Genomic DNA, 55,650 nt, shown 5'->3' with positions numbered 1-55,650 from the left:
AGGTCGGAGCCGGACACTTCGTAACCGAGGTTCAACAACACCTCGGCAATACCGCACATGCCAACGCCGCCGATACCGACGAAATGGATGCGGCGAATACGGCGCATTTCAGGCTGGGGCATGGCGCGCTGATTCTCAACCATGGGCCACCTCCACACAGACATTGACGACGGTGTTGGTTGCATCAGGCTTGGCCAGGCTGCGTGCAGTGCGGGCCATGCTGTTCAATTGTTCGGGTTGCATCAAAACCTCTTTCAGGCGTGCGGCCATCTCGGCGGCGCCAGTTGTCGCTTGCGGCATGACGAAGGCTGCGCCTTCGCGGGCCAGATAGTCGGCGTTACGCGACTGATGGTCATCAATCGCGTGGGGCAGCGGTATCAGCAACGACGGCAGACCGGCGGCGGCCAGTTCGCTGATGGTCAATGCGCCTGCGCGGCAGACCACCAGATCGGCCCAGCTATAGGCTTGGGCCATGTTCTGGATGAACGGCGCAACCTGCGCCTCGACGCCCACGTTGCGATAGCGCTCGGCAGTGACGGCGTCATGATTCTTGCCCGACTGATGAAACACTTCGGGCTGGATGTCCTGAGGCAGTTGCGCCAGCGCGTCGGGCAACAACTTGTTCAGCGGCTCCGCGCCCAGGCTGCCGCCCAGCACCAGCAGACGCGCCTTGCGGCCGGCCAGCGTCTGACGCGGTGTTTCAAGAAACAGCTCGACACGCACCGGGTTGCCGGTGGTGCGGCGCTTGGCCGAGGCGGCAAATGTATTCGGGAACGCCTCGCACACGCGGCTGGCGAACGACGCCAGACTGCGGTTGGCAGTGCCGGCAACGGCATTCTGCTCGTGGATGATCAACGGTACGCCAGCAAGCCTTGCAGCCAGACCGCCGGGGCCGGTGACATAACCACCAAAGCCGACCACGCAGACCGGTTTCACCTGACGCACAACCTTGCGGGCCTGCATCAGGGCCTTGAGCAGCATGAAAGGCGCCTTGAGCAGCGACAAGCGGCCCTTGCCACGTAGACCGGTAACATTGATCAGGTGCAGGGGCAGACCCGCCTGCGGAATCAGCTCGTTTTCAATGCCGCGCGGCGTACCCAGCCAATGGACCTTGTAGCCACGGGCCTGGAATTCGCGAGCGCAGGCCAGTGCCGGGAACACATGCCCGCCGGTCCCGCCAGCCATAATCAGCACATTAGCGTCCATGGGGCGTCTCCTCGGCGAAGTCGCTTTCCTTGAACTCGGCTTCTTCGCTGCCCATGTTGTTGCGCGATTCCCATTCGATGCGCAGCAGCAAGCCAAGGCTTGCGCAGCAGATGACCAGCGAGCTGCCGCCATAACTGAGGAACGGCAGGGTCAGACCCTTGGTTGGCAGCAGGCCGACGTTCACACCGATATTGATCAGAAACTGACCAATCCACAGAAACGAGAGACCGTAGGCCACATAAGCGCCAAAGAACTGCTTGGCGCGCTCGGCCCACATACCGATGTACATGCCGCGAATGGCGACGAACAGAAACAGCGCAACCGTGATCAGCGAGCCGACCACGCCCAGCTCTTCCGCCAGCACGGAGAACACAAAGTCGGTGTGCGCTTCCGGCAGATAGAACTGCTTTTGCACGCTGTTGCCCAGTCCGACGCCGATCCACTCGCCGCGCCCGAAGGCAATCAGCGCCTGGGTCAATTGATAGCCCGAACCGAACTGGTCGGCCCACGGGTCGGTGAAGTTGGTCAGACGCGCCATCCGGTAAGGCTGGGCCTGAACCAGAACGACAACCGAGGCGACCGCCAGCACGACCATCAGCGAGAAACGGAACAGGCCTACGCCACCGAGAAACAACATGGCCGCTGCCGCGCCCATCATCACCACGGTTGCGCCGAAGTCTGGCTCCATGAGCAGCAGACCGGCCATCGGCAACAGCACGATGAACGGCTTGAAGAAGCCCATCCAGCTCTCGCGAACTTCCTGCTGCTGACGAATCAGGTAGCCCGCCAGGAAGATCACCACAAACACTTTGGCGATCTCCGACGGCTGCACGTTGAACGCGCCGAAGCCGATCCAGCGCATCGACCCGTTCACCTCGCGCCCGATCCCCGGCACCAGCACCAGCAGCAACAGGCCGAACGCGCCGAGCAGCATCAGCCAGCCAAGACGCTGCCAGGTGGCGACCGGGATCATCATGGTCACACCGCACGCGCCCAGACCGATCAGCAGATAGACCAGGTGGCGAGTCATCATGTACAGCGTATTGCCCGACTGCACGGCGGCAACTTCCGACGAAGCAGAAGTAATCATGACCAGACCGAGGCCCAGCAGCGCCAGACAACCGACCAGCATCGGGAAGTCGAGGTCGATACCGCGCCCGCTGATCAGTGGCGATGGATAAGGCTTGATCACACCGAAGATCATGACAAGCACTCCACTGCCTGCGCGAACACACGTCCGCGCTCTTCATAATTCTTGAACATGTCCAGACTGGCGCATGCAGGGGAAAGCAACACGGCATCGCCGTGCTGAGCCAGCTCGGCGCTGCGCTCGGCAGCTGCCTGTACCGTGTCGACACGAATCAGCGGCACGGCATCACCCAGCGACTGTGCAATCAGCTCGGCATCGCGACCCAGCAACACCGCAGCGCGGCAGTATTTAGCCACGGGGGCACGCAGGCCGCTGAAGTCGGCACCTTTGCCATCGCCACCGGCGATCAACACCAGCTTGCCGACGATATCCGAGCCCAGGCCTTCGATAGCGGCCAGTGCAGCACCCACGTTGGTGGCCTTGGAATCGTTGTAGTAGTCCACGCCATTGCGCTCGCGCAGCCATTGGCAGCGGTGCTCAAGGCCGGTGAACTCACGCAGGCTGGAAAGCATGGCGTCGAACGGCAGGCCCACGGCATGCCCCAGCGCCAGGGCTGCCAGTGCGTTAGCCTGATTGTGTGCGCCGCGAACTTTCAGCTCGCTCACCGGCATCAGGTTCTCGAACTGGAATGCCAGGAATTTTTCGCCGTTCTCTTCACGCAGACCAAAGCCGTGGAAGTCAGGCTTGTTGAGGCCGAAAGTCCAGCAAGGCAGGCCTTCGCCGATCAACGGACGGGACAGCGCGTCCTGCCGATTGACCACCACTTGCCGCGCGCCACGGAAAATACGGTGCTTGGCGAGGTGATAGGCCGGCAGACCGGAATAACGGTCCATATGGTCTTCGCTGATGTTCAGTACGGTCGCCACTTCGGCATTGAGCTGATCAGTGGTTTCGAGCTGAAAACTGGACAACTCCATCACGTACAACTCGACATCATCGCTGAGCAGGTCCAGCGCCGGGGTGCCCAGATTGCCGCCCACAGCAACACGCTTGCCGGCAGCTGCGGCCATCTCGCCGACCAGCGTGGTCACGGTGCTTTTCGCGTTGGAACCGGTAATCGCAATCACCGGTGCCTTGGCGTAACGGGCAAACAGTTCGATGTCGCCGGACAGCTTGACGCCGCGTGCATGCGCCTGCTGCAAGGCCGGTGTGGCCAGGGCCAGACCAGGGCTGACATAAAGCTCGTCGGCACGGCAGAGGAAGTCCACGTCCAGTTCGCCACACCGCACTTCCACCTGAGGATAGTCACGACGCAAAGTCGCCAGCTCAGGAGGATTTTCCCGCGTGTCGGCCACAGCAAAGGACACGCCCCGGTTCGCCAGGAAGCGAACCAGGGACATGCCACTCTTGCCAAGCCCCACAATAATGCGGAAGCGGTCGGAAACGATCAGGGACACTCGTTCTACCTCAGTTTCAATGTGGCAAGGCCGATGAGCACCAGAATCACGGTGATGATCCAGAAACGGACGATCACGCGTGGCTCGGGCCAGCCTTTGAGTTCAAAGTGGTGGTGAATCGGCGCCATGCGGAATACGCGGCGGCCGGTCAGTTTGAAAGACGCAACCTGAATGACCACTGAAAGGGTTTCCATCACGAACACGCCGCCCATGATGAACAGGACCATTTCCTGACGCACGATCACAGCCATGGTGCCCAGCGCAGCGCCCAGTGCCAGCGCACCGACGTCGCCCATGAACACCTGAGCCGGATAGGTGTTGAACCAGAGAAACCCGAGCCCCGCACCAATCAGTGCACCCGAGAAGACAATCAGCTCACCTGCCCCCGGCACGTAGGGAATCAGCAGGTATTCCGCGAATTTCACGTTACCCGACAGGTAGCAGAAGATGCCCAGCGCACCGCCGACCATCACCGTCGGCATGATCGCCAGCCCGTCCAGGCCGTCAGTCAGGTTGACTGCGTTGCTGGAGCCGACAATCACAAAGTACGTCAGCACGATGAAGCCGATGCCGAGCGGAATGCGCACATCCTTGAGCATCGGCACGATCAATGTGGTTTCGGTCGCCGATGGCGCAGTCGTGTACAGAAAGATTGCCGCGCAAAGGCCGAACACCGACTGCCAGAAATACTTCCAGCGACTCGGCAGACCACGGGAATTCTTTTCAATGACCTTGCGGTAGTCATCAACCCAGCCGATGGCACCGAACAGAAAGGTCACCAGCAACACAACCCAGACGTAACGGTTGCTCAAATCAGCCCAGAGCAAGGTGCTGATACCGATGGACGAGAGGATCAGCGCACCGCCCATGGTCGGCGTACCGGACTTGGACAAGTGCGATTGCGGACCATCGTTACGGACCGACTGGCCGATCTGGCGCATCTGCAGGGTGCGGATCATCCACGGCCCCAGGCACAGCGACAACGTCAGCGCAGTGAGCACGCCAAGGATCCCGCGCAGAGACAGGTACTGAAAGACAGCAAAGCCTTTGTAGAACTGTTGTAAGAACTCGGCCAACAGCAGCAGCATTAATGTTTCTCCAGGCTAGAACCGCACAAGGCAGCCACGACGTTTTCCATCGCAGCGCTACGCGAGCCCTTGATCAGTAAAGTGGTATTGGGGTCTTGCTCGGCGCCCAGCGCCGCAATCAGCTCTGCCTGACTGGCAAAGTGGTAGGCATGTTCACCGAAGGCACTGACGGCGTGTGTCATGAGTGGGCCGACGGCATACAGCGCCGACACCTTGCCAGCGGCATAGGCGCCCACGTCGTGATGCCCCTGCTCGGCCCATTCGCCCAGCTCGCCGATATCGCCCAGCACCAGCACGGTACGGCCGGTAAAACCGGTAAGGATGTCGACGGCAGCGTTGATCGACCCAGGGTTGGCGTTGTAGGTGTCATCGATGACGCGCACACCGTTGCTGGCGATTTGCGCGACAGCGCGACCTTTGACCGGCTGCACGTTGTTCAGGCCGGCAACGATGCCCTCCAGGCTCACGCCCAGTGCGCAGGCGGCAGCGGCAGCGGCCAAGGCGTTGGTCACGTTGTGCGTGCCCAGCAGATTCAGCTGTACCTGCGCGCTGCCGAGCGGGCTGGCCATGGTGAAGCTCGGGCAGCCTCGCGCATCACGGCTCAGCTCGCCGGCATGGAAATCAGCCGCCGCATCAGCCAGCGCGAAGGTCAGAATGTTGCGGGGACCGGCGCGTTTGCGCCAGATCGGGAATGCCTTGTCTTCCAGATTCAACACGGCTGTGCCGCTGGCTTCGACGCCTTCAAGAATCTCGCCCTTGGCCTCGACGATTCGCTCGGGGCCACCAAACTCGCCGACATGGGCGGTTCCGGCATTGGTAATAATGACCACATGCGGCTTGGTCAGACTCACGGTGTAGGCAATCTCGCCGACCCGTGAAGCGCCTAACTCAATGACCGCAGAGGTGTATTCCGGCGCCAGCTCCAGCAGGGTCAGCGGAACGCCCAGTTCGTTATTCAAGTTGCCGCGCGTTGCCAATACAGGGCCGCGCGTGCGCAGGATGCTCGCGAGCATTTCCTTGACAGTGGTTTTGCCGCTGGAGCCGGTGACGGCGGCGACAGGCCTGTCGACAAACCCGTTGCGGTTCATCGCACCCAGTTGCGCGAGCGCCTTGCGAGTATCGAGTACCACCAGCTGTGGCAAGGCAGCGCCCTCCACTTCGTGCTCGACCAGGGCACCGACTGCGCCTTTGGCTGCGACCTGGTCGAGGTACTCATGGCCGTCGAAGCGCGGGCCGGTCAGGGCCACGAACAATTGCCCCGGCGCGATGCCACGGCTGTCGGTGCTCACACCGTCAAAGCTGCAATCGCCGCCGACCAGACGCGCGTCGAGCGGTACGGTCAGTTCGCTGAATGTCATCGGCTTAATCATTCTCAGGCCCCCATGCGGCAAGCGCCGTGGCGGCTTCTTCCAGATCGGAAAACGGCTGACGCTTGCCGTCGATTTCCTGATAGTCCTCGTGGCCTTTGCCCGCCAGCACCACCACGTCATCGACAGTTGCGCTGGCGATCAGCTCGGCAATGGCCTGACCACGACCTTCGATGAAGCGCACTTTGTCGGCCGCTACGAAACCTGGACGAATGTCGTCAAAAATGTTGGTCGGTGCCTCGGAGCGCGGGTTGTCATCAGTAACCCAGACGCCGTCAGCCAGTTGCTCGACCACTTCAGCCATCAACGGGCGTTTGCCGCGATCGCGATCACCGCCGCAACCGAACAGGCACAACAGGCGGCCTTTGGCGTGCGGACGCAGTGCTTCGAGCACTTTTTCCAGAGCGTCCGGGGTGTGCGCGTAATCCACGACCACCAGAGGCTTGTCGGCGCCGCCCAGACGCTGCATGCGGCCGACCGGCCCTTCGAGTTTGGGCAGTACCTTGAGAATTTCGTCCAGCGCGTAGTCCAGCCCCAGCAGTGCGCCGACCGCTGCCAGCACGTTGCTCAGGTTGAAGCGCCCCAGCAGGCTGCTGCGCAGGAAATGCTCGCCCTGAGGCGTGACCAGTGTGGCGCGCACGCCATCGTCATCGAATTTCGCGTCGCGGCAGTACAGGTACGCCGAGCTGTCCAGCTGGCTGTAGGTGATCAACCGCGATTCTTGCTTGAGGCCAGCCAGTTCGCGACCAAAATCGTCATCCAGATTGATCACCCGGCAGTTCAGATTCGGCCACGCGAACAGCTTGGCCTTGGCTGCCGCGTAAGCTTCCATGGTGCCGTGATAATCCAGGTGATCACGAGACAGATTGGTCAGCACTGCCACGTCGAACGCCAGCGCCGTAGCCCTGCCTTGATCCAGACCGTGGGACGATACTTCCATAGCCACGGCGCGCGCGCCCGCCTTTCTCAGGTCGGTCAGCGTTGCCTGAACGGCAATGGGATCAGGAGTGGTATGACGGCCGCTTTGCAGTGCGCCGTAAAAGCCGGTGCCGAGGGTGCCGACGATACCGCAGCGTTGACCCAGCGCGTCGAGCGCCTGAGCAACCAGCTGGGTGACGCTGGTCTTGCCGTTGGTGCCAGTGACACCCACCAGATTCAGGCTGCGGCTCGGGTCGCCGTAGAAGCGACCGGCAACGTCGGACAACTGCGCTGCCAGCCCTTTGACCGGAATCAGCGGCACGTCGGTGATCGGCAGAACCGTTGCACCTTCGACCTCGTAGGCCACCGCTGCTGCGCCGCGCTTGAGTGCGTCGGCGATGTGCGCGCGACCATCGACCTTGATACCCGGCACAGCCAGAAACAGGTCACCTGGACGAACATTGCGGCTGTCGAGTGTCAACTCGCGTATCAAGGGATCGCGGTCGGTATGAGCGAAAATCTTGCTGAGATTAAAGGCCATCAACCACGCCCTCCTTTGGCTGCAGGTGCGACATTGACTTGTTCCGGTGGCGCAAGGTTGTCTGGCGTCACGTTCATCAGACGCAACGTGCCGGACATGACCTTGCTGAACACCGGAGCCGAAACCAGACCGCCGTAGTAACCGCCCTTGCTCGGCTCGTCGATGACCACGACGATGGCGTAACGCGGGTTACTCATGGGGCCGAAACCGGCGAACAGGGAGCGGTAGGAGTTCTCCGCATAACCCTTGGTGCCGATCGACGTCTTACGTGCTGTACCGCTCTTACCGCCGACGTGATAGGACGGCACACGGGCGCGATACACGCCGCGCGGGTCTTCGATCACCTGCTGCAACATACCTTGCAGGGTCTTGGCGGTTTTCTCGGGAATAGCCTGAGTCGACTCGGGCTCTTTGTCTGTTTTCAGAATGGTCAGCGGTACGATCCGGCCATTGTTAGCCAGCGCGCCGTAGGCATGCACCAGTTGCAGGGCCGTTACCGACAGACCGTAGCCATAAGACAGCGTGGCGGTTTCTGCCTTGCGCCATTCGCGGTAGTTAGGCAGGTTGCCGACGCGCTCGCCCGGGAAGCCCAGGCCAGTGTACTGACCGAAGCCGACGCGCTGCATGGCGCGGAAAATAGCTTCGCCGCCTACGTCGAACGCGACTTTACTCATGCCGACGTTACTGGAGTTGATCAGGATGCCGGTCAGGTCGAGCACCGGGCCTTCGGTCTTGGTCACGTCACGAATCGTGTATTTGCCGATCTGCAGGGTGCCCGGATAAACCTCGACCTTGTCGGTCGGTTTCCAACGGCCGCTGTCCAGCGCTGCGGTCATGGAGATCGGCTTCATGGTCGAACCTGGTTCGAACACGTCGATGATCGCCCGGTTGCGCATGGCGGCTGGCACCATGGTGCGGCGGTTGTTCGGGTTGTAAGTCGGCTGGTTGACCATCGCCAGAACCTCGCCGGTCTTGACGTCCATGATCACCATGCTGCCTGCCTTCGCTTCGTTTTCAACGATGGCGTTACGCAGTTCACGGGTGGCCAGGTATTGCAGGCGCAGGTCAATAGACAAAGCCAAGGTCTTTCCGGCCTTGGCATTCTTGGTCACCTGAACGTCCTTGATCAGCCGGCCGCGCCGGTCCTTGATGACCTGCCGCTTGCCGGGCACTCCGGCAAGCCAGTCGTCATACGCCAGCTCGACACCTTCGCGACCGTGGTCATCAAGGTCGGTAAAGCCAACCATGTGCGCGGTCACATCACCTGCCGGGTAGAAACGGCGGAATTCTTCGATGCCATAAACGCCGGGGACTTTCAAATCCAGCGCCGCCTGACCCTGCTCCGGCGTCATGCCGCGAACCAGGTAAATGAACTCCTTGGTGGCCTGCGATTCAAGGCGATCGGTCAGCGCTTTGAGATCCTGACCTGTAGCCGCTGCAAGCATCGGCCACTTGGACTTGTCCTGCTGCATTTCGCGCGGGTTGGCCCACAGCGTGGTAACCGGCGTGCTAACTGCAAGCGGTTCGCCATTACGGTCAGTGATCAGGCCACGGTGAGCCGGAATCGGAATATGCCGAAGGCTGCGCGCGTCACCCTGTTCCTTGAGGAAGGTGTGGTCGATGACCTGCAGGTCGACGATGCGCCAGCAAATGGCAAGCACCAGGGAGACCAGAAGACCCACGACTACGCGAAAACGCCAAGGATACAGTGCGCCCTCAAGCTTCATCATGGCGCCACCATCCGCACTTCAGCAGCGCTCGGGATGCGCATTTTCAGCTGTTCGGTGGCCAGTGTTTCGATGCGGCTGTGGGCCGTCCAGGTGCTTTGCTCAAGAATCAAACGACCCCACTCTGCCTGCGCCTTGTCGCGCACGCTCATCTCCGAGTACAGCGAGTTGAGCAGTTGACGGTTCCAATGAGCACTATAGGAAACGCCAATCGCCGACACGAGGACAGCAATGAACAGCAGCAGCATAATGAAACTGCCGCCGGGCAAAGGCTTCAGGAACAGACGGCTCACCTGAGCTTCTCCGCTACGCGCATGACAGCACTGCGCGAGCGCGGGTTGGCCTTTGTTTCGACATCCGATGCGAATTGAGCTTTGCCGTGGATCTTGATTTTCGGCTCGAACGCCTTGTACTGGATCGGCAGGTTGCGCGGCATGTTGTCGGCCTCGCCTTTGGCGAGCTTGCGCATGAACAGCTTGACGATGCGGTCTTCCAGCGAGTGAAAACTGATGACGACCAGACGGCCACCGACTTCCAGAGACTCCATTGCCGCTTCAAGCCCGGCTTCCAGATCGCCCAGTTCGTTGTTGACATGAATACGCAGGCCTTGAAAGGCACGCGTTGCAGGATTCTTGCCTTTTTCCCAGGCGGGGTTGGCGACCTTGAGGACTTCAGCGAGATCGGCAGTGCGCTCGAAAGGCTGGATTTCACGGCGCTGAACGACGGCATTGGCCATGCGTTTGGCAAAGCGCTCTTCGCCGTATTCCTTGAACACGCGGGCGATTTCTTCGGCGGGCGCGCTGGCAATGAATTCGGCAGCGCTGACGCCGCGGGTCGGGTCCATGCGCATATCCAGAGGGCCGTCATTCATGAAACTGAAACCGCGCTCGGGGTCGTCGAGCTGCGGCGACGACACGCCCAGGTCGAGCAAAATGCCGCTGACCTTGCCCGCAAGGCCAAGCTCCTGAGCTTGCGAGCCCAACTCGGCAAAGCTGCGCTGCACAATGACAAAGCGGCCGTCTTCGGCCGCTAGCGCTTGCCCTGTGGCAATCGCTTGGGGGTCCTTGTCGAAACCCAGCAGCCGACCGTCGGGGCCGAGGTGGTTCAATATGAGACGGCTATGCCCGCCACGTCCGAACGTACCGTCCAGATAGCAGCCATCAGCGCGCACCGCGAGAGCCTCCACGGCTTCTTCGAGCAGCACGGTGATGTGGGTAAAACCGCTATTCATAGTCACAGGATCAGATCACGTAATTCGTCGGGCATCGCGCCAGGTTTTTGAATGGCAGCCAGGTCAGCATCAGCAAGAGCATTCCAGGCGTCCTCGTCCCACAGTTGAAACTTGTTGAGTTGGCCCACCAGCATTACGCGCTTGTCCAGCCTTGCGTATTCGCGCAGGCGTGGCGGCACCAGAAAACGCCCACTGCCGTCCAGTTCCAGATCGACAGCATTACCAATCAACAGCCGTTGCAGACGACGGTTCTCTTCACGGAACGTCGCCAGATCACGAAGTTTTGCTTCTATCAGCTCCCATTCGGACAGCGGATACAGACACAGGCATGGGTCAACAGCATCGATAGTCACGATCATTTGCCCGGCGCTACGCGAATCCAACTCGTCACGGTACCGACTCGGCATAGCGAGACGGCCCTTTGCATCGAGATTGATCGCATTGGCACCACGGAACACAGGCGCATTCTCCGAATATTAGCTTTTTGCGCTGAAAAAACCCACTTCGCGCCACTTTCTGCCACTTACGCACACTATAGGAACGCGCCCACCACACCGTCAAGGCACGGTCTTAAGGAAAACCCTTACATTTCGGAGATTTAGAAGCGGTATCGAGTACAAAAGGATAATTTCAGGAAGGTTCTGACGGATAAATCCCACGCGACTCAAATCGTTGCGATTCAAAGTTAATGTGATTTATGAGGTTTAAGATTTTTTTGGTATTACGAGAGGGTTTTGCTGCTTGAAACGAGAGGTAGAAAAAAGGTGGAGAGTCGATCTGTAAGCCGGGTTCTGTCGAGGACAGTCATTCCTCTACGACGGCCATCACTGGACGTCTTTAGCAACCTACCCGGTTCCAGCGCGGGCCACGCCTAGGAACCCTATTTGGTCTTGCTCCGAGTGGGGTTTACCTTGCCACGAACTGTTGCCAGACGTGCGGTGCGCTCTTACCGCACCTTTTCACCCTTACCGGCACCGAAGTGCTTAGGCGGTTATTTTCTGTGGCACTTTCCGTAGGCTCGCGCCTCCCAGGTGTTACCTGGCACTCCGCCCTATGGAGCCCGGACTTTCCTCCCCCCCTTGTTGCGGAACAACAAAAGGCAGCGACTGTCCAATCGACTCTCCGCCGACAAGGTTAGCGGCACACGCCATCAAGAACAAGCTTTAATAGCATGCAAAGCCTGCCCGAGCCTTTGCAATACAGACTTCTCAGCCCTTCTGCTTCTCCAGCGCCACCTGATACAGCAGGTTCTTGCGCACCCCGGTTATCTCGGCAGCCAGCGCTGCGGCACGCTTGAGTGGCATCTCTTCAAGCAGCAGATCCAGAATCCGGCGCGCCTCGGCACCAATAACGTCTTCGTCTTCGGGCTGCGTCCAGCCAGCCACCAGCACCACACACTCGCCACGCTGCTGATTGCTGTCGGCCTCTACAAATGCCCGAAGCTCACCCAAAGGCAGACCCTTGAGGGTTTCGAAAGTTTTGGTTATTTCACGCGCCAGTAACGCATGACGGTCCGCACCGAACACCAGCTCCATGTCCTGCAGGCATTCCAGGATGCGGTGCGGCGCCTCATAGTAGATCAGCGTGCGCGGCTCTTCTTTCACCAACTCAAGCTTTGCCCTGCGCCCCACTGCCTTGGCGGGAAGAAACCCCTCGAAGATAAATCGATCCGAAGGCAGCCCTGCGGCAGACAGCGCTGCGATCAACGCGCACGCGCCCGGCACCGGGACAACCGGCACACCGGCGGCACGTGCCTGACGCACCAGGTGATAACCGGGATCGGAAATCAGCGGCGTGCCCGCATCGGAAATCAGCGCGATGTCGTCTCCGGCCAGCAGACGGGTGATGAACCGGCTACCCTCATCGCGTTCGTTATGCTCGTGACAGGCGGCCAGTGGAGTCGATATGCCGAAGTGTTGCATCAGGCGCGCCGAGTGACGGGTATCCTCCGCAGCTATCAATGCGACTTCACGCAATACCTTCAGCGCTCGCACGCTCATATCGTCCAGATTGCCGATAGGGGTCGCAACGACATAAAGCGAGCCCGGAGTGGAATTCGAAACAACCGGAACAGTCAAAACGCAGACCTCTTATGTTAAAGCTGATGTTTGAAAAAACGCATTGTACAGGCTGCGGCCGGGTCAACGGTTCGCGCATCAGGGATGGCAATGAAAAAGGGATAAAAACATGATTACCCGGCACAGCGAAACATCGCGACCCTCTCCAATTGAACGATTTGGCCTGCAGATGACCTTAACGCGACCAATATCACGGCTTTAAACACCTTCGACGTCGCACCCCGGCCAGTGCTTGGGTACAATTCCCCGCTAATTCGCTCGAGTTTCAGGAACATACCAATGATCGCTTGTCTGCGGCTGCTCTCTGCCCTCTGCCTCGCTGCCCTTCTCGCAGCGTGTGCAAGCTCGCCCTCGTCCAGTCTTGGCGAGCTGCCTCGAACCCCTGACGCCAGCATCGAGCAACTGCTTGATCAGGCCGCCAACGCCAAAACACCCGAGCAGGCCGCTACGCTGCGCTTGAGTGCTGCCGACCTGGCCAACCGCCAGAACGATGCAGGACGCGCTGCGCAGATCCTCGGGCAGGTGCAGCTCGATCAACTCAAGCCAGGCCTGCAGGTTTTTGCCAGCACACTGTCCGCCGAACTGGCGATGGGCCGCAATCAACCCAAGGCAGCGTTGACCGCCCTGAATCACCCAAGCATGCAGCGCCTGGGCGAACTGTCGGTCGAGCAGCAGGTGCGTACCCACATGGTCAAGGCGCGTGCGCTGGAAGCCGATGGTCAGGCGCTGGCAGCGGTTCATGAGCGGGTTTACGCAGGTCCGCTGTTGCAGGGCGCAGATGCAAGCGCCAACAACGATGCGATCTGGACACTGGTTTCCGCCCTTCCGGCCGATCAGTTGCAAAGCACAGCGACCGACGACATGGGCGGCTGGCTGAATCTGGCTCGCTCGATCAAAGGTGCCGGTACGCTTGAGCAACAACAGGCTGCCATCGATAACTGGAAAGCCCAGAACCCGAAACATCCTGCCGCACTGCAATTGCCTACCGCCCTTGCACAACTGCGCGCCCTGACCAGCGAGCCGATCACCAAAATCGCCCTGCTGCTGCCACAGGATGGGCAACTGGCCTCAGTGGCCAAGGCGTTGCGCGACGGCTTCATGGCCGCGCACTTTCAGGCGCAGCAGGCAGGGCAAAATCCCCCTGCCATTCAAGTGTTCGACAGCTCGCGCGTGACCTCGATGGATGAGTTCTACCGTCAGGCCCAGGCTGCTGGCGCACAGCTGGTGGTCGGCCCACTGGAAAAGAATCTCGTCAAACAGCTGAACAGCCGTCAGCAACTGCCGATCACCACCCTGGCACTCAATTACAGCGACACCAGCACCGAAGGCCCTGCGCAGCTGTATCAGTTCGGCCTGGCCGCAGAAGACGAAGCCCGCGAAGTGGCACGTCGCGCCTGGGCAGACGGCAAGCGCAGCGCTGTCGCCATGGTTCCGAAAGGCGAATGGGGCGACCGCGTTCTGGATGCCTTCCGCAAGAGCTGGCAGGCCAAGGGCGGCACGCTGATCGCCGCCGAGCACGTTGATCAACCTGTGGAGCTGGCGCAACAGGTCGCCGACCTGTTCCAGCTGCGTAACAGCGAAGGCCGCGCCCAGCGCCTGCAAAGCACTGCCGGCACCCAGGTCGCCGCCCAGCCAAGCCGTCGCCAGGACATCGACTTCATGTTCCTCGCCGCCACCCCGCAGCAGGCGCAGCAGATCAAGCCGACCATGGTCTTCCAGTACGCTGGCGACGTTCCGGTCTACGCCACCTCGCACCTGTTCACCAACAGCAATGACCATGCGCAGTACATGGACCTCAATGGCGTACGCTTCTGCGAAACCCCTTGGCTGCTGAATGCCGAAGACCCACTTCGCCAGCAGGTCACTGCCCAATGGCCACAGGCCGCCGGCAGCCTCGGCCGACTCTACGCAATGGGCATCGACGCCTATCGCCTGGCGCCACGCCTTGCCCAGCTCAAGGCGATGCCTGACAGCCGCATTGACGGCCTGTCGGGCAGCCTGAGCATCAATCCGGGCCGTCGCGTCGAGCGTCAGTTGCCTTGGGCCGAGTTCGTTGATGGCAAGATCCAGCGCCTGCCGGACACCGCACCTTGATACCACGCAGCACCCGCCAGCAAGCAGGGCGCGAGGCCGAAGCCTTCGCCCTGCAGTTTCTGCAACAACAGGGGCTGCGCCTCATTGAACAGAACTGGTTATGCAAACGCGGCGAGCTTGATCTGGTCATGCTTGACGGCGATACAGTAGTATTCGTCGAAGTTCGCTACCGACGCCATTGCGGATGGGGTGGCGCGGTGGAAAGTGTCGATTTTCGCAAGCAAGGGAAACTCGTCACCGCCGCACAGCTTTTTCTGCAACAGGTATCATGCTGGGCCGATTATCCGTGCCGTTTCGACGTGATCGCCATTGAAGGCAGCCCTGGCAGCTTTGATGGCAGCACCGTACCGCTGAACTGGATCAAAAGCGCTTTTGACAGCTGACCTCGCGCAAGGGCCTTGCAGCCCTGTCGCCGTCATCACCAGCAACAGGCTTGTGCCCTACCGATTTCGCTATTTGTTTTGCCGGCTGCACACCTTGTGTGCCGGATAGCTTCCGGGAGAACCCGGCGCATCCGTCCCGCCGCCGTACGCTCTAATTAAGGTCACATTGATGGACATGCAATCCCGAATTCGCCGGCTGTTCCAGGCCAGCATCGACACCAAGCAACAGGCGATGGAAGTCCTTGCACCCTTTATCGAGCAAGCCAGCCAGGTCATGGTCAATGCCCTGCTCAACGAAGGCAAAATGCTTGCGTGCGGCAACGGCGGATCGGCTGGCGATGCACAGCACTTTTCCTCGGAAATGCTCAATCGCTTCGAGCGCGAACGGCCCAGCCTGCCGGCCATTGCGCTGACTACCGACAGCTCGACGATCACCTCGATCGCCAACGACTACAGCTACAACGAAATCTTCTCCAAACAGATCCGCGCACTGGGCCAACCAGGCGATGTGCTGCTGGCGATTTCCACCAGCGGCAACTCGGCGAATATTATTCAGGCCATCCAGGCCGCACATGATCGCGAAATGATTGTCGTAGCATTGACGGGACGCGACGGTGGCGGCATGGCTTCGCTGCTATTGCCCGAGGACGTGGAGATCCGCGTACCGGCCAACGTCACGGCACGCATACAAGAAGTCCATCTGCTGACGATCCATTGCCTTTGCGATTTGATCGACAGCCAACTGTTCGGGAGTGAAGAATGACCCCTAATCGTCTTAGCCTACTGGTTCTGACACTGTGCCTGAGCGTCACCGGATGCAGTTCTGTGCTGACGGCCGCTCGCGACAAGCCGATCGAAGATGATCGCGGCACCCGCACCTTCGGCAGCAAGATCGATGACTCACTGATCGAAACCAAGGCAGCCGTCAACATCTCCAAGGCCAACCCTGACCTTGCCGACGGCTCGCACATTGTCGTGACCAGCTTCAACGGCATCGTCCTGCTCGCAGGCCAGACGCCACGCGCCGACCTCAAGGCAATCGCCGAGCAGGCCGCCGCTTCGGTCCAGCGCGTCAAGAAGGTCAACAACGAGCTGCAGGTCATGGCACCGTCATCCCTGCTGGCGCGTAACAACGATGCCTGGCTGACGACCAAGATCAAAAGCCAGATGATCGCCGACGCGTCGATTCCCGGCTCGCGCATCAAGGTCGTGACCGAGAACGGCATCGTGTTCCTGCTGGGCCTGGTGACTCAGGACGAAGCCAATCGCGCCACCAACCTGGTGCAGAGCGTCTCGGGCGTGCAGAAGATCGTCAAACTGTTCGAATACATCGACTGACGGCCAATGGGCAGACGTAAAAAAGGCGATCCAGGGATCGCCTTTTTTATTGTGCATGTTTTACTTCACGACCTTCAGGCTTGGCCTGCCGCTTGGGCGCGGTGGCTCGCTGTCGGGTGGCGGCGTGTCATCTTCGGTCTCGATCTCTTCACCCTCCTCAAGGGAAGGCTCCAGGTCGAACACCATACCCTGACCATTCTCACGGGCATAAATGCCCAGGATGGCAGCCACAGGCACGTACAGTGTGTGCGGCACACCGCCGAAGCGGCCTTCAAAGCTGACCGCATCGTTATCCATGTGCAGATGACGCACTGCGCTTGGCGAAACGTTCAGGACAATCTGCCCATCATTGGCAAAGCCCTGAGGGACCTGCACCGATGGGTATTCCGCATTGACCAGCACATGCGGGGTGCAATCGTTATCGACGATCCACTCATAAAGAGCGCGAACAAGATAAGGGCGACTGGAGTTCATTAACGGCTCCTTAAGCCTTAGCGCATTTCACGTTCGGCGGCAGACAGACTTGCCTGAAAAGCCTCACGCGCAAATTGACGCTCCATATAATCAAGCAACGGCTTGGCAGGCCGCGGCAATTCAATACCCAAAATCGGCAAACGCCAGAGTATTGGGAGTAGACAGCAGTCAACAAGACTTAGCTCGTCGCTCATGAAAAAAGCTTTTTCCGCGAACAACGGCGAAACCCCGGTCAGGCTTTCACGCAGCTCCTTGCGCGCCTGAACACGGGCAGGCTCTTTACTGCGAGTATCCAGAATCAGGTCCACAAGGCCACACCAGTCACGCTGGATCCGATGGATCAGCAGACGGCTGTTGGCACGGGTGACTGGATAGACAGGCAATAAGGGCGGATGCGGATAACGCTCATCCAGGTATTCCATCACCACCGTGGACTCGTACAGCGCCAGGTCGCGATCGACCAGGGTAGGCACGCTGCCATACGGATTGACTTCGATAAGCTGCGGCGGATGACGACCCGCCACAACCTCAATGATCTCGGCGCTGACACCTTTCTCCGCGAGCACGATGCGCACGCGATGGGAATAGTGGTCGGCGGGGTCGGAGTAACAGGCCAACCGGTTGGTCACGCCCATGGCGGTCCTCCTCGCTTGTAAAATTTATCGGACAGACGAACGAACGCACCCTCAGGGGGCACATCCGATAATGAACGCAACAGGACAGGTGTTCGTCGCGGGCGACAAGATAGCTCATTTACGCTTGTAAATTCTGCAATCTTGCGCAAAAAGCCTATAAATCTTGCGAAATGCACCCAAAATGCCTGTCTGAACGACAGCTCAAGCCGTAAAAATGCGCCCATAAAAAAACGCCCAACCCCGTGAGGAGGTGGACGTTCTTTCTGGAACGAAGAGCGAATTAACGCTTCGAGTACTGCGGACGCTTACGCGCTTTACGCAGACCGACTTTCTTACGTTCAACTTCACGAGCATCGCGAGTCACGAAGCCTGCTTTACGCAGAGCGCCGCGCAGGGTCTCGTCGTACTGCATCAGAGCGCGAGTGATACCGTGGCGGATTGCGCCAGCCTGACCACTTACACCGCCACCGATTACGGTGACGTAGATGTCGAACTTTTCAACTGTCTCGGTCAGTTCCAGCGGCTGACGAACTACCATGCGGGCAGTCTCGCGGCCGAAGAAATTGTCCAGGGAGCGGTTGTTGATCGAGATGTTACCAGTGCCCGGACGCAGGAAAACGCGTGCGGTTGCGGTCTTGCGACGGCCAGTGCCGTAATTTTGAGTCGCCGACATAATGAACTATTCCGTTAAAACTTCAGTTCTAGGGGCTGCTGAGCAGTATGAGGGTGTACAGCGCCCGCATAGACTTTCAGCTTACGATACATGTCGCGACCCAGCGGGTTCTTAGGCAGCATGCCTTTGACCGCGGTCTCGATCACGCGCTCAGGAGCTTTGGCGATCAGCTTTTCGAAGTTGATCGATTTGATCCCGCCCGGAAAACCGGAGTGTGAGTAGTAGATCTTGTCGGTGGTCTTGGCACCAGTAACGCGGATCTGCTCGGCATTGATCACGACGATGTAGTCGCCGGTGTCAACGTGCGGAGTGTATTCCGGTTTGTGCTTGCCACGCAGACGGCTCGCGATTTCGGTGGCCAGACGACCCAGGGTCTGACCAGCAGCGTCGACGACGAACCAGTCGCGCTTAACTGTTTCCGGTTTAGCAGTAAAAGTTTTCATTCTTTATAGCCTCAGGGGCCGCCCTGAAAATTAGACGGCGGATCTTACTGAATAGTGCGTACTTTGACAAGTCAAAGGCAGCCGGAAACAGACGCTATCGGGGGCTCGGGTCAGCGCGTCCGTTATACGGCAAGATTCTTCGGCAGACGGCGCATCACTTCCACTGCAAAGAGCTGGCGAATTATACAGACTGGGCAAATAACCTCAACCGGATTTTTTGTTCACGTTCTGTTTATTGCCTGCGAGGCATGGATTGGCGGATATTTGCGCGCTTAGCACAAAGCCATCATGCTATCGCTCCGAGCGAACGAGACATGAGGAGGCTGGACACGCCTGACAAAAAATAAGACGATCCAGCCGTTGCTTGACCATTTACCCATATAAGAATAAAGATTATGCCGATCCAACACGCCACTCTTCTGCGCCGCGTCAGCATCCTGACCACCGACAAAATGTTTGCCTCGACCGTCATGCAGGCCAAGGACTTCTTCCATCTGGCCAGCCTGCGCTACAGCAAACAATTGGGTCAGGGCCTGATACCGGCCTTCGAAACGCGCCTGGTCAGCCCGGACGGGCTACCGGTCAGCAGCTTCAGCGACGTCACCCTGCCGGTCGACGGCGCGCTGTGCCAGAGCGATATCATCGTCATTCCGGCCTTCTGGGATGATTTTGAAACCCTGTGCCAGCGCTACCCACAGATCCTCCCCTGGTTGCGCGAGCAACACGCCAATGGCGCCGTGCTCTGCGGCGAGGCCACCGGTGTGTATTGGCTGGCCGAGGCCGGGCTGCTTGATGGCAAGGAAGCCACCACTTACTGGCGATTCTTCACTGCCTTCGCCGAGCGCTACCCCAAGGTGCTGCTCAATCAGGAAAAACACCTGACTGACGCCGATAATGTGTATTGCGCAGGCGGTACGACATCAGCCTGCGACCTCTACATCTACCTGATCGAGCGCTTCTGTGGCGCCAACGTCGCCCAGGCCGTCGCACGCGACATTCTCTACGAAGTGCGCCGCACGTATGCGCCTGGGCGAATCGGTTTTGGCGGGCAGAAACTGCATCAGGACGTGGTGATTCTGCAGATCCAGCATTGGCTTGAAGAGCACTTCGCCGACAAATTCCGCTTTGAAGACGTCGCCCGAGAGCACGGCATGAGCATTCGCAATTTCATGCGCCGCTTCCAGACCGCAACGGGCGACAAGCCACTGCACTACCTGCAGCGGCTGCGGATCGAAACGGCGAAGGGGTTGCTGTCAGGCACGCGCAAGAGCATCAAGACCATCAGCTACGAAGTCGGCTACGACGACGCCAGCTTCTTCGCCCGCCTCTTCCGCCAGCACACCGAGCTGTCACCCAACCAGTACCGTCAACAGTTCGAGAGCCTCAAGCTGCAAGGGGGGAGCTGAACGGGGTGAGCTACAAGCTACAAGCTACAAGCTACAAGCTTTTGTCTTGCGGCTTGTAGCTTGAAACTTGCAGCTGCTTCACTAGGGCCTATGCGCCCGCGAGAGAAACTCGTGGGATTGCATTTCCAGCAGGCGGCTCAAGGTGCGCTGAAACTCGAACATCAACCGGCCACCGGTGTACAGGTCCTTCAATTCAACCTCGGCCGAGATGATCAGCTTGACGTTGCGATCGTAGAACTCGTCGACCATGTTGATGAAGCGCCGGGCGATGTCGTCGGTGGAGACGTCCATCTGCTCGACGCCGCTGAGCAGCACCGCGTGGAAAATCTTGCCCAGCTCGATGTAATCGTTCTGGCTGCGCGGCCCGTCGCACAGTTCGCGGAAGTCGAACCATGCCACGTCGTCACAGGTACGCAGGGCACGGATCTCGCGATTCTCGATCATCAACACGTCGTTTTCGACGGTTTCTGCGCAATCCGGGGTCAGCGCCTTGAAGCTTTTGCGCATGCTTTCCTGCGCGGCGTCGTTGAGCGGGAAATGGAACAGCTCAGCCTGCTCAAGGTGACGCAGACGATAGTCAACGCCACTGTCGACGTTGACGATGTCGGTGTTCTGCTTGATCAGCGCAATGGCTGGCAGAAAGCGCGCTCGCTGCAGACCGTCCTTGTACAGGCCGTCCGGAACGATGTTGGACGTCGCGACCAGGGTCACGCCATTCTTGAACAGCTCTTCCATCAGCGTGCCGAGGATCATGGCGTCGGTGATGTCGGAAACGAAGAATTCGTCGAAGCAGATGACCCGCGCCTCGTCGGAAAAACGCTTGGCGATGATCGTCAGCGGGTTTCTTTCGCCCTTGAGGGTCTTCATCTCTTCGTGCACGCGCTTCATGAAGCGGTGGAAGTGCGTACGGACCTTGTCCTGGAACGGCAGCGCTTCAAAGAACGTGTCGACCAGATAAGTCTTGCCGCGACCCACACCACCCCAGAAATACAGGCCCTTGACCAAGGTCGGCTCTTTCTTGCCAAACAGCTTGCCGAACAGGCCTGGCTTGCTGTCGTGAGCGGCGACCAGATCCTCATAAAGGCGCTGCAAATGGCGCACAGCGTTTTCCTGCGCGGCATCATGGAAGAAGTCCGGGCGTTTCAGATCAGCTTGATATCGTTCTAGGGGCGTCATAATTCGTTAGCAAGGCAACAAAAACGGGTCGTCACTGTAGCGACGACCCCGGGGATTGGCAATCAGTCCTGTTGAGGAGCGAGTGCCAGCTTGAGGGTCTCGACCGCATTGTCACGCGCAGTGGCATCGGCGAACACCGGGCTGTCGGCTACACACTCGCCGTTCAGCCACAGCGTAAAGCGATCGGCTTCACTGCGCAGATCCAGTTCACCGCCCTGCTGCAACTGCTTGCTGACGATGCCGGCCGCCTTGCCGTCGGCAAAAGTGCGCGACAACAGCAATTGCTCGCCATCGGCGGCCAGCAGGCGGAAACGGAAACTGCCGTCGTCTTCACGGAAGCTGACGAAGCGCGCGCCTTTGGTAGTCTTTTTCTTGCCGGTGTCGGCGTTCTGTACCGCGGTACGGAACGAGCGCAGGCCAACAGCCTCACGCAACTCATCAAGGAACGGGGTAGCGACGCGACGGGCTTTCTGGGCACCGGCGAGCAGGATGTCTTCCAGATCAGCCGGGCGCTCGATCAGGCTCAGGTACTGCTCACGCGCCTCGCCCAACTGCTCGTCCAGCAAGGTAAACATACGAGTCTTCGCCTCACCCCAGCCAAGGCCCTGCAACAGTTCGGAACGGAACTCTGCACACTGCTCAGGGGTGGAGAACGCCTGATACAGCGTGAACAGATGGGAGTTGTCCGGGTCTTTCGCTTCACCGGGCGCCAGCGAGTCGGTGACGATGCGCGAAATGGCGCTTTTCATGTCTTTGGCGCTGCTGAACAACGGGATGGTGTTGTCATAGCTCTTGGACATCTTGCGCCCGTCGAGCCCCGGCAACGTGGCAACGCTCTCTTCGATCAACGCTTCCGGCATGACAAAGAATTCCCTGCCCTTGCCGAACAGGTGGTTGAAACGCTGACCGATGTCACGGGCCATTTCAACGTGTTGAATCTGATCGCGGCCCACCGGAACCTGATGCGCGTTGAACATCAGAATGTCGGCCGCCATCAGCACCGGGTAGCTGTACAGGCCCATGGTGATACCCGCATCCGGGTCTTCGCAGCTTTCGACGTTTTTGTCGACCGACGCCTTGTAAGCGTGCGCACGGTTGAGCAGGCCCTTGGCCGCAACGCAGGTGAGCAGCCAGGTCAGTTCCGGGATCTCCGGGATGTCCGACTGGCGATAGAACGTCACACGATCGACATCAAGACCGGCTGCCAGCCAGGTCGCGGCGATTTCCAGACGCGAGCGCTGAATGCGCAGCGGGTCATCGCATTTGATCAACGCGTGATAATCGGCCAGAAAGTAGAACGAATCGACGTCACTCTGACGGCTGGCAACGATGGCCGGGCGAATCGCGCCCGCGTAGTTGCCCAGATGGGGAGTGCCGGTGGTCGTGATACCGGTCAGGATACGAGTGGTCATGGCAGGTCGCTTATCTAAAGGATGCAATACGGGCTGCAATCAGTTGGGGAGTCGCGGCAGGAGCAGATCTTTCAGATCAGTCAACTTGCCGTGAAAAAAGTGTCCGCATTCTGCCACTTTCAGCAGCTCATGGGGGCGTTGCAGCGCGGCCGACCATGCATAGACCGTTTCAGGGTCGATGACTTCGTCGGCCTCTGGCTGAATGATCGTCAGCGGGCAGGCGTGTGGCAATACGCTCTGATCCTGGAGACGCGAGGCAGCTGCAGCAATCAGGAACAAATGCGTGAGCTTTTCGCCCTGTGCTTCGAGGCGACCGCCCAGGTTGGCAGCAACATAACCGCCGAACGAAAAACCGAACAGGGTCATCGGCAAATCCGGATGCTGCGCCCGCAGCCATTGGGCAGCGGCCTGGGCATCGTCGATTTCGCCGGGCCCGGCCACCGATGTACCGGCACTGGCACCGACGCCGCGATAATTGAAGCGCAGAGTGATCAAACCCTGGTCGCGTGCGGTACGCTGCAACGTCGAGACGACTTTATTGAGCATCGTGCCGCCCTGGATCGGGTTAGGATGGCAGATCAGCGCCACGCCTCTGGCATCCGGCACATCCTGATACAGCGCTTCAAGCTGGCCTTCTGGGGCATCGATAAAAAATGGGGTTTCACGCATGAGCAAAACAGAACTCCGTGACCTCGAAATGGGTCGACTCGTCTAGCTGATTGTCTGCGGCTTGCATATCAACGACACGTCGCGGGTATACAGCGCAGGTTCGAGCCGTTAACGTAAAGCAAAGCCGTTTATAGAGGAAGGACTCGTGGAACACTCGCTCTTAGTCTGGTTGTTGCCGACGCTCGCCCTGGTGGCCGGTGTCGTCATTGGTTTTCTGGTGGCACGTTTGCTGCCCAACACCGTTCCGAACAGCACTCAGCGCCAGCTGGATGACATTCAGGAGCGTTTCGACACCTATCAGAACGAGGTAGTCACTCACTTCAACAGCACGGCTAATCTGGTACAGAAGCTTTCGCAAAGCTATCAGGACGTTCAGGAGCACCTTGCAGAAGGCGCCAACCGTCTGGCACTCGATGACCTGACCCGCCAGCGTCTGCTGGCCGCGCTGCACCCGGAGGCCAATCAGGCACACCGCGACCATCGTGATCGCCTGACCCCGCCGCGCGACACCGAAACACCCAAGGACTACGCCCCCAAGTCGCCTAATACCCCAGGCATGCTCGATGAGCACTACGGCTTGAAAAAGTAAGGTTCACCGCCACACAAAAGCCCGCCGCAGAGAGCATCTGCGGCGGGCTTTTTTTGTGAGCCTAGCCCCCTTTTCGCGAGCAATGCGGATCGCGAAGGGGCCGTTACAGGCTAAACGCTTGCGTACACATCAGATCGCGCCGCGACCACGCAACAGATCCAGTACCTGTTTAACGCTTTCTTCCACGCTGAGCGTCTGCGTGTCGATCACCAGATCGGCATTCAGTGGCACGTCATACGGGAAGGACTCACCCGGAATGTTGTCGCCATCAGCGGCATACAGGCCTTGCGGGTCACGTTCACGGCAGACCGCTGGAGACGCCTGAACGTAGACGGTCACCAGACGCTCTTTGCCGATCAGCGCTTTGGCGCGTTCACGGCCCTCAGCGTCCGGCGCAACGAAGGCCGCCAGGGTCAGCAGGCCCGCTTCGTTGAACTGACGCGCCACATGCGCAGCACGGCTCCAGTTCTCGGTGCGGCCGGCGCGATCCTGTGGCAAACCCTTGTTCAGGTCATGACGCAGGTTCTGGCCGTCCAGCACATAGACCGCACGGCCCATGTCGAATAACTTGCGCTCGACCGCGTACGCCAGCGTGCTTTTGCCCGCGCCAGACAAGCCGCTGAACAGCACGGTGGCTGGCTGCTGACCGAAACGCTGTGCACGCTCCTCGGTAGAAACGTGAGCCAGCTCACCATGGTGGTGCGAACCGCCGCCCGACACCGGCTTGGCGATGATCATACCTGCCGCAACGGTGCCATTGGTCAGGCGATCGATAACGATAAACGCGCCAGTAGTGCGGTTGCTGCTGTAGCCATCCAGCGCGATAGGCGCGTCCAGGCTGACTTTGACACGACCGATCTCGTTCAACTGCAACGAGCTGGCGGGGCCTTCTTCCAGCGTGTTCACATCGACCCGATGGGTGATGCTGGCAATCGAGCCCGGCACGTAGCTGGTGGCGCGTTTGATGTCGTACTTCTTGCCGGGCAGCATCGGCTCTTCAGCCATCCACACCAGCATGGCGTCGAACGCATCGCTGACCTGGGGAACGTTGTCGGCATGCACCAGCAGATCACCACGGGAGATGTCGATCTCGTCTTCCATGGTCAGCGTGACCGCCTGACCCGGCCCGGCCTGCTCGAGCTCGCCTTCGAATGTGACGATGGACTTCACACGGCTGCTCTTGCCCGACGGCAGCACAACGATTTCGTCGCCCTTGTGCACGATGCCGCTGGCCAGCGTGCCGGCAAAACCACGGAAGTTCAGGTTGGGGCGGTTGACGTACTGCACCGGAAAACGCAGGTCCGTGTAATTACGGTCGCTGGCGATTTCGACGGTTTCAAGAATTTCCATCAGCGACTGGCCGGTGTACCAAGGCGAACGCTCGCTCTTGTTCACCACGTTGTCGCCTTTGAGCGCCGACATCGGCACGAACGCCATGGTGGTCGGCTTGAAGGCGATGCCCTCGGCAAACTTCAGATAATCCGCTTTGATCGACTCGAATACGCTCTCGTCGAAGCCGTTGAGGTCCATCTTGTTGATGGCCACAACGATGTGCTTGATACCCAGCAGCGAGGCGATGTAGCTGTGACGACGGGTCTGGGTCTGCACGCCGTAACGCGCATCCACCAGAATGATCGCCAGATCACAGGTCGACGCACCGGTCGCCATGTTGCGGGTGTACTGCTCATGGCCAGGCGTATCGGCAATGATGAACTTGCGCTTGGCCGTGGAGAAATAGCGGTAAGCGACATCGATCGTGATGCCCTGCTCCCTCTCGGCCTGCAGGCCGTCCACGAGCAACGCCAGATCGACGTCATCGCCCGTGGTGCCGGACTTTTTCGAGTCACGGGTGATGGCTTCCAGGTGATCTTCGTAGATCATCTTGGAGTCGTGCAGCAAACGCCCGATCAGCGTGCTCTTGCCGTCGTCGACGTTGCCACAGGTAAGAAAGCGCAGCATTTCCTTGCGTTCGTGCTGGCCCAGATAGGCGAGGATGTCCTCGCTGATCAAATCAGATTGATGCGACATGTGACACCCCTTAGAAATAACCCTGACGTTTCTTTTCTTCCATCGAGCCTGCACCGTCGTGGTCGATGACCCGGCCCTGGCGTTCGGAAGTTCGCGTCAGCAGCATTTCCTGAATGATGTCGGTCAGGCTGGTCGCTTCGGACTCGACAGCACCGGTCAGCGGGTAGCAGCCGAGGGTACGGAAACGGACCTTTTTCTTGACGATGCGCGACTTTTCTTCGTCGGTGAGATGCTCGAGGATGCGCTCGTCGTCAATCATGATCAGCGTGCCGTTCTTCTCGATCACGTCGCGCTCGGCGGCGAAATACAGCGGTACGATCGGGATGCCTTCAAGGTAGATGTACTGCCAGATGTCCAGCTCGGTCCAGTTGGACAGCGGGAACACGCGGATCGACTCGCCCTTGTTGACGTTGCCGTTATAGACATTCCACAGCTCGGGACGCTGATTTTTCGGGTCCCAGCGGTGTTTGCTGTCGCGGAACGAGTACACGCGTTCCTTGGCCCGGGACTTTTCTTCGTCGCGTCGGGCGCCGCCGAAAGCGGCATCGAAACCATGCTTGTCGAGCGCCTGTTTCAGGCCCTCGGTCTTCATGATGTCGGTGTGTTTGGCGCTGCCGTGGGTGAAAGGGTTGATGCCCTGCGCCACGCCATCGGGGTTGATGTGAGTGATCAGGTCAAGGCCCATTTCCTCGACCATCTGGTCGCGAAAGCGATACATCTCCTGGAATTTCCAGCGGGTATCGACATGCATCACCGGGAATGGCAGTTTGCCGGGGAAGAAAGCCTTGCGCGCCAGGTGCAGCATCACGGCCGAATCCTTGCCGATCGAGTACAGCATCACCGGGTTATCGAACTCGGCGGCGACCTCGCGGATGATGTGGATGCTTTCCGCCTCCAGCTGTTTCAGATGCGTCAGTTTGTCAACCATGGCTACTCACGGATTGCGTTCGTTATGGACCGGGAAAACCCGGGGCGGCCTGCGGGCCGTATTCGAGCCGCGCACTTTAACATGCGTGATATCGCTAATCAGCGATGCCGCTAGATCGAAACGATCTATGCATATGCCTCACTGTTTGGTTATTCAGATCGGGTTGGGGCAATCGATGAAGATATGCTCCAGCGCGAAACGACGAGCCAGGTAATCGCCCAGCGCCTGAACGCCATACCTCTCGGTGGCGTGGTGACCGGCAGCGATGAAGCTGATGTCATTCTCGCGCGCGCTGTGAAAGGTCTGCTCCGACGCCTCGCCACTCAGAAACAGATCGACGCCTTCCAGCACCGCCTGATCGATGTAACCCTGGCCGCCACCGGTGCACCAGCCAACCCGGCGAATCATCTGGCTGCCTTCGATGAGCAAGGGCTCACGCCCCAGAGCGTCCTGCACGCGACGGGCGAAATCCCGCGCGGTCATGGGTTCGGACAACGAGCCGATCAAGCCGACCACACGCGCGTTTTCGGGGTCCAGCGGGCCTTCGACAGTGATGTCCAGTTGACGCGCCAGTTGCACGTTGTTACCCACTTCAGGGTGCACGTCCAGCGGCAGGTGATAGGCAAGCAGGCTGATGTCGTGTTTGAGCAGGGTTTTCAGGCGACGCTGCTTCATGCCGACGACACAGGGGTTTTCGCCCTTCCAGAAATAGCCGTGGTGCACCAGGATCAGATCAGCCTGAGCCTCCACGGCGGCGTCCAGCAATGCCTGGCTGGCGGTCACGCCGCTGACGATGCGCATCACCTGCGGCCGGCCTTCGACCTGCAGCCCGTTGGGGCAATAATCCTGAATACGGGCACTGTTCAGATAGCGGTCGGCTTCTTCGACGAGGGTGCTCAGAGCAACAGCCATAAAAGACTCCTAAATATGCAGTTCAGAGCTGCGTTGTACTCGTATAATGCCCGCCATTATGGCGCACCCGTGGCAAAACTTTCTGCGCCCGCAACCATCAGGACTTGTTAAATGTTCAAGGCACTGCGTTTTTTCGGCTGGCCATTGCTGGCTGGCGTGCTTATCGCCCTGCTGATCATCCAGCGTTATCCGCAGTGGGTCGGCCTGCCGAGCATGGATGTCAATCTGCAACAGGCGCCACAGACGACCAATGTCATGCAGGGCCCCTCTTCCTATGCCGATGCGGTCATTGCAGCAGCGCCAGCGGTGGTCAACCTCTATACCACCAAGATGGTGAACAAGGGCGCCAACCCGCTTTTTGAAGACCCGCAGTTCCGGCGCTTCTTTGGCGACAACACGCCTAAACAGAAGCGCATGGAGTCCAGCCTTGGCTCTGGCGTGATGATGAGCCCGGAAGGCTACATCCTGACCAATAACCACGTCACCACTGGCGCGGACCAGATCGTGGTGGCGCTCAAGGACGGCCGCGAAACCATCGCCAGAGTCATTGGCAACGACCCGGAAACCGACCTTGCGGTCTTGAAAATCGATCTGAAAAACCTGCCAGCCATTACCATCGCGCGCTCCGACGGCATTCGTATCGGCGACGTCGCACTGGCCATCGGCAACCCGTTCGGCGTCGGCCAGACCGTGACGATGGGCATCATCAGCGCCACCGGGCGTAACCAGTTGGGCCTGAACACGTATGAAGACTTCATTCAGACCGACGCAGCCATCAACCCCGGCAACTCGGGCGGTGCGCTGGTGGATGCCGCTGGCAATCTGATCGGCATCAATACCGCGATCTTTTCCAAGTCCGGCGGATCTCAAGGCATCGGCTTCGCTATCCCGACCAAGCTGGCGATGGATGTCATGAAGTCGATCATCGAACACGGTCAGGTCATTCGCGGCTGGCTGGGCATCGAGGTTCAACCGTTGACCCCGGAGCTGGCCGAGTCCTTCGGGCTCAAGGATCGTCCAGGCATCGTTGTCGCTGGTATTTTTCGCGATGGGCCCGCGCAGAAAGCCGGGCTGCGACTGGGTGACGTAATTCTTGCCATCAATGGAGAGCCAGCGGGTGACGGCCGTCGCTCGATGAACCAGGTGGCGCGCACCAAGCCCAAGGACAAGATTGCAATCGACGTGATGCGCAACGGCAAGGAAATGCGCCTCAGCGCAGAAGTAGGCCTGCGCCCACCGCCTGCACCGACACCTGCCGCAGCGCCCGAGTAATCAGGGCGAACGGCTAACGCTTGATCACGGGCTGGCTTTCAGAAAGCGCCGCTCGTGATCGGGGGTTGGCAGCAGGCAGGAATCATAACGACCAAATAGCCGGTATCGATTCAAGGCGATTCTGTCGTACAGCCAGTCGCGTATAAACGCCGGGAAGAAGCGCAACACCCTCAGCCAGCGCCAAGGCGCAGGAAAATCCGACAGGGCGACAAAGAAGGCCTCGGAGCGAACATAGAGCCGATCCCCAGTGACGGCCGCCATTGTGTCAAAACGATCCAGTGGAAGGCCCGCCCATTCCAGCAGCGCCTGGCCCTCCGGCGATTGCACAGTAGCCAGGCGTATCCGCTGCCTGCGGTCATGGCGAATAATGAATTTTGCCCAGCCGTTGCATAATTTGCAGACGCCATCGAACAGCACCACTGTTTCACCCGCTTTCAGGAAAGGCGCGGGGTTGGGCTGAGGGGTGTTAGATTGCATGGCTTCACTCCTTTTTTTGGCGGGCTTGGCCGGAGTGCCCGGGTCGCTGCAGGTTAGCATGTGACGCCGAGCGCCACAGGGATGCATCTGCGCACGGGAATGCAGTTCGCGACGCTCTGCGTCGCATAGCGGTTCGGCGTTGTCAGTGCCATCGTGATCGAAAAGCACATCTAAAGCACCGTGCCGCGAGCTACTGGTAAAACACTACGTCACGTCGCATGGAAGATTTGACTATCGTGCCGATGCTCCGCGTCGGCATGCCGTTCCGGACGCTCTGCGTCCTCTTTGTGTTTGCGGCGCTCCGCGTCGCAAAGCGGTTTTGCGATGTCAGTCGGATGCTCTAGGCTAAGGTCACCTTTTCGCCCCTCGGCGACTCACTTTGAGGGACCAAAGTGAGCAAAGTCCCAGCCCCGTTTCCGGCCCGACTTCGTCGGGTTCCTTCGCCCTGCCACTGATCCGGGGGCCGCCGCAACGGGCCATCCTTGGCCCGGTGCGGCTTGCTCGGCGTCCTGCCTCGCATCCCCCTGATCAGCGACAGAGCTCAGCCGTCACTTACGTCGCACTCTGCGTCGTCAGTGCCATTGCGGAAAAAAGCGCTTTCTTCTATATCCAGTGACTACGGGCAAGGCATTAAATGGTGCAGCAGCACCTACTTGACGCAAAGCGTCCAGAACGGCATGCCAATTGGCACGATAGTCAGTTAGCCGAGCGCGGAGCGTGGGACGGTAGATGATCCGCGCACCCGCTCCGCTCAGATATCGCTCAACCCTTCCAGCAACGCCTGATGCTGTTCCGGCGTACCGATGCTGATGCGCAGGAACTGGGCGATGCGTTGCTGCTTGAAGTGTCGGACGATGACGCCCTGTTCGCGCAGTTTCGCGGCCAGGGCGGCGGCGTCGTGTTGCGGGTGGCGGGCGAAGATGAAGTTGGCGGCCGAGGGCAGCACATCAAAGCCTTTGCCCCGCAGTTGCTCGACCAGCGCCTCGCGGCTTTCGATGACTTTGTTGCGCGTTGTCTCGAAGTGCTCGCGGTCTTCAAACGCTGCAGCACCGCCCACGTTGGCCATGCGGTCCAGCGGGTAGGAGTTGAAGCTGTTCTTGACCCGCTCCAGTGCCTCGATCAGGTCAGGGTGCCCGACCGCCAGACCGACGCGCAGGCCGGCCAGCGAGCGCGACTTGGACAAGGTCTGCGTGACCAGCAGGTTCGGGTAACGATCCACCAGGGTGATCGCGGTTTCGCCACCAAAGTCGATATACGCTTCATCGACCACCACCACCGAGTCCGGGCTGGCCTTGATGATCTGCTCGACCGCGTCCAGCCCCAGCAGGCAGCCAGTTGGCGCATTCGGGTTGGGGAAGATGATCCCGGCATTCGGCCTGGCGTAGTCTTCGGCGCGAATCTGGAACTGCTCGTCCAGCGCGACCGTTTCATAGTCGATGCCATACAGGCCGCAATAGACCGGATAGAAGCTGTAACTGATGTCCGGAAACAACAGTGGCGCGTCGTGCTGGAACAACGCGTGAAAGATGTGCGCCAGTACTTCATCGGAGCCGTTACCGAGAAACACCTGGTTGGGCTGCACGTTGTAATAACTGGCAACGGCGTGCTTGAGCAGGTCGCTATTTGGGTCGGGATACAGGCGCAAGTCGTCGGTCAGCGCCGCACGCATGGCCTCGACAGCCTTGGGCGACGGGCCGTAGGGGTTTTCATTGGTATTGAGCTTGACCAGTCTGGTCAGCTTCGGCTGCTCGCCCGGCACATAAGGCACCAGACCACTGACGAAAGGGCTCCAGAATTTGCTCATTATTTGCCTTCCTCAAGGTTGCCAGCTTTCCAGTCAAGATCAGTGATGCGGTATTCGGCGCTGCGGGCGTGGCCGCTCAAGGATTCGCCACGGGCCAGTACCGACGCGGTCTTGCCCAGTTCGGACGCGCCCTCTGGCGAGCAATAGATGATCGACGAACGCTTCTGGAAGTCGTAAACGCCCAATGGCGAGGAAAACCGCGCCGTACCGGAGGTCGGCAATACGTGGTTGGGACCGGCGCAGTAGTCGCCCAGCGCCTCGGAGGTGTGACGACCCATGAAGATCGCGCCGGCGTGACGAATGTGCGGCAGCCAGGCCTCAGGATCGGCGACGGACAACTCGAGGTGCTCGGGCGCAATGCGATTGGCCACTTCGATGGCTTGCGCCATGTCCGCCACCTTGATCAGCGCACCACGGCCATTGATCGATGTTTCGACAATGGCTGCTCGCGCCATGGTCGGCAGCAAACGCGTGATGCTCGCGGCAACCTTGTCGAGGAATTCGGCGTCCGGGCTGACCAGAATGGCTTGAGCATCTTCGTCGTGCTCGGCCTGGGAGAACAGGTCCATGGCGATCCAGTCAGGATCGGTCTGGCCGTCGCACACCACCAGAATCTCGGAAGGCCCGGCAATCATGTCGATGCCGACCTGCCCGAACACATGGCGCTTGGCCGTGGCGACATAGATATTGCCAGGGCCGACGACCTTATCGACCTTCGGTACGCTCTCAGTGCCGTAGGCCAGGGCCGCCACAGCCTGCGCGCCCCCAATGGTGAACACACGGTCAACGCCGGCGATACAGGCTGCCGCCAACACCAGCTCGTTGATTTCGCCACGCGGCGTCGGCACGACCATGACCACCTCGGTCACCCCCGCCACTTTCGCCGGAATGGCATTCATCAACACCGACGACGGGTAAGACGCCTTGCCGCCGGGCACGTACAAGCCGGCTCGATCCAGCGGCGTGACTTTCTGACCCAACACCGTGCCGTCGGCCTCGGTATAGCTCCAGGAGTCCTGCTTCTGCTTCTCGTGGTAGCTGCGCACACGCTCGGCGGCTTTTTCCAGTGCCTGGCGCTGAACCGGCGTAATGCGCGTCAACGCAAGCTCCAGACGTTCGCGGGGAAGGATCAGCTCAGCCATCGAAGCGACCTGCAGGCCGTCGAATTTCTGAGTGAATTCAACAAGCGCTGCGTCGCCACGCTCACGCACGGCCTTGATGATATCGAGCACGCGCTGGTTGACCGAGTCGTCAGACACACTTTCCCAGCTCAGCAGATGATCCAGATGGCGCGCGAAATCCGGGTCAGCAGCGTCGAGTCGGCGAATTGCAGTGGGCGTGGTCATAGCGGGGGCCTCAATAATTGGCGGATGCTCAGGAGCCTAAAGCTACCAAGCTATCCGCGCAGGCACCTGAGAAATTTGGCTATGACACGGATAGCTGGACGCAACTCATCGTTGCGTGGGGGGATCAGCTGCGGTGTCGCGACTCCACTGCCTTGCGCAGGGTGTCGATAAGGGCCTGGATGCGTGCGTGCTGCATCTTCATGGACGCCTTGTTAACCACCAGCCGTGAGCTGATGGTTGCAATCAGTTCCTGTGGCTCCAGACCGTTGGCGCGCAAGGTGTTGCCGGTATCGACCACGTCGATGATCTTGTCTGCCAGGCCAATCAACGGTGCCAGCTCCATGGAGCCGTACAGCTTGATGATATCGACCTGACGACCCTGCTCGGCGTAATAACGCTTGGCAACGTTGACGAACTTGGTGGCCACACGCAGACGGCCCTTGGGCTCGACAGCGCCGATAGCACCTGCGGTCATCAGCCGGCACTTGGCAATCTGCAGGTCGAGAGGCTCATACAGGCCCTGGCCGGTGTACTCCATCAACACATCCTTGCCCGCAACGCCGAGATCGGCTGCGCCATGCTCGACGTACGTCGGCACATCGGTGGCGCGCACGATCAGCAGGCGCACATCGGCCTGGGTCGTAGGAATGATGAGCTTGCGGCTCTTGTCCGGACTCTCGGTCGGCACGATGCCCGCTTCGGCGAGAAGCGGCAGGGTGTCATCAAGAATGCGGCCCTTGGACAGTGCGATGGTCAACATGGGAAACGTAAGTCCTTATCAGGAAACTTTTGTCACGACGCAAGCGGCGCGTGACAACCCTCAGGCCGATTCAGCCTGAAGTGAAACGAATCAGAAACCACACCCGCGACAGAACAGGCGGTCCTGATGCCAGCGGCACCAGGACCACTCGCTACTAGCCCGGAACGCGGCGGATCTTGGCGCCCAGCATTTGCAGCTTCTCTTCGATGCACTCGTAACCACGGTCGATGTGGTAGATGCGGTCGATCAGCGTATCGCCCTGAGCGACCAGCGCCGAAATCACCAGACTGGCCGATGCACGCAGGTCGGTGGCCATGACTGGCGCGCCCTTGAGCACCTCGGTGCCCGTGACGATCGCAGTGTTGCCTTCGACCTGGATCTGAGCGCCCATGCGGTGCATTTCATACACGTGCATGAAGCGGTTTTCGAAGATGGTCTCGATGACCGCGCCCGTGCCTTCGGCAATCGCGTTGAGCGAGATGAACTGCGCCTGCATGTCGGTCGGAAACGCAGGATACGGCGCAGTACGCACATTGACGGCCTTGGGACGCTTGCCGTGCATGTTCAGCTCGATCCAGTCTTCACCGGTGGTGACTTCGGCACCGGCTTCCTGAAGCTTGAGCAACACCGCCTCAAGGATGGTCGGATCGGTGTCCTTGACCTTTACACGGCCACCGGTAACGGCGGCAGCAACCAGATAGGTGCCGGTCTCGATGCGGTCAGGCATGACCTTGTAGGTGGCCGACCCCAGACGCTTGACGCCATCAATGGTGATGGTGTCGGTGCCTGCACCGTGGATTTTTGCACCCATGGCGATCAGGAAATTGGCCAGGTCGACAACCTCAGGCTCGCGAGCGGCGTTCTCCAGCACGCTGCGACCGTTTGCCAGGCTGGCGGCCATCATGATGTTTTCAGTACCGGTCACGCTCACGGTATCGAAGAAAAAGTGCGCACCACGCAAGCCGCCTTCAGGCGCCTTGGCTTTGATGTAGCCGCCTTCGACATCGATGATCGCGCCCATAGCTTCAAGGCCACGGATGTGCAGGTCAACCGGACGCGAACCGATGGCACAGCCACCCGGCAGCGCCACTTCGGCCTCGCCGAAACGAGCGACCATCGGGCCCAGTACCAGAATCGACGCACGCATGGTTTTCACCAGTTCGTACGGAGCGATCAGGGTCTTGATGGTGCGCGGGTCGATCTCGACGCTGAGCTTTTCATCGATCACAGGCTCGATGCCCATACGACCGAACAGCTCGATCATGGTGGTGATGTCGTGCAGGTGTGGCAGGTTCTGAACGGTGACGGGCCCATCGGCCAGCAACGTGGCGGCAAGGATCGGCAGGGCAGAGTTCTTTGCCCCGGAAATGCGAATTTCGCCATCAAGACGAACGCCGCCGGTAATAATCAATTTATCCATTAGAGTCTCGACACCAATTGGCTCAGGTACGCTCGGCCCAGGCAGCGCGGCTGAAAAATTTCATGGTCACCGCGTGGATGCTGCCATCGGCGATCCAGGGGTTCAGATGGGTATAAATCTGCTGCTGACGCTTGACCGGGCTCAGGCCCGCCAACTCGTCGCTGATAATGTTCAGTTGGAAGTTGCAGCCTTCGCCTTCAACTTCCACCTTGATTTGCGGCAGCTTTCCTTCAAGGAAGCTCTTAACTTCTACAGCCTGCATGCTTAACCTCGATCGGCGCTGAACGCGCGCGGGTCGGCCATCATACAAAAAAGCCCATGTTATGCGAAGCCCGACGAGCGGGTCCCGGATAAAGGGCTTTCTCGGTGATGCCTTTTAATGAATGCCCAGCAGCTCGGTCACACCTGAAACACGGGCTATCTGGCGCATGTCTTCGGGCAATGACTGCACGGTGATCGACTTTCCTGCATCGCGAGCATCACGCATGAACGCCAGCAGCAGTGCCAGGCCCACGCTGCTGGACTTCTCGACACCGGAACAATCAAGCGTCAGCTCGGACAGATCGCCGGATTTGATCAGTGCCGCCCCCTGCTTGCGCAGGTGCGGCCCGGTGCGGTAATCCAGCACGCCAGTCAGCTTGAGCTCACCTGGCCCGACAAGACGGACGGCAGACTCACTCATTGCGCAGGCTTCTGCGCAGCTTCGACGGTGGACTTGGTCTTGGCGACCTCGCCAGCCCAGTTGTTGATCGTGGTGTCGAGGTTGTTGCCGTTACGCTGCATTGCATCGGCGAACTGGTCTCGGAACAGTTTGCCGATGTTGATGCCATTGATGACAACGTTACGCACTTTCCACTCGTCGTTCAGCTTGACCAGCGTGTAGGAGACCGGATACACCGCGCCGTTACTGCCCTTGACCTGCATGTCAACGCTGGTCCGGTCATCGCCTTCGTCCTTGGCAGGCGCTACGGTGATGCCCTGGTTGTTGAACTCGAGCAACGCGTTGCCGTAGAACTGCATCAGGCTGCGTTTGAAGTTTTCTTCAAAACGCTTCACCTGCTCAGGCGTTGCCTTGCGGGAGTACTTGACGGTCATGATGCTTTTGGAAATGCCGTCCGCATCCACGACAGGGCCGACAATGCGATTCAGCGCATCGTAGAACGCGCTTGGATTGGACTTGTATTGCTCACGGTTGGTCGCCAGATCGCTCAGCAATTCCTTGGTGGTGCGTTCCACCAGGTCATGAGCCGAAGGGGTCGCCGCCGCGTTGGCCAGCATCGGCAGGGTGGCTAGCAGTATCAGCAGACCACGACGCAGGATAGAGATCATTTAAAGCTCCTTACTAGGCTTGACTTGGCTTACTTGGCGTCTTTGCTGACGGTATTGAGCAGGAATTTCCCGATCAGGTCTTCCAGCACCAGCGACGACTGCGTGTCATGAATGGTCCCGCCATCCTTGAGCAGCTTGTCATCGCCACCGACGCTCAGACCGATGTATTTTTCGCCCAGCAGGCCAGCGGTCAGAATCGACGCGGTGGAGTCGGAAGGCAGGTTGTCGACCTTCTTCTGGATTTCCAGGGTGACACGGCCGGTGAAGGTGTCGCGGTCCAGATCGATCGCAGTCACCTTGCCGACGGTGACACCCGCCATGCTGACCTTGGCTCTGACAGTCAAACCCGCAATATTGTCGAAGTAGGCATAAAGTTTATAGGTGTCGGTGCTCGCGCTTGTGCTCAGACCACTGACTCGCAGGGCCAGCAGGAGCAGAGCCAGTATCCCGGCAAGCAGGAAAAGGCCGACTCCGGTTTCGATGGCACGGTTTTGCATCAGAAATCTCCAAACATCAAGGCGGTCAAAATAAAGTCCAGTCCCAGCACGGCCAACGAGGCGTAGACGACGGTTTTGGTCGTCGCGCGACTGATCCCCTCGGAAGTAGGATCGCAATCGTAACCCTGAAAAACGGCAATCCATGTCACCACGAAGGCAAATACGACGCTTTTGATCACCCCATTGAGCACATCGTTCGTGAAAGAAACGCTGTTTTGCATGTTCGACCAAAAAGAACCGTCATAGACGCCCAGCCAATCGATTGCTACCCAGGACGCGCCCCAGATACCCACCACGCTGAAAATCATCGCCAGAATCGGCAGCGAGATAAAACCTGCCCACAGGCGCGGCGCAACGATGTACTTGAGTGGATCGACACCGATCATCTCAAGGCTCGACAACTGCTCGGTGGACTTCATGTTGCCGATCTCGGCGGTCAGCGCAGAACCTGCGCGGCCGGCGAACAGCAGGGCGGTGACCACCGGCCCCAGTTCACGCAGCAGGGTCAGGGCGACCATCTGGCCAACCGCCTGCTCGGAGCCGTATTTGGCCAGAATGCTGAAGCCTTGCAGCGCCAGCACCATGCCGATGAACATGCCGGACACCACAATGATGACCAGCGACATCACACCGACTGAATAAAGCTGCTTGACCAGCAACTGAAAGCTGCTGCCCGCACCGCCGCGCCCCAGCAGGGCGTGCACCAGAAACAGGCCGGAGCGGCCCAGTACAGCGACGATATCAATGGCCGAACGCCCCAGCAGGCGAACCCGGTCCATCAGTGACTTGTTGCGCATCAGCGCTTCCCCAAAAGATCTTCGCGAAAATCCGGCGCCGGATAATGGAACGGCACAGGGCCATCAGGTTCGCCGGTCATGAATTGACGAATACGTGGGTTGTCCGAGGACATCAGTTCCTCAGGCGTGCCCTGCCCCAGCACCTGCCCGTCGCCCACGACATAGAGATAGTCGGCAATGCTCGCTGTCTCGCTGAGATCATGGGACACGACGATACTGGTGATACCCAGCGCATCGTTGAGCAGGCGGATCAGGCGCACCAGCACGCCCATGGCGATCGGGTCCTGCCCCACAAAGGGCTCGTCATACATGAGGATCTGTGGGTCGAGAGCAATTGCACGGGCCAGTGCGACGCGGCGCTTCATGCCACCCGACAGTTCGTCCGGCATCAGCTCGACCGCACCGCGCAGGCCTACCGCCTGAAGCTTGAGCAGCACGATGTCACGGATCATTTCTTCCGGCAGCTCGGTGTGCACGCGCAACGGAAAGGCGACGTTTTCGAAAACGTCCAGATCGGTGAACAGCGCCCCGCTCTGGAACAACACGCCCATCTGCTTGCGCGCGTCGAACAGATCACTGCGCGACAGCTCCGGCAGATTCTGGCCGTTGACCAGCACCTGCCCTTCGCTCGGGCGCAACTGAGCGCCCATCAGGCGCAGCAAGGTAGTCTTGCCACAGCCCGACGGCCCCATGATCCCGGTGACCTTGCCCCGCGGAATACGAATATCGACGTTATTAAAAATGCTGCGCGTACCGCGTTTGAAAGACACACCTTTCAACTCGACCGCATAGGCGTCATCAGGACTCATCTAAACTCCTTGCGATACAGCCTCCGCCCTTGGCCGCCGGTTGGTGGCGGCAGACTGGCTGTCCAGGCGGACCGAACAGGCCGCGAACTATATCACCGCAACCCCCCGTCCCCAAGAAGAGAACCGAGCGGTTCAGGTATTCGCTGAATTATTCTGTACCACAATGTTATGGCCACAGGCTTCGATACAGACTCGCAAGAACGTAGGAAATTCGTTTAAAAACCACACAATGACGATCAGACGTGAGGGAATCGTTCATTACCGCTATAATCGCCGCCTTTCAGCAGGCTGACCCTTTCCAGACATGAACCAATCCAGTGACCTGATCCAATCGGCGCAACGCACCATTCGTCTCGAGATCGAAGCCATACAAGGCTTGCTCGAACGTCTTGACGGGGATTTCGTGCGCGCGTGCGAAATGATCCTCGCCAGCAAAGGTCGGGTTGTGGTGGTCGGCATGGGCAAGTCCGGGCACGTGGGCAAAAAGATCGCCGCAACACTGGCGAGCACCGGCACCACGTCTTTTTTTGTCCACCCGGCCGAAGCCAGCCACGGTGACATGGGCATGATTACCCGTGACGACATCATCCTGGCCCTGTCCAACTCCGGCAGCACCCACGAAATTGTCACGCTGCTGCCGCTGATCAAGCGTCTGGGCATCAAGATGATCAGCCTGACCGGCGACCCCGAGTCAATTTTGGCCAGGGCCGCGGACATCAACCTCAATGCCCATGTCGTGCACGAAGCCTGCCCGCTCAATCTGGCACCGACGTCGTCAACCACCGCTGCATTGGTCATGGGCGATGCCCTGGCCGTGGCGCTGCTCGATGCACGGGGCTTCACTGCCGAAGATTTTGCATTTTCCCACCCGGGCGGTGCGCTAGGCCGGCGCCTGCTGCTCAAGGTCGAGAACGTCATGCACTCCGGTGACGCCCTGCCCAGCGTTCAGCGCGGCACCCTGCTACGGGACGCGCTGCTGGAAATGACCCGTAAGGGCCTGGGCATGACTGCAATTCTTGAAGCCGACGGCACGCTCGCCGGCATATTCACCGACGGCGACTTGCGCAGAACACTGGATCGCCCGGTCGATATCCGCCAGACCACCATTGATGAAGTCATGACCCTCCACGGCAAGACGGCGCACGCAGACATGCTTGCCGCCCAGGCGCTGAAAATCATGGAGGACAACAAGATCAGCGCTCTGGTCGTCGTGGACCTGAACGACAAGCCGGTGGGCGCATTCAACCTGCAAGACCTTTTGCGCGCAGGTGTCATGTGATGGAAACCGAAACAATGACTCAGGACCTCATGCAGCGCGGCAAAGCTATCAAGCTGGCCGTTTTCGACGTCGACGGCGTACTGACTGACGGCCGTCTTTATTTCATGGAAGATGGCAGCGAGATCAAGACATTCAATACGCTCGACGGCCAAGGCATAAAAATGCTGATAGCCTCGGGCGTGACTACTGCCATTATCAGTGGCCGCAAGACGTCAATCGTCGAGCGCCGGGCAAAGAGCCTGGGCATCGCGCACCTGTTTCAGGGTCGCGAAGATAAACTGGTCGTACTGGATCAATTGCTGGCAGAGTTGAAACTCGATTACGAACAAGTCGCCTATCTGGGCGACGATCTGCCAGACTTGCCCGTCATTCGGCGTGTCGGCCTGGGCATGGCGGTTGCCAATGCAGCAAGCTTTGTACGCGAGCATGCACACGGAATAACCAGAGCGCGAGGCGGCGAAGGCGCTGCACGCGAGTTCTGCGAACTGATTCTGAGTGCGCAAGGCAACCTTGAAGCGGCTCACTCCGCCTATTTATAGAAGCCATTATGTTCACTAAAAAAATTCGGAAGTTCCTGCTTTTCGGGGTACTGGCGGTGCTGCTGGCGGCCGTCGGCTATTGGAACATCAGCCCGGAAAGTTTTATGGATAGACCCATTTCATCCGTTGACGACACGGTCATCGACTACTATGCGATCAACACGCGCAGCGTGCAGTATCTGCCGGACGGCACACTTCAGTACGACATGACTGCCGATAAGGTAGAGCATGTGATGGCCACAGACGTGAGCCTGCTGACCACACCCAACCTGCACATGTACCGTGGCGGCGAGTTCCCCTGGCACGTGACAAGCAAAAGAGGCGAAGTTTCGTCTGCGGGTGACCAGGTTGAGCTGATCGACGATGTTCGCGTCGAACGCACCGATGAGAAACAACGCACAACTATCATTACCAGTAGCCGCATGACTGTATTCCCGCAGAAGGAATATGCGCAGACCGACCAAGACGTTAGAATCGACGGCGCGGGCGGTGTCACTACGGCCAAGGGAATGAAAGCGTATTTGAAAGACAGCAGGATGGACCTGCTGTCCAACGTAAGAGGACAGTATGAGGCTCGTTAAAACTCTTCCTTTATTGCTCGGCCTGAGCGCGGCACTGGGAAGCGCGAGCGCCTGGTCCCTGCCAAATGACCGTGATCAGCCGATCCACATCCAGTCTGACGATGCTCAGCTCGATGACAAGAAAGGCGTGGCGACCTACAAAGGTAACGTCATCATCACCCAGGGCTCGATGAAAATCACCGGCAACACCGTGACGATCACTCGTAATGCCCAGGGCGAAGTCGATGTGTTCACCTCGGTCGGCAACCTGGCCTACTACGAGCAGAAACCTGCCGTGGATAAACCGATCGTGCAGGCATATGCCATCACCATCCAGTATTACGCCGGGCAGGACCGTATTGTCCTGATCGACAAGGCCAAGGTCGTCAATGACGGCAACACGTCAGAAGGCGAGAAAATCGTCTATGACACCGTCAGGCAGGTCGTCAGCGCCGGCCGGGCCAATGGCGGCGCCAAGGTGACCACACCACGTCCGCGTATCGACATGGTCATCCAGCCGAAAAAGAAAACCGATCAACCGCAGAAGGCCCCGTAAATGGCAACGCTCAAAGCCCAGCATCTGGCTAAAAGCTACAAGAGCCGACAGGTCGTACGCGATGTGAGTATCTCCATCGACAGCGGCCAGATCGTCGGCTTGCTGGGCCCCAACGGCGCCGGCAAGACCACGTGCTTCTACATGATCGTGGGTCTGGTCCAGGCTGATCAGGGTCGTGTGCTGATTGACGATCTGGACATCAGCCACCAGCCCATGCACGGCCGCGCACGCGCCGGTATTGGCTATCTGCCGCAGGAAGCCTCGATCTTCCGCAAGCTGTCGGTGTCCGACAACATCATGGCGATTCTCGAAACCCGCAAGGAACTCGACGCCGGGGCTCGCCGCAAGGAGCTGGAAAGTCTCCTGCAGGAGTTTCACATCACCCACATTCGCGACAACCTGGGCATGAGCCTGTCGGGTGGTGAGCGTCGCCGTGTGGAGATTGCCCGTGCGCTGGCCACGTCGCCCAAGTTCATCCTGCTGGACGAACCGTTCGCAGGCGTCGACCCGATTTCGGTGGGTGATATCAAGCAGATCATTCACCATCTCAAGGCCAAGGGTATCGGCGTACTGATCACAGACCACAACGTCCGTGAAACGCTGGACATCTGCGAAACCGCCTACATCGTCAACGATGGGCAACTGATCGCAGAAGGCGACTCCGAGACTATTCTGGCGAATCAACTGGTGAAAGAGGTCTACCTCGGTCACGAATTCCGCCTTTAATCGGCTGCCCTTTGCGCTTCGCGGCCGATTGATGCCCATGCAGTGTGTTGACAATATTTTATTTGTCATACCACTCTAGGCAAAGGCACAGGTTTCAGGCATATAATTTGCTTAAGTTGGCGCCCCGGCGCCTGTAGTAGATGGCGCGTGCGCGCCGGCGAATAAGGTGTTTAGCCCCTGCCATGAAACCATCGCTAGTCTTGAGAATGGGCCAGCAGCTGACGATGACACCGCAGCTGCAACAGGCAATCCGCTTACTTCAGCTTTCCACTCTGGACCTCCAGCAGGAGATTCAGGAGGCGCTGGAGTCAAACCCTATGCTGGAACGGCAGGAAGAAGGCGACGACTTCGACAACTCCGACCCGCTTGCCGACAACATCGAACAAAAGCCCAACCCCGACGTTCAGGAACCGACCTACCAGGAATCCGCGCCTACCGTGGACAACCTCGAGGACGGCGAATGGAGCGAGCGCATTCCCAATGAACTGCCTGTCGATACTGCCTGGGAAGATGTCTACCAGACCAGCGCCAGCAGCCTGCCCAGCAACGATGATGACGAGTGGGACTTCACCACCCGTACTTCGGCCGGCGAAAGCCTGCAAAGCCACCTGCTGTGGCAACTGAACGTCGCACCGATGTCCGACAAGGATCGCCTGGTCGCCGTCACGCTGATCGACTGCATCAACAATCAGGGCTATCTGGACGAGACGCTTGAAGAGATTCTCGAGTCTTTCGACCCGGAACTGGACATAGAACTCGACGAAATCGAAGCCGTACTGCACCGCATCCAGCAGTTTGAACCTGCGGGCATCGGCGCGCGCAATCTCAGTGAATGCCTGCTGCTGCAATTGCGCCAGTTGCCGGCGAAGACGCCTTGGCTGACAGAAGCGCAGCGACTGGTCACCGACTATATCGACCTGCTGGGCAGCCGTGACTATGGCCAGTTGATGCGCCGCATGAAGCTCAAGGAAGACGAGCTGCGTCAGGTCATCGAGCTGGTCCAGAGCCTCAACCCGCGCCCGGGTTCGCAAATCGAATCCACAGAAGCCGAATATGTCATCCCTGATGTGATCGTGCGCAAGGACAACGAGCGCTGGCTGGTCGAGCTCAATCAGGAGTCGGTACCGCGTCTGCGCGTCAACCCGCAATACGCAGGCTTCGTGCGTCGCGCCGATACCAGCGCCGACAACACCTTCATGCGCAACCAGTTGCAGGAAGCCCGCTGGTTCATCAAGAGCCTGCAGAGCCGCAACGAAACGCTGATGAAGGTCGCCACACAGATCGTGGAGCATCAGCGCGGTTTCCTCGAGTACGGCGACGAGGCCATGAAGCCGCTCGTCCTGCACGATATCGCCGAAGCGGTAGGCATGCACGAGTCGACGATCTCGCGGGTGACCACGCAGAAATTCATGCACACCCCACGCGGTATTTACGAGCTGAAATACTTCTTCTCGAGCCACGTGAGCACCTCCGAGGGCGGCGAATGCTCGTCCACGGCAATTCGCGCAATCATCAAAAAACTGGTGGCTGCGGAAAATCAGAAAAAGCCGTTGAGTGATAGCAAGATCGCTGGTTTACTGGAGGCACAAGGCATTCAAGTAGCCCGTCGCACAGTCGCCAAGTACCGCGAGTCACTCGGGATAGCGCCTTCCAGTGAGCGTAAGCGATTGATGTGATGCAGGCCGAGCCAAAGCGTCCCAGCGGCAGGCACCACGCCTGCCTCTTATGCACTGGCAAAGGAGAAAACTGTATGCAAGTCAACATCAGTGGACACCAACTGGAAGTGACCAAACCCCTTCGCGAATACGTTGAGCTCAAGCTCAAGAAGCTCGAGGGGCACTTTGACAAGATTACAAACGTGCAGGTCACGATGGCGGTCGAAAAGCTCAAGCAGAAGATCGAAGCCACGCTGCATATCCACGGTGGGGAGGTAGTTGCCAATGCTGAACATGACGACATGTATGCTGCCATCGACCTGCTCACTGACAAGCTCGACAGACAATTGCTCAAGCATAAGGAAAAGCAGCAAAGCATCCTCAAAGGTGCGGCCGCTCGCTAACGCCCATTTAAATGATCCTAATTGAAAATATCCTGACCCCCGGCCGTTCGCTCGTGAACGTGCCGGGAGGCAGCAAAAAGCGTGTACTCGAAGAAATCGCCAACCTGATCGGTCGTGAAGTACCGGGCATGGATTCGGACACGGTGTTTACAAGCCTCGTTGCCCGCGAAAAGCTGGGATCGACCGGTTTCGGCAACGGTATTGCCATCCCTCATTGCCGCCTCCCCGGCTGTGACGAACCCGTCAGTGCGGTCATTCACCTCGCCAACCCTATCGACTTCGATGCTATCGATGGCGCACCAGTGGACCTGCTTTTCGTGTTGCTGGTCCCGCAAGCCGCCACCGATGCACACCTGGAGCTGCTGCGCCAGATCGCCAGCATGCTTGACCGCGCCGATGTGCGTGAACGCCTACGCAGTGCCAAAAGCGGTGAAGCGCTTTATCAAGTGGTGCTGGACGTGCAGAACGGCCACTGACCATGCGCATGATCATCGTCAGCGGCCGCTCCGGCTCAGGCAAGAGTACGGCGCTCGATGTGCTGGAAGACAACGGTTTCTATTGCGTCGACAACCTGCCAGCCGGCCTGCTGCCGGAACTGGCCGAGCGCGCGCTGATCAACACCGAACTGGCTGAACCGCTGCTGGCAGTTTCCATCGATGCACGCAATCTGCCCAGCCACCTCACACGCTTCCCGCAGATGCTGGATGAAGTGCGCTCACGCAATATCCAATGCGACGTGCTTTACCTGGACGCCGACGAAGCCACCCTGCTCAAGCGTTTCTCGGAAACCCGACGTCGCCACCCGCTGAGCACAGCGGACCGCTCGCTGGCTGAGGCGATACGGGACGAGACCACCCTGCTCGGCCCGATCATCGACCTGGCCGATCTGAAGATCAATACCACTCACCTGAACCTGTACCAGCTGCGTGACGCTCTGAAACTGCGCCTGCTGAACAAGCCCGAGCCGGGTACGGCTTTCCTGATCGAGTCGTTCGGCTTCAAGCGTGGCATGCCTGTCGATGCAGACCTGGTATTTGACGTGCGTTGCCTGCCCAACCCTTATTGGAAGCCTGAGCTGCGCGACCATTCGGGCCTGGAACAACCGGTTATCGACTACCTGTCCGCGCAGGCCGATGTAGAAGAGATGTTCCAGGATATCTTCTCCTACCTCAATAAATGGCTGCCGCGCTTTGCAGCCAGCAACCGCTCTTACGTTACCATTGCCATCGGTTGCACCGGCGGGCATCACCGCTCCGTCTACCTGACCGAACGGCTTGGCCAGGTCTTGCAACAATCACTCAAGAACGTTCAGGTCCGCCACCGCGACCTTAGCTGAAAGGATTTACACTGCGATGCCCGTTCGTCAAATCACCATCATCAACAAACTGGGCCTGCACGCCCGCGCCGCCGCCAAATTCGTGGGCGTCGCCGGCAAGTTCCCTTGCAAGATCAGGGTCGGCCGCACGCCAGACAGCATGGTCGACGGCAAAAGCATCATGGCTGTGATGATGCTGGCCGCAGGCAAAGGTACCGACATCCACCTGCACACCGAAGGCGAATTCGAACAGGAAGCGCTGGACGGGCTGGTTGAGCTGATTGATAACAAGTTTGATGAGGGCGAGTAAGCCCACCCCACCCGTCACCAGTGCATTCGCAGCCAGCTCAAACCATGAGCGACCAGTAACGCCATACCCGCCATCAGCAGCACGGTGCCGACTGCCTGACGCAACAACCGCACTCGGCCGATGGCGAATATTCCTGAGCGCATAAACTGCCTTGGGTCAGGTTACAGAAGTCAGGCCAGAGCAGCCTGGTAACGTCGGGAAACTTCATCCCAATTGATCACGTTGTAAAACGCATTGATGTATTCGGGACGACGGTTCTGATAGCGCAGATAGTAGGCGTGCTCCCATACATCGAGCCCCAGAATGGGGGTATTGCCATTCATCAGCGGGCTGTCCTGGTTGCCGCTGCTCTCGACCACCAGTTTCTTTTCAGGTGTGACGCTCAGCCACGCCCAGCCGCTGCCGAAACGGGTCAGCGCTGCTTTGGTGAACGCCTCTTTGAAGCTGTCATAGCCACCCAGTTGCTCGTCAATGGCCGCGGCGATCGGGCCCTTTGGCAAGCCGCCACCGCCCGGCACCATGACTTCCCAGAACAACGAATGATTGGCATGGCCGCCACCCTGGTTGATGACTGCCGGACGCAGGTTTTCCGGGAGCTGTTTGACGCTGGCGACCAGCTTCTCCACCGACCAGTCAGAAAACTCCGTGCCTTCCACCGCCGCATTGAGGTTGTTGATGTAGGTCTGGTGGTGTTTGGTGTAATGGATTTCCATTGTTTGCGCATCGATATGCGGTTCAAGGGCATCGTAGGCGTAAGGCAGTGCTGGCAAGGTATAAGACATTCAATGTGCTCCGTAGAAAAGTCCGGAAGTGGCTGCGCCATGGCGCTGCAGAGATGAGCGCGTGTGCTCGCTGCTGCTGTTTAACAACCGATGGGTGCGTGGATATTCGCCGTGCTCGCTGATAAAACTCAACAGCTCGGCGTACGTCTTGCTGCTGTGGCGCAGGGCTGCCTGCCGCAGGGCGGGAGGCAGACGCTGGCTCTGCATGGTTTGCAACAGGTGCTGGTGGATGGCGCACAGGTACTCGGCGCTCTCCTCCGGCTGGCCCAGGCTGAGGTGCAGATCCGCCAGGTTGTGGTGAGAAATCACACAGGCTGCGACGGCTTCGTCGGCATCCGCCCAGCGCTCGAACAACACTTGCGCCAGCGCCAACGCCTGAAGGTACAGCTCACGGGCTTCCACCCACTCGCCGAGATTGAAACAGCGATTGGCCTGCTCGATGGTGCGTTTCCAATGCTGCATGACATACCTCCAGAGACGTTGGCTGGCTGGAATCAGATGCCGCCAGCGGTGAGTTTTTCGGGATTGAGCAACACTTCCAGCTCGCTGCGCTGCAAATCGGTGTGCTCCAGAGCGACGTCAATCACCGGGCGACCCTGCTTGTAAGCGGCCTTGGCGATTTCGGCGGCCTTCTGATAACCGATGATCGGGTTGAGCGCGGTGACCAGAATCGGGTTACGTGACAGCGCTTCCTGGAGCCTGGATTCATTGACCTTGAAGCTGGCAATTGCCTTGTCCGCCAGAAGCCGGCTGGCGTTGGCCAACAGCTCGATGCTGCTGAGCAGGTTCTGGGCGATGATCGGCAGCATCACGTTCAGCTCAAAGTTGCCCGACTGCCCCGCCACGGTGATGGTCGCGTCATTGCCGATGACCTGCGCGGCCACCATCGCAGTCGCCTCGGGGATCACCGGGTTGACCTTGCCGGGCATGATCGACGAGCCCGGTTGCAGGGCCTCAAGCTCGATCTCACCCAGCCCTGCCAGCGGCCCGGAGTTCATCCAGCGCAGGTCGTTGGCAATTTTCATCAGCGACACCGCCGTGGCCTTTAGCTGACCAGACACTGCTACCGCTGTGTCTTGCGAGCCGATCAGCGCAAAAAGGTCCTTGCCCGGTGCGAACTGCACGCCGGTCAATATGCTCAATTGGCGACTGAAGAGTGCTGCAAACTCGGGATGTGCATTGATTCCGGTGCCAACCGCCGTGCCGCCCTGAGCCAGTGCTTGCAGGCTGGGCTGCAAACCCTGCAGATGTTCGATGTTGGCACGAATCTGCTGCGCCCAGCCATTGAGCACCTGGCTCATGCGCACGGGCATGGCGTCCATCAGGTGTGTGCGGCCGGTCTTGACGAAGGCGTGGACTTGCACGGCCTTGTGCTCGGTGACCTGCACCAGATGCGCAAGCGCTGGCAGCAGTTGTTCATGGAGTGCCAGCGCGGCGCTGACGTGAATCGTGGTCGGGATGATGTCGTTGCTGCTTTGCCCGCAGTTGACGTGATCGTTGGGGTTGACCTCTTCGCCCAGTAACCGCGTTGCCAGCGTTGCGAGCACTTCGTTGGCGTTCATGTTGGTGCTGGTGCCGGAACCGGTCTGGAAGATATCGACCGGGAAATGAGTCATGTAGTCGCTGGCCAACAGCTCTTTCACGGCACCGACAATCGCCTGGCTCTGCCCTTCGCTGATCTGCTCCAGCTCAAGGTTCGCCTGTGCAGCGGCCGCTTTGGCCAGCAGTAGCGCGCGAATGAATAGCCTGGGCATACGCTGATGGCTGATCGGAAAATTTTCCACCGCACGCTGAGTCTGCGCGCCGTAAAGGGCCTCGGCCGGGACCTGTAATTGGCCCATGCTGTCGCGTTCGATACGGGTATTACTCATCGCAATGTCCTTGCACCAGTTCAGAAAGGGGAATCGAGGGCTGTAACACGCAGGTCGCGAGCTGCTGAGCACAGGCTTGCCAGCGCTGACGTCGGTCTGGCGTGACGGCGATGGCCTGTAAATCACGCAGCGGCCGCCACACCTGATCCAGGCACAGGCAGCGCCAATGCCACGGCAGCGCCGTGTCGCGCGCGGTGTCCATCAACAGGCGAAAGGTGGTTTCGGCAAGCATGAGCGGAGGCGTGGCGGTGAAACGCGCCAGATAACGCCCCTCGGCGAGGTAGTGCTCGATCAACCGAGGCTCGTCAGGCTCAAGGGCACAACGAATCCGCAGACTGAGCGCGCGCCAGTTTTCCAGGTATGACAGCTCGTGCAAAACACGCCCCATGACCACAGCTCATTTTGGTAATGATATTCATTATTAAATGAGATATTGACTCATTACAAGCCTGATCTTGAGCAAGTGCGTTATACACAGGTGCTGAGATGCCCGTTTTGCTGTCGGTTCCCGGCAGTTCGCGGACAAGTCCGCTCCTACAAAACCTGGATATCGTGGACAAGCGAAGGGCTGCTTCGCTTGTCCGCGAAGGGCTGCGAAGCGGCCCTGGAACGGGCCGCACTAGTTGTGCCTGATGCTGCCGGTTTGAGGCGTGGCCCGGCTCAGCTACCCGCGACGGTCATGCGCTCGATCAGGACCGAGCCGGTGCGGATGTTGCTGCGCAGTTCGAGATCGCTGCCAACGGCGACAATCTGCTTGAACATGTCACGCATATTGCCGGCAATAGTCACTTCCTGGACCGGGAACTGAATCTCGCCATTCTCGACCCAGAAACCTGCCGCGCCTCGGGAGTAGTCGCCGGTCACCATGTTCAAGCCGCTGCCCATCAACTCGGTGACCAGCAGGCCACGGCCCATGCGCCGGATCAGCGCTGCCTGGTCTTCCGACCCGTGAGTGACGAACAGGTTATGAACGCCGCCCGCATTGGCAGTGCTCGGCATGCCCAGCTTGCGACCGGAATAGGTGCTCAATATGTAGGACACCAGGTCGCCGTTTTCCACAAATGGCTTGGCGTAGGTCGCCAGGCCATCGCTGTCGAACGCCGAGCTGCCCATGGCGTGTTTCAAGTGCGGACGTTCGTCGATGGTCATCCACTCGGGGAACAGCCGCTGGCCAAGCGTGCCTTCAAGGAATGAAGACTTGCGATACAGGCTGCCACCGGAAATAGCGCCGAGAAAACTGCCGAACAGACCACCGGCCAATTCCGCAGCAAACAGCACCGGCACTTCACAGGTTGGCACAGGGCGCGCACCCAGACGGCTCGCCGCACGCAGCGCGGCCTTGCGGCCGATGCTTTGGGCATCAACCAGCAGCTCACCCTTGCGATTGACGTCGTACCAGTAATCACGCTGCATCTGCCCTTCGCCCTCAGCGATCATCACGCAACTGAGGCTGTGCCGTGTCGATGCATAGCCACCGATGAAACCGTTGCTGTTGCCATACACACGGCACCCCTGATGCGTGTTGAGCGTGGTGCCATCGGCGTTCTTGATCCGGCTGTCGGCATCGAAAGCTGCGGCTTCGCAGATCAGCGCTTTCTCGATGGCTTGTTCAGGGGTGATGTCCCAGGTGTGATAAAGATCGAAGTCCATGACCTCTTTGGCCATCAGCGCAGCATCCGCCAGCCCGGAGCTTTCGTCCTCGGAGGTGTGCTCGGCAATCGCCAGTGCGGCGGCGACCGTTTCGCGAATGGCATCGGCGCCGGTGGCCGAGGTGCTGGCCGAGCCTTTGCGCTGCCCGACGTACAGGGTGATACCAAAACCCTGGTCACGATTGAATTCGACGGTCTCGACTTCTCGCTGACGAACCGATGTCGACAGCCCCTGATCCACCGACACTGCAACTTCGCAGGCACTGGCGCCCTGACGCCTGGCTTCGGCGATGATCTGTTCGACCTGTTCCTGCAGCTCGGGCAAGGCTTGTGGGCCGACGCTTTGGGTTGCACTCATGACTTTCTCCATCAAATTCTTCTTTCAGCACAGGCCGAATACCGACCGGGCCGGACAAGCGGCCCCCGACTGGTTATCATGGCGGCGTTTCTTTGCGGACTGCCCCCATGGTTGATTCTTACGACGACTCCCTCGACGGGGAGAAAAGCAAAACCCAGGTCAAACGAGAGCTGCATGCTCTGGTCGACCTCGGCGAGCGACTGACAACACTCAAAGCCGATGTGCTGGCCAAGCTGCCGCTGACCGATGCTTTGCGCAAGGCCTTGGCCGAAGCGCCCAAGCACACCGCCAACATCGCCCGAAAACGGCATATTCTGTTCATTGGCAAGCTGATGCGCGATCAGGACCAGGAAGCCATTCTGGTGTTGCTGGACCAACTCGATGCCTCCACTCGCCAGTACAATGAACGTTTTCACAATCTGGAGCGCTGGCGTGATCGCCTGATCGCGGGTGATGACGCCGACCTCGAGAAATTCGTTATCGAATACCCCGACGCCGACCGTCAGCAGCTGCGTTCGCTGATTCGTCAGGCGCAACACGAAGTTGCACGCAACAAACCGCCGGCCACCAGCCGCAAAATCTTCAAATACATCCGTGAGCTGGACGAACTTCAACGCGGTCTGCGTTGATTTCAACCTCGGGGCCGGCAGCAGCAAGCCGCCAGCCCCGACTCACATTCAGTTGCCCGTACCGCCCACCGTGATCGCGTCGATTTTAAGCGTAGGCTGACCCACGCCGACCGGCAGTGACTGGCCGTCTTTTCCGCACGTACCCACGCCGCTGTCCAGCGACAGGTCGTTGCCCACCATCGAAACCCTGCTCATGGCTTCCGGCCCGTTGCCGATCAAGGTCGCGCCTTTGACCGGTGCGGTAATCTTGCCGTCTTCGATCAGGTACGCCTCACTGGTCGAAAACACAAACTTGCCGCTGGTGATGTCCACCTGACCGCCCCCCAGATTGGCGCAGTAGATACCGCGCTTCACCGAGGCGATGATCTCCTGCGGATCACTTTGCCCAGCCAGCATGTAAGTGTTGGTCATGCGTGGCATCGGCAGATGAGCGTAAGACTCGCGACGACCGTTACCGGTCCGCGCAACACCCATCAGCCGAGCGTTGAGTTTGTCCTGCATGTAGCCCTTGAGCACGCCGTTTTCGATCAGCGTGGTGCATTCGGTCGGCGTACCTTCGTCATCGACGCTCAACGAGCCGCGACGCCCGGCGAGGGTGCCGTCGTCAACAATGGTGCAAAGTTTCGACGCAACCATCTCGCCCATGCGCCCGCTGTAGGCCGAACTGCCCTTGCGGTTGAAGTCACCTTCCAGGCCGTGACCGACTGCTTCGTGCAACAGGACGCCAGACCAGCCTGAACCCAGTACCACCGGCAATGTGCCGGCCGGTGCAGGAATTGCTTCCAGATTGACCAGTGCCTGACGCAACGCTTCGCGGGCGTAGCCCATGGCGCGATCATCCGTCAGGAAATAACGGTAGTCGGTACGTCCGCCACCGCCATGCCCGCCGCGCTCGCGACGGCCGTTCTGCTCGACAATGACGCTGACGTTGAAGCGCACCAGCGGGCGCACGTCGGCAGCCAGGCTGCCATCAGCGGCAGCGACCAGAATGCGTTCCCAGACCCCTGCCATGCTGACCGAGACCTGCTGAATGCGCGAGTCCAGTGCGCGCGTCGCGACGTCGATGCGCTTGAGCAGTTCGACCTTCTCGGCGCGGCTCAGCACTTCCAGCGGGTTATCCGGGGCATACAACTGGGCCACGTCCTGCGATGTGAAGGCCTGCACCCGGCCATTCTGCCCGGCGCGGGAGATGGAGCGGGCCGCGCGGGCAGCGGTGCGCAGTGCATCTTCAGTGATGGCGTTGCTGTACGCAAAACCGGTCTTCTCGCCCGACTGGGCACGCACGCCCACACCTTGATCCAGATTGAAACTGCCTTCCTTGACGATGCCGTCTTCGAGCGACCAGGACTCGGAGATCATCCCCTGAAAATACAGATCAGCCGCGTCGATACCAGGCCCGGCAAGCTCGCCGAGCACCGATTGCAGGCTGTCGAGGGTCAGGCCGCCAGGTGCCAGAAGGTGTTCGCTGACTGAGGACAGATCACTCATATTCACTCCGAAGCAGGCCGCATGGCGTCCTGCGAAAAAAAGCGCCGGTGACTGGACACCGGCATCCGCGCCCGTATGGACGCTTGTTCTTCACTGTCGCGTGTGGCCAGCAGCACGGCTTCACCCTGCGCTTGCTGAGCCAGTACGCGGCCCCATGGATCAACGATGGCCGCGTGTCCGTAAGTCTCGCGAGGCCCCGGATGGACCCCGCCTTGTGCCGCCGCCAGCACGTAGCACTGGGTTTCGACGGCGCGCGCCCGGATCAGAATGTCCCAGTGCGCAGCGCCGGTGACCGCTGTGAATGCCGACGGGGCCGTGATCAGTTCAGCGCCGGCTTCACGCAGCGCGGTGTAAAGCTCCGGGAAGCGCAGGTCATAACACACGCTCAACCCCAGACGACCGACCGGCGTATCGACCACCACAACCTTGCTGCCATGAGCATAATCATCCGATTCACGGTAGCGGCCTCGGCTGTCGGCAACATCCACGTCAAACAAATGCAGCTTGTCATAGCGCGCTATCTGCTCGCCATGCTCGTCAACCAGCAGCGAACAGGCGGTGACCTTGCCCGCTGGCTGCCCGGTCGGCGGCAGTGGCAATGTTCCGGCAACAATCCATAACTTGAGGTCGCGAGCGGCCAGTTTCAACCATGGCAGGATGGGGCCGTGCCCATCAGCCTCGGCACGACCGATATCAGCGACATCACGCCGCCCCATTGCGACGAAGTTTTCCGGCAGCACGGCGAGCCTGGCACCGCCTTCTGCCGCCTGTTCGAGCAATCGGCGGGCGCTGGCCAGATTAGCCTGGACATCGCTCTGGCTGACCATCTGAATCACAGCGAAGGTCATGGCAACCTGCTCCTTGAGGACATGGCCACCACTGTACTCCAAGAGACGCTACTGGGGCTTTTCAAATGGCTTGTCGAAGGTGATCTTCGGCTCTTTCCACGGGCCTTCGACCTTGTACTGCACGCTGGCGAAGCGGGCAACCCGGTCGCCCAGCAGCTTGTCGACCAGAAACAGCGCGCCGCCAATGGCCGGCGCGCCGACAATCAACGCAGCGATAGGCAGGTTGTTGGTCACCGGCAAGGTCACCAGCAGCTTGGCATCGACCCGGTCGCGAACCATGTCCAGCGTACCGTTGAGTTCCAGATTACTGGACGGCCCGGTCAGCGTGATCGGGTTGCGCGTCACGTAAACGCCATCGCTGGCCACCAGCAGCCCTTTGACCCGGTCATAGCTGAGGCCTTTACCGAGCAGGTCAGAGAAGTCCAGACGTAAACGGCGACCAATGGAGTTGAAGTTGAGCAGCCCGAATACGCGCAGTGCCTGGGCGCCGCCCTCCACTTCGACAAACTGACCTCTGTTCAACGTGGCATCGAGGCTGCCGGAATAACGCTTGAGCCCTACCCACGCGGGTGAGCCGGGCCAGCGCCCGTCGACGTTCATTTCAAAGCTTTCGCTGGTGACGGTCGGAGCGAAGTTCCAGGCTTTGAGTACGTCCTCCAGATTCTTGCCGGCCAGACGCCCTTTGAACCAGCTGCTGCTGGCACCCGGCGCACCTTCCCAGGCACCGTCGCCTTCCAGCAGGATGCCTTTGAGCCCCAGGCTCAGGTCAGACATGCGCATTCCGGTGGGCGTCGGACGAATCTTCAACGCCCAGGCACCCAATAACTGGTCGCCCTGAAACAGTTGCGAGATCTTGATATCCAGCGCCGGGATCTTGCGCGGATCAACGTCAGCCAGCGGGTCAGGCGCGTTTTCGACTACGGCGGCATTCGGATCGGGCGCAGGCAGTCGCACATACGCCATGTTGATACCGATTGGCGCAGCTTTGGCGTCTGGCAGCGTTGCCGTGCCCTTGGCCAGCGCACTGTCCAGCGACAAGGCCCAAGCCGCAGCGCTACGCTGCAATTGAACACGCACCTCATTGAGCGTTGTGCCCATCGCGGTCAGCTTGCCAATCTGCAGGTCCACGCTGTTGAGCAGCTGTTTTGCACTGTCACCCGGATCATTGCTGGAGTATCGCCCTGCCAGCGCCTGCCACGGGGCGATGTCCAGTTCGGACAACTCACCGCGGATCCGCAAGCCCTTGGCGTCTGGCACGACGGCCCCGCCGCGCCCCAGATACAGTTCGCCGCGACCGTCGGCAAACTTGCCACCCGGCGCTGCGAAAGCGAAGTTCGCCAGGTTGTCGTAAGCCACACCCAGCCTGCGCTCTGGCCCTTGAAGGGTCATGCGAAATTCGCTCGGGCGCTCCTGATCGGCGGCTTTGCCAAACGGCGCGGGCAGATCGATTGCCACACCCTTGAGCGTGGAGTTGATCAGCAACGGGCTGTCTTTGCTGTCCAGAATCAGTTGCAGTTGATAAGGCAAGTCACCCGACGCTGGTACCGGCTGGGTGACGCTCAGCCAGTCCGTCAGTTTCTTAACGGTGATTTGCCCGTTTGCCGTGATGCGCGTGACATTGGCACCCGGCTTGCCCTCGGCCGCAATTTCAGCCGTCACCGGACGATCGAACGCTTGTGCCTTGATGCCTTTGCCGCTTAACCCACTGTTGCTGTCAAAACGGAAGTCACCCTTGAGCCGGGTCAGTTCCAGCACCGGATCTGCCAGCTTCAGACGCGCATTGTCGGTGCTGAAATCCACCACGACCTTTGGCTCGACGCCCTTTGCCAGCGGAATATCCAGCTTGAGCTTGCCGTCCAGCGGGCCTTCGCCCTGCCAGCCGGCAAACGTGCTGCCCGTGCCGATGGGCGCTTGCTGAAGAATCTTCAGCCCATCGACCAGGCTTCCGGAAAAGTTACCGTCCACCAGCAGGTGGCTGTCCTGACCCGACGGCACGTGGGGAATGTTGACCAGCACATTGCTGACTTTGGTGTCGAACAGCTGCCCCTTGCTTGCCTTGACCCGCACGCCGCTGTTTTCAACGTACACCTTGCCGTCCACGCCGGTCAGCGAAGGCCAGCCCGGCTGGAACGCCAGCGTTGCATTGCTGACATCGAAAAACAGACTGATGACATGCGCAGTGTCGGGCGAATTCTTGTTCAACGAACCCTGGTACTGGAAAAAGCCTTGCTTTACCGCGCCACTCACCACGGCAGTGCGCAGCCAGTGATCGAGTTCCGGGCTGAGCGCGGCAGGCAGGTATTTGCT

60 protein-coding genes, 1 other RNA gene and 1 pseudogene (2 of these 62 running past the window's edge) are annotated in these 55,650 nt (G+C 59.5%); 19 read left to right on the top strand and 43 right to left on the bottom strand.

Annotated features, from left to right (window positions below; genetic code table 11):
* The 13 genes from murC to rsmI all read right to left on the bottom strand — a co-directional run.
* Window positions 1-143, bottom strand: the beginning of a protein-coding gene (murC, locus tag QRN38_RS21580) for a UDP-N-acetylmuramate--L-alanine ligase (RefSeq protein WP_005766570.1). The gene continues 1,318 nt to the left of window position 1, outside the view; 143 of the gene's 1,461 nt are visible here — the first part of the coding sequence; its start codon is at window positions 141-143; its stop codon lies off the left edge, out of view.
* Entirely contained in the window at window positions 136-1,206 is a 1,071-nt protein-coding gene (gene murG / locus QRN38_RS21575; RefSeq protein ID WP_057418806.1) for an undecaprenyldiphospho-muramoylpentapeptide beta-N-acetylglucosaminyltransferase, read from the bottom strand. The genes murC and murG overlap by 8 nt, the downstream gene beginning before the upstream one ends.
* The gene (gene ftsW, locus QRN38_RS21570) at window positions 1,196-2,410 is read right to left on the bottom strand and encodes a putative lipid II flippase FtsW (RefSeq protein WP_003377639.1); all 1,215 of its coding nucleotides are present in this window, start codon (window positions 2,408-2,410) and stop codon (window positions 1,196-1,198) included. Before ftsW ends, murG begins: the two co-directional genes overlap by 11 nt.
* The gene (gene murD / locus QRN38_RS21565) at window positions 2,407-3,753 is read right to left on the bottom strand and encodes a UDP-N-acetylmuramoyl-L-alanine--D-glutamate ligase (protein ID WP_057418805.1); all 1,347 of its coding nucleotides are present in this window, start codon (window positions 3,751-3,753) and stop codon (window positions 2,407-2,409) included. Before murD ends, ftsW begins: the two co-directional genes overlap by 4 nt.
* 5 nt (window positions 3,754-3,758) lie before the next feature.
* Complete coding sequence (gene mraY, locus QRN38_RS21560) at window positions 3,759-4,841, bottom strand: phospho-N-acetylmuramoyl-pentapeptide-transferase (RefSeq protein ID WP_003313553.1); 1,083 nt, start codon at window positions 4,839-4,841, stop codon at window positions 3,759-3,761.
* A complete protein-coding gene (locus tag QRN38_RS21555) occupies window positions 4,841-6,211 on the bottom strand; it encodes a UDP-N-acetylmuramoyl-tripeptide--D-alanyl-D-alanine ligase (RefSeq protein WP_007243676.1) in 1,371 nt (456 codons plus the stop codon). The genes mraY and QRN38_RS21555 overlap by 1 nt, the downstream gene beginning before the upstream one ends.
* Window positions 6,204-7,667: a UDP-N-acetylmuramoyl-L-alanyl-D-glutamate--2,6-diaminopimelate ligase gene (locus tag QRN38_RS21550; protein WP_057418804.1), complete on the bottom strand. Its 1,464-nt coding sequence runs from the start codon at window positions 7,665-7,667 to the stop codon at window positions 6,204-6,206. Before QRN38_RS21550 ends, QRN38_RS21555 begins: the two co-directional genes overlap by 8 nt.
* On the bottom strand, window positions 7,667-9,394 hold the full coding sequence (locus QRN38_RS21545; RefSeq protein ID WP_005766560.1) for a peptidoglycan D,D-transpeptidase FtsI family protein: 1,728 nt from the start codon (window positions 9,392-9,394) through the stop codon (window positions 7,667-7,669). Before QRN38_RS21545 ends, QRN38_RS21550 begins: the two co-directional genes overlap by 1 nt.
* Complete coding sequence (gene ftsL / locus QRN38_RS21540; protein WP_005739040.1) at window positions 9,394-9,687, bottom strand: cell division protein FtsL; 294 nt, start codon at window positions 9,685-9,687, stop codon at window positions 9,394-9,396. The genes QRN38_RS21545 and ftsL overlap by 1 nt, the downstream gene beginning before the upstream one ends.
* Window positions 9,684-10,625 carry a 16S rRNA (cytosine(1402)-N(4))-methyltransferase RsmH gene (gene rsmH / locus QRN38_RS21535; protein WP_007243678.1) on the bottom strand — a complete coding sequence of 314 codons (942 nt, stop codon included), beginning with the start codon at window positions 10,623-10,625 and terminating at the stop codon, window positions 9,684-9,686. The genes ftsL and rsmH overlap by 4 nt, the downstream gene beginning before the upstream one ends.
* A gap of 2 nt (window positions 10,626-10,627) precedes the next feature.
* Window positions 10,628-11,083: a division/cell wall cluster transcriptional repressor MraZ gene (gene mraZ / locus QRN38_RS21530; protein WP_005620303.1), complete on the bottom strand. Its 456-nt coding sequence runs from the start codon at window positions 11,081-11,083 to the stop codon at window positions 10,628-10,630.
* 306 nt (window positions 11,084-11,389) lie between these two features.
* Window positions 11,390-11,747, bottom strand: an RNA gene (gene rnpB / locus QRN38_RS21525) — RNase P RNA component class A.
* Window positions 11,748-11,833: 86 nt separating this feature from the next.
* Window positions 11,834-12,703, bottom strand: coding sequence for a 16S rRNA (cytidine(1402)-2'-O)-methyltransferase (rsmI, locus tag QRN38_RS21520; protein WP_007243679.1), 870 nt, complete (start codon window positions 12,701-12,703; stop codon window positions 11,834-11,836).
* Window positions 12,704-12,982: 279 nt separating this feature from the next.
* Between rsmI and QRN38_RS21515 the strand changes: the two genes are divergently transcribed.
* From QRN38_RS21515 to QRN38_RS21500, 4 genes are all read left to right on the top strand, one after another.
* Entirely contained in the window at window positions 12,983-14,797 is a 1,815-nt protein-coding gene (locus tag QRN38_RS21515; protein WP_005766553.1) for a penicillin-binding protein activator, read from the top strand.
* Window positions 14,794-15,180, top strand: a complete 387-nt coding sequence (locus QRN38_RS21510; protein ID WP_005766552.1) for a YraN family protein — start codon at window positions 14,794-14,796, stop codon at window positions 15,178-15,180. The genes QRN38_RS21515 and QRN38_RS21510 overlap by 4 nt, the downstream gene beginning before the upstream one ends.
* Before the next feature lie 169 nt (window positions 15,181-15,349).
* Complete coding sequence (locus tag QRN38_RS21505) at window positions 15,350-15,943, top strand: phosphoheptose isomerase (protein WP_005620308.1); 594 nt, start codon at window positions 15,350-15,352, stop codon at window positions 15,941-15,943.
* The gene (locus QRN38_RS21500) at window positions 15,940-16,518 is read left to right on the top strand and encodes a BON domain-containing protein (RefSeq protein ID WP_005766550.1); all 579 of its coding nucleotides are present in this window, start codon (window positions 15,940-15,942) and stop codon (window positions 16,516-16,518) included. The genes QRN38_RS21505 and QRN38_RS21500 overlap by 4 nt, the downstream gene beginning before the upstream one ends.
* 60 nt (window positions 16,519-16,578) lie before the next feature.
* Here the strand turns inward: QRN38_RS21500 and QRN38_RS21495 are convergent, their stop codons facing one another.
* The 4 genes from QRN38_RS21495 to rplM all read right to left on the bottom strand — a co-directional run bounded on the left by QRN38_RS21495 (window position 16,579) and on the right by rplM (window position 18,743).
* Window positions 16,579-16,992, bottom strand: a complete 414-nt coding sequence (locus QRN38_RS21495; protein ID WP_003377610.1) for a ClpXP protease specificity-enhancing factor — start codon at window positions 16,990-16,992, stop codon at window positions 16,579-16,581.
* Between the two features lie 17 nt (window positions 16,993-17,009).
* On the bottom strand, window positions 17,010-17,627 hold the full coding sequence (locus QRN38_RS21490; protein ID WP_005766548.1) for a glutathione S-transferase N-terminal domain-containing protein: 618 nt from the start codon (window positions 17,625-17,627) through the stop codon (window positions 17,010-17,012).
* A 280-nt stretch (window positions 17,628-17,907) separates the two neighbouring features.
* A complete protein-coding gene (gene rpsI, locus QRN38_RS21485; protein WP_002555064.1) occupies window positions 17,908-18,300 on the bottom strand; it encodes a 30S ribosomal protein S9 in 393 nt (130 codons plus the stop codon).
* Between the two features lie 14 nt (window positions 18,301-18,314).
* Window positions 18,315-18,743 carry a 50S ribosomal protein L13 gene (gene rplM, locus QRN38_RS21480; protein ID WP_003377605.1) on the bottom strand — a complete coding sequence of 143 codons (429 nt, stop codon included), beginning with the start codon at window positions 18,741-18,743 and terminating at the stop codon, window positions 18,315-18,317.
* Between the two features lie 494 nt (window positions 18,744-19,237).
* Between rplM and QRN38_RS21475 the strand changes: the two genes are divergently transcribed.
* On the top strand, window positions 19,238-20,149 hold the full coding sequence (locus tag QRN38_RS21475; protein ID WP_161797771.1) for a GlxA family transcriptional regulator: 912 nt from the start codon (window positions 19,238-19,240) through the stop codon (window positions 20,147-20,149).
* 81 nt (window positions 20,150-20,230) lie between these two features.
* Here QRN38_RS21475 and zapE read toward each other — a convergent pair whose 3' ends face one another.
* The 3 genes from zapE to QRN38_RS21460 all read right to left on the bottom strand — a co-directional run bounded on the left by zapE (window position 20,231) and on the right by QRN38_RS21460 (window position 23,406).
* Window positions 20,231-21,325: a cell division protein ZapE gene (gene zapE, locus QRN38_RS21470; RefSeq protein WP_007243681.1), complete on the bottom strand. Its 1,095-nt coding sequence runs from the start codon at window positions 21,323-21,325 to the stop codon at window positions 20,231-20,233.
* 62 nt (window positions 21,326-21,387) lie between these two features.
* On the bottom strand, window positions 21,388-22,737 hold the full coding sequence (locus QRN38_RS21465) for a tryptophan--tRNA ligase (RefSeq protein WP_285362460.1): 1,350 nt from the start codon (window positions 22,735-22,737) through the stop codon (window positions 21,388-21,390).
* Between the two features lie 39 nt (window positions 22,738-22,776).
* On the bottom strand, window positions 22,777-23,406 hold the full coding sequence (locus QRN38_RS21460; protein ID WP_057418803.1) for an alpha/beta hydrolase: 630 nt from the start codon (window positions 23,404-23,406) through the stop codon (window positions 22,777-22,779).
* Between the two features lie 145 nt (window positions 23,407-23,551).
* Here QRN38_RS21460 and QRN38_RS21455 point away from each other — a divergent pair, with 145 nt between their 5' ends.
* Window positions 23,552-23,995, top strand: coding sequence for a Z-ring associated ZapG family protein (locus QRN38_RS21455; protein ID WP_005620321.1), 444 nt, complete (start codon window positions 23,552-23,554; stop codon window positions 23,993-23,995).
* A 129-nt stretch (window positions 23,996-24,124) separates the two neighbouring features.
* Here QRN38_RS21455 and cysN read toward each other — a convergent pair whose 3' ends face one another.
* The 3 genes from cysN to QRN38_RS21440 form a co-directional block, all read right to left on the bottom strand.
* The gene (cysN, locus tag QRN38_RS21450) at window positions 24,125-26,023 is read right to left on the bottom strand and encodes a sulfate adenylyltransferase subunit CysN (RefSeq protein ID WP_057418802.1); all 1,899 of its coding nucleotides are present in this window, start codon (window positions 26,021-26,023) and stop codon (window positions 24,125-24,127) included.
* A 10-nt stretch (window positions 26,024-26,033) separates the two neighbouring features.
* Entirely contained in the window at window positions 26,034-26,951 is a 918-nt protein-coding gene (gene cysD, locus QRN38_RS21445; protein ID WP_003313577.1) for a sulfate adenylyltransferase subunit CysD, read from the bottom strand.
* A 153-nt stretch (window positions 26,952-27,104) separates the two neighbouring features.
* Entirely contained in the window at window positions 27,105-27,863 is a 759-nt protein-coding gene (locus QRN38_RS21440) for a Nif3-like dinuclear metal center hexameric protein (RefSeq protein ID WP_003377592.1), read from the bottom strand.
* 111 nt (window positions 27,864-27,974) lie between these two features.
* Here QRN38_RS21440 and algW point away from each other — a divergent pair, with 111 nt between their 5' ends.
* Window positions 27,975-29,135 carry a Do family serine endopeptidase AlgW gene (algW, locus tag QRN38_RS21435; protein ID WP_057418801.1) on the top strand — a complete coding sequence of 387 codons (1,161 nt, stop codon included), beginning with the start codon at window positions 27,975-27,977 and terminating at the stop codon, window positions 29,133-29,135.
* 24 nt (window positions 29,136-29,159) lie between these two features.
* On the opposite strand, the gene QRN38_RS21430 is transcribed toward algW, so the two are convergent.
* Window positions 29,160-29,612 carry a thiol-disulfide oxidoreductase DCC family protein gene (locus QRN38_RS21430; protein ID WP_005766533.1) on the bottom strand — a complete coding sequence of 151 codons (453 nt, stop codon included), beginning with the start codon at window positions 29,610-29,612 and terminating at the stop codon, window positions 29,160-29,162.
* Window positions 29,613-30,102: 490 nt separating this feature from the next.
* Between QRN38_RS21430 and QRN38_RS28395 the strand changes: the two are divergent.
* Window positions 30,103-30,316, top strand: a pseudogene (locus QRN38_RS28395) (hypothetical protein).
* A gap of 47 nt (window positions 30,317-30,363) precedes the next feature.
* On the opposite strand, the gene hisC reads toward QRN38_RS28395, so the two are convergent.
* The 10 genes from hisC to QRN38_RS21380 form a co-directional block, all read right to left on the bottom strand.
* Complete coding sequence (hisC, locus tag QRN38_RS21425) at window positions 30,364-31,416, bottom strand: histidinol-phosphate transaminase (protein ID WP_007243686.1); 1,053 nt, start codon at window positions 31,414-31,416, stop codon at window positions 30,364-30,366.
* Window positions 31,416-32,762, bottom strand: coding sequence for a histidinol dehydrogenase (gene hisD / locus QRN38_RS21420; protein WP_007243687.1), 1,347 nt, complete (start codon window positions 32,760-32,762; stop codon window positions 31,416-31,418). The genes hisC and hisD overlap by 1 nt, the downstream gene beginning before the upstream one ends.
* 124 nt (window positions 32,763-32,886) lie before the next feature.
* Entirely contained in the window at window positions 32,887-33,522 is a 636-nt protein-coding gene (gene hisG, locus QRN38_RS21415) for an ATP phosphoribosyltransferase (protein WP_057418800.1), read from the bottom strand.
* Between the two features lie 154 nt (window positions 33,523-33,676).
* Window positions 33,677-34,942, bottom strand: a complete 1,266-nt coding sequence (gene murA, locus QRN38_RS21410) for a UDP-N-acetylglucosamine 1-carboxyvinyltransferase (RefSeq protein ID WP_005739059.1) — start codon at window positions 34,940-34,942, stop codon at window positions 33,677-33,679.
* A gap of 22 nt (window positions 34,943-34,964) precedes the next feature.
* Window positions 34,965-35,204, bottom strand: a complete 240-nt coding sequence (locus tag QRN38_RS21405; RefSeq protein ID WP_003377577.1) for a BolA family protein — start codon at window positions 35,202-35,204, stop codon at window positions 34,965-34,967.
* Window positions 35,205-35,318: 114 nt separating this feature from the next.
* Window positions 35,319-35,624 carry an STAS domain-containing protein gene (locus QRN38_RS21400; protein WP_005766523.1) on the bottom strand — a complete coding sequence of 102 codons (306 nt, stop codon included), beginning with the start codon at window positions 35,622-35,624 and terminating at the stop codon, window positions 35,319-35,321.
* Window positions 35,621-36,271, bottom strand: a complete 651-nt coding sequence (locus QRN38_RS21395; RefSeq protein WP_005766521.1) for an MlaC/ttg2D family ABC transporter substrate-binding protein — start codon at window positions 36,269-36,271, stop codon at window positions 35,621-35,623. Before QRN38_RS21395 ends, QRN38_RS21400 begins: the two co-directional genes overlap by 4 nt.
* Window positions 36,272-36,300: 29 nt before the next feature.
* Entirely contained in the window at window positions 36,301-36,768 is a 468-nt protein-coding gene (gene mlaD, locus QRN38_RS21390) for an outer membrane lipid asymmetry maintenance protein MlaD (protein WP_003377572.1), read from the bottom strand.
* Window positions 36,768-37,565, bottom strand: coding sequence for a lipid asymmetry maintenance ABC transporter permease subunit MlaE (mlaE, locus tag QRN38_RS21385; RefSeq protein WP_003377570.1), 798 nt, complete (start codon window positions 37,563-37,565; stop codon window positions 36,768-36,770). Before mlaE ends, mlaD begins: the two co-directional genes overlap by 1 nt.
* Window positions 37,565-38,374: an ATP-binding cassette domain-containing protein gene (locus QRN38_RS21380; protein ID WP_005620333.1), complete on the bottom strand. Its 810-nt coding sequence runs from the start codon at window positions 38,372-38,374 to the stop codon at window positions 37,565-37,567. Before QRN38_RS21380 ends, mlaE begins: the two co-directional genes overlap by 1 nt.
* Window positions 38,375-38,678: 304 nt before the next feature.
* On the opposite strand from QRN38_RS21380, the gene QRN38_RS21375 reads away from it, so the two are divergent.
* The 10 genes from QRN38_RS21375 to QRN38_RS21330 all read left to right on the top strand — a co-directional run bounded on the left by QRN38_RS21375 (window position 38,679) and on the right by QRN38_RS21330 (window position 45,718).
* Complete coding sequence (locus QRN38_RS21375) at window positions 38,679-39,653, top strand: KpsF/GutQ family sugar-phosphate isomerase (protein WP_057418799.1); 975 nt, start codon at window positions 38,679-38,681, stop codon at window positions 39,651-39,653.
* Window positions 39,653-40,192: a KdsC family phosphatase gene (locus tag QRN38_RS21370; RefSeq protein WP_005766514.1), complete on the top strand. Its 540-nt coding sequence runs from the start codon at window positions 39,653-39,655 to the stop codon at window positions 40,190-40,192. Before QRN38_RS21375 ends, QRN38_RS21370 begins: the two co-directional genes overlap by 1 nt.
* Before the next feature lie 8 nt (window positions 40,193-40,200).
* On the top strand, window positions 40,201-40,773 hold the full coding sequence (gene lptC / locus QRN38_RS21365; protein WP_005766512.1) for an LPS export ABC transporter periplasmic protein LptC: 573 nt from the start codon (window positions 40,201-40,203) through the stop codon (window positions 40,771-40,773).
* Entirely contained in the window at window positions 40,760-41,308 is a 549-nt protein-coding gene (gene lptA, locus QRN38_RS21360; RefSeq protein ID WP_007243690.1) for a lipopolysaccharide transport periplasmic protein LptA, read from the top strand. The genes lptC and lptA overlap by 14 nt, the downstream gene beginning before the upstream one ends.
* Window positions 41,309-42,034, top strand: a complete 726-nt coding sequence (gene lptB, locus QRN38_RS21355) for an LPS export ABC transporter ATP-binding protein (RefSeq protein ID WP_005620338.1) — start codon at window positions 41,309-41,311, stop codon at window positions 42,032-42,034.
* A gap of 182 nt (window positions 42,035-42,216) precedes the next feature.
* A complete protein-coding gene (locus QRN38_RS21350) occupies window positions 42,217-43,710 on the top strand; it encodes an RNA polymerase factor sigma-54 (protein ID WP_003377556.1) in 1,494 nt (497 codons plus the stop codon).
* Window positions 43,711-43,784: 74 nt separating this feature from the next.
* The gene (hpf, locus tag QRN38_RS21345) at window positions 43,785-44,093 is read left to right on the top strand and encodes a ribosome hibernation-promoting factor, HPF/YfiA family (RefSeq protein WP_003377554.1); all 309 of its coding nucleotides are present in this window, start codon (window positions 43,785-43,787) and stop codon (window positions 44,091-44,093) included.
* Between the two features lie 11 nt (window positions 44,094-44,104).
* Window positions 44,105-44,569, top strand: a complete 465-nt coding sequence (ptsN, locus tag QRN38_RS21340) for a PTS IIA-like nitrogen regulatory protein PtsN (RefSeq protein ID WP_007243692.1) — start codon at window positions 44,105-44,107, stop codon at window positions 44,567-44,569.
* 2 nt (window positions 44,570-44,571) lie between these two features.
* Window positions 44,572-45,429: an RNase adapter RapZ gene (gene rapZ / locus QRN38_RS21335; RefSeq protein WP_003377550.1), complete on the top strand. Its 858-nt coding sequence runs from the start codon at window positions 44,572-44,574 to the stop codon at window positions 45,427-45,429.
* Window positions 45,430-45,445: 16 nt separating this feature from the next.
* Window positions 45,446-45,718, top strand: a complete 273-nt coding sequence (locus QRN38_RS21330; protein ID WP_003377548.1) for an HPr family phosphocarrier protein — start codon at window positions 45,446-45,448, stop codon at window positions 45,716-45,718.
* Between the two features lie 14 nt (window positions 45,719-45,732).
* Here the strand turns inward: QRN38_RS21330 and QRN38_RS21325 are convergent, their stop codons facing one another.
* The 6 genes from QRN38_RS21325 to pmbA form a co-directional block, all read right to left on the bottom strand.
* Window positions 45,733-45,861, bottom strand: coding sequence for a hypothetical protein (locus tag QRN38_RS21325; protein WP_011105009.1), 129 nt, complete (start codon window positions 45,859-45,861; stop codon window positions 45,733-45,735).
* A 27-nt stretch (window positions 45,862-45,888) separates the two neighbouring features.
* Entirely contained in the window at window positions 45,889-46,500 is a 612-nt protein-coding gene (locus QRN38_RS21320) for a superoxide dismutase (protein WP_005620345.1), read from the bottom strand.
* On the bottom strand, window positions 46,501-46,962 hold the full coding sequence (locus QRN38_RS21315) for a DUF2753 family protein (protein WP_005766501.1): 462 nt from the start codon (window positions 46,960-46,962) through the stop codon (window positions 46,501-46,503). It lies immediately after the preceding gene.
* A gap of 32 nt (window positions 46,963-46,994) precedes the next feature.
* Window positions 46,995-48,371: a class II fumarate hydratase gene (locus QRN38_RS21310; RefSeq protein WP_057418798.1), complete on the bottom strand. Its 1,377-nt coding sequence runs from the start codon at window positions 48,369-48,371 to the stop codon at window positions 46,995-46,997.
* Window positions 48,364-48,759 carry a hypothetical protein gene (locus tag QRN38_RS21305; RefSeq protein ID WP_005766497.1) on the bottom strand — a complete coding sequence of 132 codons (396 nt, stop codon included), beginning with the start codon at window positions 48,757-48,759 and terminating at the stop codon, window positions 48,364-48,366. Before QRN38_RS21305 ends, QRN38_RS21310 begins: the two co-directional genes overlap by 8 nt.
* A 272-nt stretch (window positions 48,760-49,031) precedes the next feature.
* Complete coding sequence (gene pmbA, locus QRN38_RS21300) at window positions 49,032-50,378, bottom strand: metalloprotease PmbA (protein ID WP_007243694.1); 1,347 nt, start codon at window positions 50,376-50,378, stop codon at window positions 49,032-49,034.
* A 107-nt stretch (window positions 50,379-50,485) separates the two neighbouring features.
* Between pmbA and yjgA the strand changes: the two genes are divergently transcribed.
* Window positions 50,486-51,007: a ribosome biogenesis factor YjgA gene (yjgA, locus tag QRN38_RS21295; RefSeq protein ID WP_003377535.1), complete on the top strand. Its 522-nt coding sequence runs from the start codon at window positions 50,486-50,488 to the stop codon at window positions 51,005-51,007.
* A gap of 48 nt (window positions 51,008-51,055) precedes the next feature.
* Here the strand turns inward: yjgA and tldD are convergent, their stop codons facing one another.
* The 3 genes in view from tldD to QRN38_RS21280 are tightly spaced (at most 48 nt apart) and all read right to left on the bottom strand, a layout consistent with a single transcriptional unit that may run on beyond the window.
* Entirely contained in the window at window positions 51,056-52,495 is a 1,440-nt protein-coding gene (gene tldD, locus QRN38_RS21290; RefSeq protein ID WP_005739076.1) for a metalloprotease TldD, read from the bottom strand.
* Between the two features lie 2 nt (window positions 52,496-52,497).
* Complete coding sequence (locus QRN38_RS21285; protein ID WP_007243695.1) at window positions 52,498-53,343, bottom strand: carbon-nitrogen hydrolase family protein; 846 nt, start codon at window positions 53,341-53,343, stop codon at window positions 52,498-52,500.
* Window positions 53,344-53,391: 48 nt separating this feature from the next.
* Window positions 53,392-55,650, bottom strand: partial view of a YhdP family protein gene (locus QRN38_RS21280; protein ID WP_011105014.1) — the 3' portion only. It continues 1,557 nt past the right edge of the window; the window shows 2,259 of its 3,816 coding nt (coding positions 1,558-3,816); its start codon lies beyond the right edge, outside the window; it ends in the stop codon at window positions 53,392-53,394.

This window comes from Pseudomonas sp. CFBP2511, assembly GCF_030209255.1.
Taxonomy (GTDB): Bacteria; Pseudomonadota; Gammaproteobacteria; order Pseudomonadales; family Pseudomonadaceae; genus Aquipseudomonas; species Aquipseudomonas avellanae.
Note: the sequence above shows the minus strand (reverse complement) of the source record. Positions and strands in the feature narration are given on the sequence as shown.

Coding starts and splice junctions, on each gene's coding strand:
- QRN38_RS21395 (WP_005766521.1), bottom strand. CDS start 36,271: ATGATCTCTATCCTGCGTCGTGGTCTGCTGATACTGCTAGCCACCCTG.
- mlaE (WP_003377570.1), bottom strand. CDS start 37,565: ATGCGCAACAAGTCACTGATGGACCGGGTTCGCCTGCTGGGGCGTTCG.
- yjgA (WP_003377535.1), top strand. CDS start 50,486: ATGGTTGATTCTTACGACGACTCCCTCGACGGGGAGAAAAGCAAAACC.
- hpf (WP_003377554.1), top strand. CDS start 43,785: ATGCAAGTCAACATCAGTGGACACCAACTGGAAGTGACCAAACCCCTT.
- QRN38_RS21545 (WP_005766560.1), bottom strand. CDS start 9,394: ATGAAGCTTGAGGGCGCACTGTATCCTTGGCGTTTTCGCGTAGTCGTG.
- tldD (WP_005739076.1), bottom strand. CDS start 52,495: ATGAGTGATCTGTCCTCAGTCAGCGAACACCTTCTGGCACCTGGCGGC.
- QRN38_RS21320 (WP_005620345.1), bottom strand. CDS start 46,500: ATGTCTTATACCTTGCCAGCACTGCCTTACGCCTACGATGCCCTTGAA.
- QRN38_RS21555 (WP_007243676.1), bottom strand. CDS start 6,211: ATGATTAAGCCGATGACATTCAGCGAACTGACCGTACCGCTCGACGCG.
- murG (WP_057418806.1), bottom strand. CDS start 1,206: ATGGACGCTAATGTGCTGATTATGGCTGGCGGGACCGGCGGGCATGTG.
- cysN (WP_057418802.1), bottom strand. CDS start 26,023: ATGTCGCATCAATCTGATTTGATCAGCGAGGACATCCTCGCCTATCTG.
- hisC (WP_007243686.1), bottom strand. CDS start 31,416: ATGAGCAAATTCTGGAGCCCTTTCGTCAGTGGTCTGGTGCCTTATGTG.
- ptsN (WP_007243692.1), top strand. CDS start 44,105: ATGATCCTAATTGAAAATATCCTGACCCCCGGCCGTTCGCTCGTGAAC.
- cysD (WP_003313577.1), bottom strand. CDS start 26,951: ATGGTTGACAAACTGACGCATCTGAAACAGCTGGAGGCGGAAAGCATC.
- QRN38_RS21325 (WP_011105009.1), bottom strand. CDS start 45,861: ATGCGCTCAGGAATATTCGCCATCGGCCGAGTGCGGTTGTTGCGTCAG.
- QRN38_RS21310 (WP_057418798.1), bottom strand. CDS start 48,371: ATGAGTAATACCCGTATCGAACGCGACAGCATGGGCCAATTACAGGTC.
- QRN38_RS21405 (WP_003377577.1), bottom strand. CDS start 35,204: ATGCAGGCTGTAGAAGTTAAGAGCTTCCTTGAAGGAAAGCTGCCGCAA.
- rpsI (WP_002555064.1), bottom strand. CDS start 18,300: ATGTCGGCGACTCAAAATTACGGCACTGGCCGTCGCAAGACCGCAACC.
- QRN38_RS21495 (WP_003377610.1), bottom strand. CDS start 16,992: ATGAACTCCAGTCGCCCTTATCTTGTTCGCGCTCTTTATGAGTGGATC.
- zapE (WP_007243681.1), bottom strand. CDS start 21,325: ATGACGCCCCTAGAACGATATCAAGCTGATCTGAAACGCCCGGACTTC.
- rplM (WP_003377605.1), bottom strand. CDS start 18,743: ATGAAAACTTTTACTGCTAAACCGGAAACAGTTAAGCGCGACTGGTTC.
- QRN38_RS21375 (WP_057418799.1), top strand. CDS start 38,679: ATGAACCAATCCAGTGACCTGATCCAATCGGCGCAACGCACCATTCGT.
- QRN38_RS21500 (WP_005766550.1), top strand. CDS start 15,940: ATGACCCCTAATCGTCTTAGCCTACTGGTTCTGACACTGTGCCTGAGC.
- QRN38_RS21370 (WP_005766514.1), top strand. CDS start 39,653: ATGGAAACCGAAACAATGACTCAGGACCTCATGCAGCGCGGCAAAGCT.
- lptB (WP_005620338.1), top strand. CDS start 41,309: ATGGCAACGCTCAAAGCCCAGCATCTGGCTAAAAGCTACAAGAGCCGA.
- QRN38_RS21305 (WP_005766497.1), bottom strand. CDS start 48,759: ATGGGGCGTGTTTTGCACGAGCTGTCATACCTGGAAAACTGGCGCGCG.
- QRN38_RS21380 (WP_005620333.1), bottom strand. CDS start 38,374: ATGAGTCCTGATGACGCCTATGCGGTCGAGTTGAAAGGTGTGTCTTTC.
- murA (WP_005739059.1), bottom strand. CDS start 34,942: ATGGATAAATTGATTATTACCGGCGGCGTTCGTCTTGATGGCGAAATT.
- rsmH (WP_007243678.1), bottom strand. CDS start 10,625: ATGAATAGCGGTTTTACCCACATCACCGTGCTGCTCGAAGAAGCCGTG.
- QRN38_RS21505 (WP_005620308.1), top strand. CDS start 15,350: ATGGACATGCAATCCCGAATTCGCCGGCTGTTCCAGGCCAGCATCGAC.
- mraY (WP_003313553.1), bottom strand. CDS start 4,841: ATGCTGCTGCTGTTGGCCGAGTTCTTACAACAGTTCTACAAAGGCTTT.
- rapZ (WP_003377550.1), top strand. CDS start 44,572: ATGCGCATGATCATCGTCAGCGGCCGCTCCGGCTCAGGCAAGAGTACG.
- QRN38_RS21515 (WP_005766553.1), top strand. CDS start 12,983: ATGATCGCTTGTCTGCGGCTGCTCTCTGCCCTCTGCCTCGCTGCCCTT.
- QRN38_RS21440 (WP_003377592.1), bottom strand. CDS start 27,863: ATGGCTGTTGCTCTGAGCACCCTCGTCGAAGAAGCCGACCGCTATCTG.
- QRN38_RS21460 (WP_057418803.1), bottom strand. CDS start 23,406: ATGCGTGAAACCCCATTTTTTATCGATGCCCCAGAAGGCCAGCTTGAA.
- hisG (WP_057418800.1), bottom strand. CDS start 33,522: ATGTTGACCATCGCACTGTCCAAGGGCCGCATTCTTGATGACACCCTG.
- mlaD (WP_003377572.1), bottom strand. CDS start 36,768: ATGCAAAACCGTGCCATCGAAACCGGAGTCGGCCTTTTCCTGCTTGCC.
- lptA (WP_007243690.1), top strand. CDS start 40,760: ATGAGGCTCGTTAAAACTCTTCCTTTATTGCTCGGCCTGAGCGCGGCA.
- QRN38_RS21430 (WP_005766533.1), bottom strand. CDS start 29,612: ATGCAATCTAACACCCCTCAGCCCAACCCCGCGCCTTTCCTGAAAGCG.
- QRN38_RS21465 (WP_285362460.1), bottom strand. CDS start 22,737: ATGACCACTCGTATCCTGACCGGTATCACGACCACCGGCACTCCCCAT.
- QRN38_RS21350 (WP_003377556.1), top strand. CDS start 42,217: ATGAAACCATCGCTAGTCTTGAGAATGGGCCAGCAGCTGACGATGACA.
- QRN38_RS21550 (WP_057418804.1), bottom strand. CDS start 7,667: ATGGCCTTTAATCTCAGCAAGATTTTCGCTCATACCGACCGCGATCCC.
- QRN38_RS21400 (WP_005766523.1), bottom strand. CDS start 35,624: ATGAGTGAGTCTGCCGTCCGTCTTGTCGGGCCAGGTGAGCTCAAGCTG.
- algW (WP_057418801.1), top strand. CDS start 27,975: ATGTTCAAGGCACTGCGTTTTTTCGGCTGGCCATTGCTGGCTGGCGTG.
- pmbA (WP_007243694.1), bottom strand. CDS start 50,378: ATGAGTGCAACCCAAAGCGTCGGCCCACAAGCCTTGCCCGAGCTGCAG.
- ftsW (WP_003377639.1), bottom strand. CDS start 2,410: ATGATCTTCGGTGTGATCAAGCCTTATCCATCGCCACTGATCAGCGGG.
- QRN38_RS21490 (WP_005766548.1), bottom strand. CDS start 17,627: ATGGGCGTGACCAACCGGTTGGCCTGTTACTCCGACCCCGCCGACCAC.
- lptC (WP_005766512.1), top strand. CDS start 40,201: ATGTTCACTAAAAAAATTCGGAAGTTCCTGCTTTTCGGGGTACTGGCG.
- hisD (WP_007243687.1), bottom strand. CDS start 32,762: ATGACCACGCCCACTGCAATTCGCCGACTCGACGCTGCTGACCCGGAT.
- QRN38_RS21285 (WP_007243695.1), bottom strand. CDS start 53,343: ATGACCTTCGCTGTGATTCAGATGGTCAGCCAGAGCGATGTCCAGGCT.
- QRN38_RS21330 (WP_003377548.1), top strand. CDS start 45,446: ATGCCCGTTCGTCAAATCACCATCATCAACAAACTGGGCCTGCACGCC.
- QRN38_RS21315 (WP_005766501.1), bottom strand. CDS start 46,962: ATGCAGCATTGGAAACGCACCATCGAGCAGGCCAATCGCTGTTTCAAT.